The sequence below is a fragment of the Leisingera sp. NJS201 genome (assembly GCF_004535885.1).
In the GTDB taxonomy this organism is placed as follows: Bacteria; Pseudomonadota; Alphaproteobacteria; order Rhodobacterales; family Rhodobacteraceae; genus Leisingera.
In genome coordinates this window covers 57,672-114,962 of record NZ_CP038237.1, presented here as the reverse complement: position 1 = coordinate 114,962, position 57,291 = coordinate 57,672, and the positions used below count along the sequence as shown (strand labels likewise).

At 62.4% G+C, this 57,291-nt stretch carries 48 protein-coding genes and 4 pseudogenes (2 of these 52 running past the window's edge); 22 read left to right on the top strand and 30 right to left on the bottom strand.

The genetic code is table 11. The annotated features are described in order from the left end of the window. Positions 1-662: the 3' portion of an agmatinase gene (gene speB / locus ETW23_RS22955; RefSeq protein WP_134831559.1), read on the top strand. 304 nt of this gene lie to the left of the window's left edge; only the last 662 of its 966 coding nucleotides appear in the window; its start codon lies beyond the left edge, outside the window; it ends in the stop codon at positions 660-662. A gap of 92 nt (positions 663-754) precedes the next feature. On the opposite strand, the gene ETW23_RS22950 is transcribed toward speB (ETW23_RS22955), so the two are convergent. The 5 genes from ETW23_RS22950 to ETW23_RS22930 all read right to left on the bottom strand — a co-directional run bounded on the left by ETW23_RS22950 (position 755) and on the right by ETW23_RS22930 (position 8,264). Then, positions 755-1,426, bottom strand: a complete 672-nt coding sequence (locus tag ETW23_RS22950; protein ID WP_134831558.1) for a TetR/AcrR family transcriptional regulator — start codon at positions 1,424-1,426, stop codon at positions 755-757. Between the two features lies 1 nt (position 1,427). Continuing rightward, positions 1,428-2,900 carry a trimethylamine methyltransferase family protein gene (locus ETW23_RS22945; protein WP_134831557.1) on the bottom strand — a complete coding sequence of 491 codons (1,473 nt, stop codon included), beginning with the start codon at positions 2,898-2,900 and terminating at the stop codon, positions 1,428-1,430. 84 nt (positions 2,901-2,984) lie between these two features. Further along, a complete protein-coding gene (locus tag ETW23_RS22940) occupies positions 2,985-5,390 on the bottom strand; it encodes an FAD-dependent oxidoreductase (protein WP_134831556.1) in 2,406 nt (801 codons plus the stop codon). Positions 5,391-5,528: 138 nt separating this feature from the next. Further along, complete coding sequence (locus tag ETW23_RS22935) at positions 5,529-7,580, bottom strand: pyridoxamine 5'-phosphate oxidase family protein (RefSeq protein ID WP_134831555.1); 2,052 nt, start codon at positions 7,578-7,580, stop codon at positions 5,529-5,531. Between the two features lie 63 nt (positions 7,581-7,643). Beyond that, positions 7,644-8,264 (bottom strand): glutathione S-transferase family protein, encoded by a 621-nt coding sequence (locus ETW23_RS22930; protein WP_129373015.1) that lies wholly within the window; start codon positions 8,262-8,264, stop codon positions 7,644-7,646. Positions 8,265-8,409: 145 nt separating this feature from the next. Here ETW23_RS22930 and ETW23_RS22925 point away from each other — a divergent pair, with 145 nt between their 5' ends. From ETW23_RS22925 to ETW23_RS22900, 6 genes are all read left to right on the top strand, one after another. Then, a complete protein-coding gene (locus ETW23_RS22925) occupies positions 8,410-9,297 on the top strand; it encodes a LysR family transcriptional regulator (protein WP_134831554.1) in 888 nt (295 codons plus the stop codon). Between the two features lie 310 nt (positions 9,298-9,607). Next, on the top strand, positions 9,608-10,744 hold the full coding sequence (locus tag ETW23_RS22920; RefSeq protein ID WP_134831553.1) for an ABC transporter substrate-binding protein: 1,137 nt from the start codon (positions 9,608-9,610) through the stop codon (positions 10,742-10,744). 67 nt (positions 10,745-10,811) lie between these two features. Continuing rightward, positions 10,812-11,732: a branched-chain amino acid ABC transporter permease gene (locus ETW23_RS22915; protein ID WP_129373018.1), complete on the top strand. Its 921-nt coding sequence runs from the start codon at positions 10,812-10,814 to the stop codon at positions 11,730-11,732. A 2-nt stretch (positions 11,733-11,734) separates the two neighbouring features. Beyond that, positions 11,735-12,718 (top strand): branched-chain amino acid ABC transporter permease, encoded by a 984-nt coding sequence (locus ETW23_RS22910; RefSeq protein WP_205879978.1) that lies wholly within the window; start codon positions 11,735-11,737, stop codon positions 12,716-12,718. Then, on the top strand, positions 12,711-13,466 hold the full coding sequence (locus tag ETW23_RS22905; protein ID WP_134831551.1) for an ABC transporter ATP-binding protein: 756 nt from the start codon (positions 12,711-12,713) through the stop codon (positions 13,464-13,466). Before ETW23_RS22910 ends, ETW23_RS22905 begins: the two co-directional genes overlap by 8 nt. Further along, a complete protein-coding gene (locus tag ETW23_RS22900) occupies positions 13,463-14,152 on the top strand; it encodes an ABC transporter ATP-binding protein (protein ID WP_134831550.1) in 690 nt (229 codons plus the stop codon). The genes ETW23_RS22905 and ETW23_RS22900 overlap by 4 nt, the downstream gene beginning before the upstream one ends. Positions 14,153-14,325: 173 nt before the next feature. Here the strand turns inward: ETW23_RS22900 and ETW23_RS26425 are convergent, their stop codons facing one another. The 3 genes and pseudogenes from ETW23_RS26425 to ETW23_RS22885 all read right to left on the bottom strand — a co-directional run. Further along, positions 14,326-14,574: a helix-turn-helix domain-containing protein gene (locus ETW23_RS26425; protein WP_247676892.1), complete on the bottom strand. Its 249-nt coding sequence runs from the start codon at positions 14,572-14,574 to the stop codon at positions 14,326-14,328. A gap of 172 nt (positions 14,575-14,746) precedes the next feature. After that, positions 14,747-17,005 carry a methyl-accepting chemotaxis protein gene (locus tag ETW23_RS22890; protein WP_134831549.1) on the bottom strand — a complete coding sequence of 753 codons (2,259 nt, stop codon included), beginning with the start codon at positions 17,003-17,005 and terminating at the stop codon, positions 14,747-14,749. A gap of 459 nt (positions 17,006-17,464) precedes the next feature. Next, positions 17,465-18,676, bottom strand: a pseudogene (locus tag ETW23_RS22885) (methyl-accepting chemotaxis protein); the annotation flags it as partial. 208 nt (positions 18,677-18,884) lie between these two features. Between ETW23_RS22885 and ETW23_RS22880 the strand changes: the two are divergent. Further along, a complete protein-coding gene (locus tag ETW23_RS22880; protein ID WP_129373023.1) occupies positions 18,885-19,334 on the top strand; it encodes an Lrp/AsnC family transcriptional regulator in 450 nt (149 codons plus the stop codon). Positions 19,335-19,419: 85 nt separating this feature from the next. On the opposite strand, the gene ETW23_RS26420 is transcribed toward ETW23_RS22880, so the two are convergent. Beyond that, the gene (locus tag ETW23_RS26420; protein ID WP_254695253.1) at positions 19,420-19,740 is read right to left on the bottom strand and encodes a substrate-binding domain-containing protein; all 321 of its coding nucleotides are present in this window, start codon (positions 19,738-19,740) and stop codon (positions 19,420-19,422) included. After that, positions 19,737-20,354 (bottom strand): LysR family transcriptional regulator, encoded by a 618-nt coding sequence (locus tag ETW23_RS22875; RefSeq protein ID WP_254695252.1) that lies wholly within the window; start codon positions 20,352-20,354, stop codon positions 19,737-19,739. Before ETW23_RS22875 ends, ETW23_RS26420 begins: the two co-directional genes overlap by 4 nt. 166 nt (positions 20,355-20,520) lie before the next feature. On the opposite strand from ETW23_RS22875, the gene ETW23_RS22870 reads away from it, so the two are divergent. The 4 genes from ETW23_RS22870 to ETW23_RS22855 all read left to right on the top strand — a co-directional run bounded on the left by ETW23_RS22870 (position 20,521) and on the right by ETW23_RS22855 (position 24,025). After that, positions 20,521-21,534, top strand: a complete 1,014-nt coding sequence (locus tag ETW23_RS22870) for a TRAP transporter substrate-binding protein (protein ID WP_129373025.1) — start codon at positions 20,521-20,523, stop codon at positions 21,532-21,534. 72 nt (positions 21,535-21,606) lie between these two features. Next, positions 21,607-22,143, top strand: coding sequence for a TRAP transporter small permease (locus ETW23_RS22865; RefSeq protein WP_129373026.1), 537 nt, complete (start codon positions 21,607-21,609; stop codon positions 22,141-22,143). A 21-nt stretch (positions 22,144-22,164) separates the two neighbouring features. Continuing rightward, the gene (locus ETW23_RS22860) at positions 22,165-23,505 is read left to right on the top strand and encodes a TRAP transporter large permease (RefSeq protein ID WP_129373027.1); all 1,341 of its coding nucleotides are present in this window, start codon (positions 22,165-22,167) and stop codon (positions 23,503-23,505) included. Positions 23,506-23,521: 16 nt separating this feature from the next. Then, positions 23,522-24,025 carry a universal stress protein gene (locus tag ETW23_RS22855; RefSeq protein WP_129373028.1) on the top strand — a complete coding sequence of 168 codons (504 nt, stop codon included), beginning with the start codon at positions 23,522-23,524 and terminating at the stop codon, positions 24,023-24,025. A gap of 58 nt (positions 24,026-24,083) precedes the next feature. On the opposite strand, the gene ETW23_RS22850 is transcribed toward ETW23_RS22855, so the two are convergent. The 8 genes from ETW23_RS22850 to ETW23_RS22815 all read right to left on the bottom strand — a co-directional run bounded on the left by ETW23_RS22850 (position 24,084) and on the right by ETW23_RS22815 (position 32,976). Continuing rightward, positions 24,084-25,589 (bottom strand): M81 family metallopeptidase, encoded by a 1,506-nt coding sequence (locus ETW23_RS22850; RefSeq protein WP_134831547.1) that lies wholly within the window; start codon positions 25,587-25,589, stop codon positions 24,084-24,086. Then, positions 25,586-27,208, bottom strand: coding sequence for an amidohydrolase (locus ETW23_RS22845; protein ID WP_134831546.1), 1,623 nt, complete (start codon positions 27,206-27,208; stop codon positions 25,586-25,588). The genes ETW23_RS22850 and ETW23_RS22845 overlap by 4 nt, the downstream gene beginning before the upstream one ends. Positions 27,209-27,231: 23 nt before the next feature. Next, positions 27,232-28,155 (bottom strand): ABC transporter ATP-binding protein, encoded by a 924-nt coding sequence (locus ETW23_RS22840; protein WP_129373031.1) that lies wholly within the window; start codon positions 28,153-28,155, stop codon positions 27,232-27,234. Further along, positions 28,152-29,132, bottom strand: coding sequence for an ABC transporter ATP-binding protein (locus ETW23_RS22835; RefSeq protein WP_134831545.1), 981 nt, complete (start codon positions 29,130-29,132; stop codon positions 28,152-28,154). The genes ETW23_RS22840 and ETW23_RS22835 overlap by 4 nt, the downstream gene beginning before the upstream one ends. After that, positions 29,129-29,986 carry an ABC transporter permease gene (locus tag ETW23_RS22830; RefSeq protein ID WP_129373033.1) on the bottom strand — a complete coding sequence of 286 codons (858 nt, stop codon included), beginning with the start codon at positions 29,984-29,986 and terminating at the stop codon, positions 29,129-29,131. Before ETW23_RS22830 ends, ETW23_RS22835 begins: the two co-directional genes overlap by 4 nt. Before the next feature lie 10 nt (positions 29,987-29,996). Continuing rightward, entirely contained in the window at positions 29,997-30,935 is a 939-nt protein-coding gene (locus ETW23_RS22825; protein WP_129373034.1) for an ABC transporter permease, read from the bottom strand. Between the two features lie 95 nt (positions 30,936-31,030). Further along, on the bottom strand, positions 31,031-32,593 hold the full coding sequence (locus ETW23_RS22820; protein WP_134831544.1) for an ABC transporter substrate-binding protein: 1,563 nt from the start codon (positions 32,591-32,593) through the stop codon (positions 31,031-31,033). Between the two features lie 77 nt (positions 32,594-32,670). After that, positions 32,671-32,976, bottom strand: a complete 306-nt coding sequence (locus ETW23_RS22815) for a hypothetical protein (protein ID WP_134831543.1) — start codon at positions 32,974-32,976, stop codon at positions 32,671-32,673. Positions 32,977-33,103: 127 nt separating this feature from the next. Here ETW23_RS22815 and ETW23_RS22810 point away from each other — a divergent pair, with 127 nt between their 5' ends. After that, positions 33,104-33,907, top strand: coding sequence for a helix-turn-helix transcriptional regulator (locus tag ETW23_RS22810; RefSeq protein ID WP_134831542.1), 804 nt, complete (start codon positions 33,104-33,106; stop codon positions 33,905-33,907). A 63-nt stretch (positions 33,908-33,970) separates the two neighbouring features. Here the strand turns inward: ETW23_RS22810 and ETW23_RS22805 are convergent. Next, positions 33,971-34,743: pseudogene (locus ETW23_RS22805) on the bottom strand (inositol monophosphatase family protein). Positions 34,744-35,059: 316 nt separating this feature from the next. Further along, the gene (locus tag ETW23_RS22800) at positions 35,060-35,818 is read right to left on the bottom strand and encodes a LuxR family transcriptional regulator (protein WP_254695251.1); all 759 of its coding nucleotides are present in this window, start codon (positions 35,816-35,818) and stop codon (positions 35,060-35,062) included. 140 nt (positions 35,819-35,958) lie between these two features. Between ETW23_RS22800 and speB (ETW23_RS22795) the strand changes: the two genes are divergently transcribed. After that, positions 35,959-36,930, top strand: a complete 972-nt coding sequence (speB, locus tag ETW23_RS22795; protein ID WP_134831541.1) for an agmatinase — start codon at positions 35,959-35,961, stop codon at positions 36,928-36,930. Between the two features lie 164 nt (positions 36,931-37,094). Here the strand turns inward: speB (ETW23_RS22795) and ETW23_RS22790 are convergent, their stop codons facing one another. Beyond that, the gene (locus ETW23_RS22790; protein ID WP_134831580.1) at positions 37,095-38,303 is read right to left on the bottom strand and encodes a mandelate racemase/muconate lactonizing enzyme family protein; all 1,209 of its coding nucleotides are present in this window, start codon (positions 38,301-38,303) and stop codon (positions 37,095-37,097) included. A gap of 14 nt (positions 38,304-38,317) precedes the next feature. After that, a complete protein-coding gene (locus tag ETW23_RS22785) occupies positions 38,318-39,976 on the bottom strand; it encodes a GMC family oxidoreductase (protein ID WP_134831540.1) in 1,659 nt (552 codons plus the stop codon). Between the two features lie 102 nt (positions 39,977-40,078). On the opposite strand from ETW23_RS22785, the gene ETW23_RS22780 reads away from it, so the two are divergent. Then, entirely contained in the window at positions 40,079-40,969 is an 891-nt protein-coding gene (locus tag ETW23_RS22780) for a LysR substrate-binding domain-containing protein (protein WP_134831539.1), read from the top strand. Between the two features lie 166 nt (positions 40,970-41,135). Here ETW23_RS22780 and ETW23_RS22775 read toward each other — a convergent pair whose 3' ends face one another. The 3 genes from ETW23_RS22775 to ETW23_RS22765 form a co-directional block, all read right to left on the bottom strand. Further along, positions 41,136-42,218 carry a cystathionine gamma-lyase gene (locus tag ETW23_RS22775; protein ID WP_134831538.1) on the bottom strand — a complete coding sequence of 361 codons (1,083 nt, stop codon included), beginning with the start codon at positions 42,216-42,218 and terminating at the stop codon, positions 41,136-41,138. 148 nt (positions 42,219-42,366) lie between these two features. After that, the gene (locus tag ETW23_RS22770) at positions 42,367-44,058 is read right to left on the bottom strand and encodes a thiamine pyrophosphate-binding protein (RefSeq protein ID WP_134831579.1); all 1,692 of its coding nucleotides are present in this window, start codon (positions 44,056-44,058) and stop codon (positions 42,367-42,369) included. Between the two features lie 157 nt (positions 44,059-44,215). Then, entirely contained in the window at positions 44,216-45,127 is a 912-nt protein-coding gene (locus tag ETW23_RS22765; protein WP_134831537.1) for a LysR family transcriptional regulator, read from the bottom strand. 138 nt (positions 45,128-45,265) lie between these two features. Between ETW23_RS22765 and ETW23_RS22760 the strand changes: the two genes are divergently transcribed. The 5 genes from ETW23_RS22760 to ETW23_RS26955 all read left to right on the top strand — a co-directional run bounded on the left by ETW23_RS22760 (position 45,266) and on the right by ETW23_RS26955 (position 51,086). Next, positions 45,266-46,276 (top strand): TAXI family TRAP transporter solute-binding subunit, encoded by a 1,011-nt coding sequence (locus ETW23_RS22760; RefSeq protein ID WP_129373045.1) that lies wholly within the window; start codon positions 45,266-45,268, stop codon positions 46,274-46,276. 136 nt (positions 46,277-46,412) lie between these two features. Further along, positions 46,413-48,638: a TRAP transporter permease gene (locus ETW23_RS22755; protein ID WP_134831536.1), complete on the top strand. Its 2,226-nt coding sequence runs from the start codon at positions 46,413-46,415 to the stop codon at positions 48,636-48,638. After that, on the top strand, positions 48,635-49,900 hold the full coding sequence (locus tag ETW23_RS22750; RefSeq protein WP_134831535.1) for an FAD-binding oxidoreductase: 1,266 nt from the start codon (positions 48,635-48,637) through the stop codon (positions 49,898-49,900). Before ETW23_RS22755 ends, ETW23_RS22750 begins: the two co-directional genes overlap by 4 nt. After that, positions 49,897-50,625, top strand: a complete 729-nt coding sequence (locus tag ETW23_RS22745; RefSeq protein ID WP_134831534.1) for an aspartate/glutamate racemase family protein — start codon at positions 49,897-49,899, stop codon at positions 50,623-50,625. The genes ETW23_RS22750 and ETW23_RS22745 overlap by 4 nt, the downstream gene beginning before the upstream one ends. Positions 50,626-50,795: 170 nt before the next feature. Beyond that, entirely contained in the window at positions 50,796-51,086 is a 291-nt protein-coding gene (locus ETW23_RS26955; RefSeq protein ID WP_134831578.1) for a DUF559 domain-containing protein, read from the top strand. Between the two features lie 96 nt (positions 51,087-51,182). Here the strand turns inward: ETW23_RS26955 and ETW23_RS22735 are convergent. Together ETW23_RS22735 and ETW23_RS22730 are read right to left on the bottom strand one after the other, a co-directional pair. Further along, a pseudogene (locus ETW23_RS22735) lies at positions 51,183-51,891 on the bottom strand (transposase); the annotation flags it as partial. 191 nt (positions 51,892-52,082) lie between these two features. Beyond that, positions 52,083-52,604: a hypothetical protein gene (locus tag ETW23_RS22730; RefSeq protein WP_134831533.1), complete on the bottom strand. Its 522-nt coding sequence runs from the start codon at positions 52,602-52,604 to the stop codon at positions 52,083-52,085. Positions 52,605-52,912: 308 nt separating this feature from the next. Between ETW23_RS22730 and ETW23_RS22725 the strand changes: the two are divergent. Further along, positions 52,913-55,339: pseudogene (locus ETW23_RS22725) on the top strand (FAD-dependent oxidoreductase). A 96-nt stretch (positions 55,340-55,435) separates the two neighbouring features. Here the strand turns inward: ETW23_RS22725 and ETW23_RS22720 are convergent. From ETW23_RS22720 to ETW23_RS22710, 3 genes are all read right to left on the bottom strand, one after another. Further along, the gene (locus tag ETW23_RS22720) at positions 55,436-55,822 is read right to left on the bottom strand and encodes a type II toxin-antitoxin system death-on-curing family toxin (RefSeq protein WP_134831532.1); all 387 of its coding nucleotides are present in this window, start codon (positions 55,820-55,822) and stop codon (positions 55,436-55,438) included. Continuing rightward, on the bottom strand, positions 55,819-56,043 hold the full coding sequence (locus ETW23_RS22715; protein ID WP_024092785.1) for a MazE family transcriptional regulator: 225 nt from the start codon (positions 56,041-56,043) through the stop codon (positions 55,819-55,821). Before ETW23_RS22715 ends, ETW23_RS22720 begins: the two co-directional genes overlap by 4 nt. 79 nt (positions 56,044-56,122) lie before the next feature. Continuing rightward, the gene (locus tag ETW23_RS22710; RefSeq protein ID WP_129373052.1) at positions 56,123-57,010 is read right to left on the bottom strand and encodes a LysR substrate-binding domain-containing protein; all 888 of its coding nucleotides are present in this window, start codon (positions 57,008-57,010) and stop codon (positions 56,123-56,125) included. Between the two features lie 210 nt (positions 57,011-57,220). On the opposite strand from ETW23_RS22710, the gene ETW23_RS22705 reads away from it, so the two are divergent. Then, positions 57,221-57,291, top strand: partial view of an MmgE/PrpD family protein gene (locus ETW23_RS22705; RefSeq protein ID WP_134831531.1) — the beginning only. Its footprint extends 1,282 nt past the window's final position; the window shows 71 of its 1,353 coding nt (coding positions 1-71); its start codon is at positions 57,221-57,223; the stop codon falls past the right edge of the window.

Below are 57,291 nucleotides of genomic sequence, written 5' to 3'. Positions count from 1 at the left end.
CCAAGACTGAGGAAAGCCACGCCAATATCGAATACGGCGTGAAGAAGATCCTGGCAGCCGGCGCCTTGCCCGTCACGATCGGCGGCGATCATTCGATCAACATTCCCTGCATCAGCGCCTACGCCGCAGACTGCGCCGGAAACGGCCCGATCCATGTGGTGCAGATCGACGCGCATCTAGATTTTGTCGATGTACGTCATGGGGTTACGGACGGGCACGGCAACCCGATGCGCCGTGCGATCGAAAAGGATTATGTCTCCGGAATGACCCAGCTGGGCATTCGCAATGTGTCCTCCACCGCCCGCGAAGGGTATACTGACGCACGGGCGCGCGGCTCGGACATTCTGTCGGTTCGCCAGGTGCGCAAGCTGGGGACGGATGCGGTGCTGGCGCGCATCCCCGAAGGTGCCCGCTATTACGTCACCATAGACATCGACGCCTTCTGCCCGTCGATCGCGCCGGGCACCGGCACGCCGAGCCATGGCGGTTTCCAGTATTACGACGTGCTGGAGATCCTGCAGGGCCTCAGCAAACGCGGCGATGTTGCCGGTATCGACCTGGTGGAAGTGGCCCCAGCCTATGACCCTTCGGAAAGCACTCAGATTCTGGCCGCACAGCTCTTGTTGAATTTCATCGGCTTCATCTTCCACAACCGGCGCTGACACTTCAGGGGCTGCTTCTTTCTGGTTGGAAATACCCCGGGGAGCGCGAGGGGCCGGCCCTCGCTCCTGCCATTGCCGCAGGCGCCGGGGTGTCAGGGGGCCATCTTACCCTCGGCAAAGGCCCGGGCGGCCGCGACCGCCTCCGGATCAGGCTCTGCCCCGGTGAATCCCAGCAAATACCCTTCCAGCCGCGCGGTGCGGGCCTGCATCGGTTCGCGCACCTCCAGCGCGTGGTAGCCGCATTGCATGAAGTACAGGATCCGGGCGCGGGAATCGGCCTCATACGGCGCATACCCGTGGCGCATGAACATGGCGGTGACCGCCTCCAGCCGCAGCGCATCCGCCGCATCGATACGGTTGCGCACGTTGCCGTCGCGCCGCGACCATTCGCGGACCGCAAAGTCCAGCGACGCGTCGAACAGCTCCGGATCGACAAAACAGCGGAAGAAATTGCAGACCGCCCAGGAAATATTGGCGGCCGGCAATTCGCAATGGGTAAGGATCGGATCGGTGTTGCGGGTCTCCCAATCGTCCAGCAGGGCCTCCAGCAGGTGTTTGCGGCTTTTGAAATACCAGTAGAAGCTGGAGCGCGAGACGCCCAGCCGCTCGCCGATGGCCAGCACCTTGACGCCTGCCACCCCGTCGCTGATCAGCAGGTCGCGGGCCACGTTCAGCCAGTCCTCGGGCGTCACTTTGACATGGCCGCTAAGGGGTTCCTTGTCCGGGTTGTCCCGGTGCAGCACCGGGGCGGCGCGTTTGGCCATGTCAGCTCTCCGGCGGTGCGCCGCCCTGGGCGGTGCGCTTGGCGATGAAGCTTTTCAAAGCCTCAACGCGGGTGTCGTCAGTCTTGGGCCGGTTATCATGGGCCAGGATGTCCTTCCAGACCCGGGTTGCGCGCTGGTTGGCGTCCAACGCCCCGCGCTCGCTCCAGGTGCCGAAATTGGCATAGTCATGCACCACGGGTTCGTAGAATTCTGTATTATAGCGCGCCATGGTCTGGGGAGTGGCAAAGAAATGGCCGCTTGGCTCCACCTCTTTGATCGCAGTGCCGTAGCCGATCTCGTCCGTGCCGGCCTGGGCTCCGGCGCACAGCTCGGCAATCATGTTCAGCACTTCGGCGTCGGTGATCAGCTTTTCATAAGACACTGACAGCCCGCCCTCCAGCCAGCCGGCCGAGTGGATGATCACCGTAGCGCCTGCCATCAGGCAGCCCCAAAGGCCCATTTGGTTCTCATTTGCCGCCTGCACGTCATTGCTGTTTGAGGCCGACCCTGCGGCGGACCGCCAGGGCAGACCGAGGAAGCGCGCCAGCTGGCCTGCCGCCAAGGACGCCTGGAAATGCGACGGGGTGCCGAACGCAGGCGCGCCGGACTTCATGTCCACGTTGGAGGTGAAGGTGCCGTAACAGACCGGTGCGCCGGGGTTGGTCAGCTGGGTCAGCGTCAGGGCCGCCAGCACCTCGGCATGGCTAAGGGTGATGGCGCCCGCAACGGTGATGGGTGCCATTGCCCCCATCAGCGTGAAGGGCGTGATGATCGAAACCTGGCCGTGCCGTGCAAAGTCGATCAGCCCCTGCGCCATCGGAATGTCCAGCGTGCGCGGGCTGTTGGTGTTTATGATGGTGTAGCAGCGCGGCTCAGACCGGAAATCCGCATCCGACAGCCCGCGGAAATCGCGGATCATCTCGAAACAATCCATCACCTGCGGCGTCCCGCGTGAGAAGATGAAGGGGAACTTGTCGGTGCGCGTCATCTGTGCCTCGGTGGTGAAATAGTGGCGCAGATGCATCGGCACGTCCTGCGGCTCCACCTGGGGGGAGATCATGTGAAAGACGTCGAAGTGATGGGTAAGCTGCAGATATTCCAGGTAATCCTGCGCTGATCCGGGGCGGCGTCCGCGCTCCAGATCGGTGGCATTGGGCGCGCCTGCACCGGCCTGAAACACCAGGCTGCCCAGCTCCAGCGTGATGTCGCGCTCCCGTGCCCCGGCCCGGCAGGTGATTGATCGGGGCGCGGTGGCCAGCGCCGCCTCGATGATGTCGCGGCCGATATAGACCATCTGGCTGTCTTCATCGACGCGGGCACCGCCCTTGGCATAGATCCGGCGCGCCTCGGGCAACAGCACCTTCATGCCCAGTTCCTCGAGCATCTTCAGCGCGGTTTCGTGCATGTCCGCGATCTGATGCTCCGGGAACACCTCCATCAGCGGAAATGGGTTTTTCAGCTGGCGGTAATTCACATTGCGCTGCGGCGAGGCCCGGCTGCGGTTTTGCGGGTCCGACGGCGTCCGCGGGTATTGCCTTCGTTCTCAAGGGTCATCGGGTCAGCCTCTCATCGCTGTGCCGGAGGGGTCATAGGGGGAAGGGGCTATCACCCGGGCGGCGCGTTCCTGGCCGACGATGTGCAGGGTCAAGTCAGTGCCTTCAACGGCTGCGTCGCGGTCCACCATTGCCATTGCCAGCGATTTTCCGGTGCTGTGGCCATAGCCGCCGGAGGTGACAAATCCGACGCGGGTTCCGCCCTGCCAGACCGGTTCGTAACCGCTGGCATCGGCGTCCGCGGCCTCCACTTCCAAGGTCACAACAACCTGCGCCGGGCCGCCGGTCTCGCGTTCCTTCAGCGCGGCGGCGCGGCCGATGAAGTCCTTGTGCCAGTCGATCCAGCGGTCCATGCCGGTCTGCGCCGCGGTGTAGCCTTGGGTGAATTCGGCGCTCCAGATGCCAAAGCTTTTCTCCAGCCGCAGGCTAAGCAGCGCGTTGAAGCCGATTTCGCGCAGCCCCAGGTCCGCGCCAGCCGTCAGCAGGGTCTCGCGCAGGGTGATGTGTTCGGCGGCGGAACAGTGAAGTTCGTATCCCAGTTCGCCCGCGACAGAGAGGCGGCCAACCTTGAGGCGCAGCATGCCGATGTCGAAGGTGCCGCAGCCCATGAAGGGCAGGTCGGCGATGGGGCCGTCTGTCAGCTTTTCCAATATCTTGCGGCTGTTCGGGCCGGAGAGGCTGAAGCCGGTGACGGCATCGGTCACGTCGCGGATTTCGACCCCTTCGCCCATATGATCCTGGAACCAGCGCATGTGCCATTCGCGCAAGTAGTAACTGCCCATGATCCACCATGTTCCGCCGCCCCAGTTGAACACCGTGAGGTCGCCCTTGAGGCGGCCCTCGGATGACAGCATCGGCGCCAGTTTGGCGCGGCCCGGCTTGGGCAGTTTTGACGCCATGATGCGGTTGAGCCAAGCCTCGGCGCCCGTACCCGAGACCTCAAACCGGGAGAAGGCGGAGATGTCCAGCAGTCCCACGGCCTCGCGCACCGCCCTGCATTCCTCGGCGACGATGCCGAAGGCATTGGAGCGTTTCAGGGTCGGGGTTTCGGTGAAGTCCTCCGACGGAGCAAAGTACAGCGGGATTTCCAGCCCGTAGCTGGCGCCCCAGCGGCAGCCTGCGCGGGTCATGTCCGAATAGGCGGGGGCCTTCTTCAGCGGGCGGCCTGCGGGCAGCTGCTCGTTCGGGTAGGTCATCACAAAGCGGCGGGTGTAGAACTGGCCGGTGGTCTCCTTGATGAACCGCTTGTTCTGGGCGTAGTCGCCGAAACGCGCCACATCCATGCCGAACACATCGGCCTCCGGCTCGCCATGGATCATCCACTCAGCCAGCGATTTGCCGACGCCGCCGCCTTGCAGGAAGCCCGCCATCACGCCGCAGGCGCACCAGTAGCCGGGCTTGCCGCGCACCGGGCCGACCAGCGGGTTGCCGTCCGGGGCAAAGGTGAAGGCGCCGTTGACCCAGGTCTTGACGCCGGTGGTCTGAAGCGCCGGGTAGCGTTCGAAGCCCAGCGTCAGTTCGCGCTCGATCCGGTCAGGGTCTTCCTGCTGCAGCTCAAAGCCATACTCCCAAGGCGCGCCGTCCATCATCCAATGCTGATGGTCGATCTCGTAGATACCCAAGAGGATGCCTTTTTGGTCCTGCCGCATATAGGTGAAGCCTTCGAGGTCCACGGTCATCGGCACCTCGAAATCGAGCTGTTCCAGCGCGGGAATGGTGTCGGAGATCAGATAGTGGTGGTTCAGCGGCGAGACCGGCAGGTCTACGCCCGCCATGCGCCCCACCTGCTTGGCCCAAAGACCGGCGGCGTTGACCACATGTTCGGCGTGAATGGTGCCTTTTTCGGTGACGATCTGCCAGCCATCGTCCACCTGATGCAGTTCCAGCACGCGGTTGTGTTCAATCACTTCCGCACCGCGTTTCCTGGCAGCACCCGCATAGGCATGCACGGTGCCAGTGGTGTCGACATAGCCCTCGCGGTCGGCCCACATGCCGCCGAGGATGCCTTCGGTGGACATGATCGGACACAGCTCACCCGCTTCCTGCGGGGTGATCAGGCGGCAGTCGTCGATGCCGATGGATTGGAAGGTGCGGTAGGCCGATTGCAGCCATTCCCAGCGGTCCGGGGTGCCTGCCAGGGTCATGCCGCCGGTCATATGCATGCCGACGGATTGGCCGGATTCCTGTTCGATCTCGGACAACAGGTCAATTGTGTAGGCCTGCAAAGAGGCGATGTTCGGGTCGGCGTTCAACGCATGAAACCCGCCCGCGGCGTGCCAGCTGGACCCGGCGGTCAGCACCGAACGCTCGATCAGGCAGACGTCGGTCCAGCCGAATTTCGCCAGGTGATAAAGGACCGAGGCGCCGACAACGCCGCCCCCGATAACAACGGCACGATAGTGCGACTTCATGGGCTTGCTCCCTGTCTGCTGCCGCGGGGCCGGGCCCCTCCGAATCCGCCTTTTGGACACTCCTGTCCAATTGATCGGCGATCCTGGACAGTCTTGTCCAGAAAAATCGTGCGCAGCGGGGTCAGGAGCGGGGCCGGGTCACAAATCCAGTTCGATTGCACCAGTGGCAGGGACGGCACAGCAGATCAGAGCTTCACCCTCCACAGGTTCGGCAGAAGGCGGGGTTCGGTAGGCGAGCTTGCCTGCCAGCAGCCGGGTGCTGCAGCTGCCGCACTTGCCGGATCGGCAGCTGAATTCGGGCGTCAGGCCATGGTTTTCAGCCAGTTCCAGCAGGGTGCCGTCTGCAGGGGTCCATGGTTGTTCAAATCCGGATCTGGTGAAGCGGACAATGGCGGTTTCCGTTTCTGGGGCAGTTTCTTGGACAGGCGGGGCATCTGCAGTGCGCGCCAAGGCGGACGGCCCGAACGCCTCGGCGTGGATGGCCGTGTCATCAACCCCAAGACTGAGGAGGCCGTCATAGGCAGCTTGCATAAACCCGCCGGGACCGCAGAGATAGATATCAGCCCCTTCCTGCGGCAGCAGCTGTTGCAGAATTTCAGCATTGACCCGGCCTGGCAGATCGAAATCCCGGCCCTCGGTTTCGCCCCTTGCAGGTGTGCTGATCAGGGAGAAATAGCGGATCTGCCCGCCAGAGGCCTGCTCTAATGCACGGAATTCGCGGGCAAAAGCGCGCTCCTGCACTGTGCGGGCTGCGTGCAGGATGGTGAGCGGGCGCAGATGCCGGGTGCGCAGCCCCTCGCGTATGGCGTGGCGGGCCATGGCGATCATCGGGGTGATCCCAACGCCGCCTGCGACCAGAAGTGCGGGACGCCGGTCTGAGGCATCCAGAAAGAACGCGCCCCGCGGGGCTTTGGCCTCAATCACCGAACCCGGCTGCAGTGCGTCATGCAGCAGGCGGGACACGGTGCCGTTCTCCTCGCGTTTGACCGAGATACGATAGTGGCCTTCGCCTGGCGCAGAAGACACGGTGTAAGTCCGCAACAGCGGTTTTTGAGCGCCGGGCGGCGTGGCGCGGAGGGTCAGGAACTGGCCAGCCTCAAACGGCAGCAGCGGGCCGCCATCCTCCGGTTGCAGGTAAAAGGAGCGGATTGAGGTGCTTTCCTGTTCGACACGCGCAATCCGGAAGCGGCGCCAGGTGCTGCGCTGTGTTTCCAGGGTTTTGCGGGCCTCGGCCTCGGCCCAGGTATCCGTCAAACCTGAGTTGGGTGAAAAATCACCGCGTTCGGCGCGGAAGGGCAGAGCGCCCTCCAGCCAGACGCCTTGGCGCAGGGTGAAGCGCCAGCCGCGCTCGGCGCCGTGAAAGGCGGTGACATCCGGGTGGTCTTCGCCCAGCAGTTCAACCGTGCCGGTCAGCAGCAGCAGGCTGCCGGTGGTAAAATCCGCAAAGGCCAGGCCCGCGCGCGGGTTCAGCAGGAAGTTTCCCAGCGTGTTGAAATGGTTGTTACCGGGAAAGTCGGGGATGGTGAGGGTGTTGCCGTCGATGCGGACAAAGCCGGGCCGCCCGCCCCGGTGCGAGACATCGACGCCTTCGCGTTCAGGGTGATCCGCTGCAGGCACATGGCTGGCGGCAAAGAACATGTCGGCATCGGAAATCAGCGCAGAATGGGCGCTGTCAAACCTGTCAAAGCGCTGCGGTTTGGCCGGCGGCTGCGGCTCTGCCGGCTTCAAGTCCCGCAGCTGGATGTATTGCGGGCAATTGCCAAAGGACTGATCGACCCGCAGGGTAAACCCGTTGCGCGCGGCAGCAATGACCCGGCCGTTGACCCGGTTGCGGCGGCGGCTGTGCAGCTCGATCCCCAACAGCCCCAAGGGGGCACCTTTGCGGATGGCGGCATGGACAGGATCCCCTGTGCCGCCGCTCAGCGAAACATGCAGATGCCGCGCATCCGGCGTTGCGGCAAAGCCGGGCGGGCCGCTCAGCAGGCTTGCCCAGGGCCAGCCCTGATGATCCACCGCGCCTGCCGCAAGAAACGGCAGCTGCGCATAAAATTCCCGGTGCTGATCGGGCATAAAGGGGCGGATCACCCGGCGGGCGAAGGCTTCCATTGCGTCGCGCTTGCCCGCACGGCGCTGCATTTCCTGCTCGCCCTCATGAAAGGGAGAGGGGCTGTCTGCGTCAAAGGGAGTCATGGAAACCTCCTGTTTGCTGAAAGAAAGAGGCGGCAGCCGCCAAAGGAGCCGCCGCGCAAGGGGTCAGGCCGCCAGGCCAACCTTGGTGGCGGGCATCGGCTTGAAACCGTTCAGGCCTTCGATGCGGGCCAGATGGGCGCGCACATTCGGGTAGGGTTCCAGCGAGATACCGCCCTCGGGCGCGTGTGCCACATAAGAGTAGACCGCCACGTCGGCGATTGTGGGGGCGTCGCCGGCCAGGAAGCTGCGGCCTTCCATATGGGCATCGATCTTGCCCAGCACACGGGCGGCGACGGTGGCGCAGAACTCCGCGTCCAGGGCTGCGTTGAAGACGGTGATCAGCCGCGCTGCAGCGGGTCCAAAGGCAATTTCGCCCGCGGCCAAGGTTAGGAACTTCTGCACTTCCGCTTCCAGAACCGGATCGGACGGCAGCCAGGACGGCGCGTATTTCCGGGCGAGATAGACCAGGATGGCGTTGGAATCGGTAATGACGGTGCTGCCGTCCTCAATCACCGGGACCTGGCCGGCAGGGTTCAGCGCCAGGAAGGCGGGCTGCTTGTGTTCGCCGCCTGCGAGGTCGACGTTGATCACCTCGTGGGCGATGCCGGCAAGATTGGCGAACAGCTCCACCCGGTGGGCGTGGCCGGAGAGGGGGAAGCTGTGAATGCGGATGGAATGCGACATGTTTCGGGGTCCTTTTCTGTGGCATGTGCCATGAGGTGTTGAAGACACAGGCAAGATAGCGGCCGCAGGCATAGGCGATAATATTCTCTTTTGGCGATTGATTGTGTATGCAGGGTTCATAAAACGCCGCGCCGGGGGAGACGTGATGGACAAATTGGACTGCATGCGCACCTTTGCGGCGGTTGCGGCGCAAAGCTCCTTTACCAGCGGTGCCTTGCAGCTGGGGATCAGCACCAAACTGGCCAGCAAATATGTCGCCCGGCTGGAGGAGCAGCTGGGTGCGCAGCTGCTGAACCGCACCACCCGCAAGGTGACGCTGACCGACACGGGCCGCGCCTATCTGGAGCGCTGCCTGCCGCTGCTGGATCAGTTCGACGAGCTGGAGGATGTGGTGCAGCTGCGCCAGCAAGAGCTGGCAGGCCCGGTCCGGATCACCGCCCCCACCGGCTTTGGCAGCCGCGAGCTGGTCGAAGCCCTGCAGCCGTTCCAGCAGATGCACCCCAAAGTGACGGTTGAGCTGGTTCTGTCCGACCGCCATCTGCCTATCTTGGAGGAGGGGGTGGATCTGGCGGTCCGTTTTGGAACCCTCAAGGATTCGACGCTGGTAGCCCGAAAACTCTGCGCCATGCGGCTGGTGGTGGTGGCGTCGCCGGCCTATCTGGCGGCACAGGGCACCCCCGCCGAACCTGAAACACTGGCCACCCACAACTGCCTGCTGCAGATGACCTCGCCGCAGCCGGATGCCTGGACCTTTGGCCGCAAGGACCGGCAGCGTACCATAATTGTCGGCGGCAGCTTTCGCGCCAATTCACCGCGTGCGGTGGCCCATATGGCGTCCAGCGGCCTGGGGATTGCCCGTTGCCCGCACTATACTGCACTGCCGTTTTTGCAGGACGGCAGACTGCAAGTGCTGTTCGAAAAACAGGAAACCGACCCGATCACGCTCTACGCTGTTTACCCGCCCAGCCGCCATCTGACGGCGCGGATCCGCGCCTTGATCGACCATTTGGCGGCCTACTTTGGACCGGGCTGACCTAGGCGGCCGGCCCTTCTTCATCTTTCTCCAAATACTCCGGGGAGCGCGAGGGGCTGGCCCCTCGCAGCCCGGGTCCGGTTTTCGAAACGGTTCCGGACCGGCAGGACAACATTGTTGCCCTATATATTTTATACTTGAAATAAATCTTCAAGCCTGCGTAGGCTCGTATCAAGGGCTGGCGGAAGATCAGCCGGGGAGATGCAGGCTGCAGCGGGTCTTGGCTTCTGCCGGGGCGGCGTTAAAGTCGCAAGCATTTGATCCAAAACCCTGGCTTCGGTCCAGGGTATGTACTGGGAGGAAAGACGTAATGAAGACCATTCGGATGCTCGCCATGGCAGCAGCAGTCCCGGCGCTGGCGGCTGCGGCCCAGGCTGACACCAAGATCGGCATGATCACCACATTGTCCGGCGGCGGCGCGGGGCTGGGTGTGGACGTGCGCGACGGCTTTATGCTGGCAATCGAACAGGACGGCCGCGACGGTGTCGAGGTGGTGATCGAGGACGATCAGCGCAAACCCGATGCCGCGGTGCAGATCGCTGACCGGATGATCCAGTCCGAAAAGGTGGATATCCTGACCGGCATCATCTGGTCCAACTTGGCGATGGCGGTGGTGCCCGCTGCCACTGCGCAGGGTGTGTTCTACCTGTCGCCGAACGCCGGACCGTCGGCGCTGGCGGGCAAGCGCTGCCATCCGAATTACTTCAACGTCGCCTGGCAGAACGACAACCTGCACGAGGCCGCGGGTGCCTATGCCAATGAGGCAGATCTGAAAAACAGCTTCATTCTGGCGCCGAACTACCCGGCGGGCAAGGACGCGCTGACCGGCTACAAACGGATGTACGGCGGTGAACTGGCCGGTGAGATTTATACCAAGCTGGGTCAGACCGACTATGCTGCTGAGATCGCGCAGATCCGCGCGTCCGGTGCTGACTCGGTCTATTTCTTCCTGCCCGGCGGCATGGGGATTTCCTTCCTCAAGCAATATGCGGGCAGCGGTGTGGACCTGCCGGTGGTTGGTCCTGCGTTCTCGTTTGATCAGGGCATCCTGCAGGCGGTGGGCGACGCCGCGCTGGGGGTCAAAAACACCTCGCAGTGGAACAAGGACATCGACAACGCGGCCAATGCCGGTTTTGTTGCGTCTTTTCAGGAAAAATACGGCCGTCTGCCCTCGCTTTATGCCAGCCAGGGCTTTGATACCGCCAACCTGATCCTGAGCGCATTGAACAAGGCTGAGGCCTCCGATGCGGATGCCTTCCGTGCAGCACTGAAGGCGGCAGAGTTCGCATCGGTTCGCGGCGATTTCAAATTCGGTGACAACCATCACCCGGTGCAGGACATCTATGTCCGCGAAGTGATCAAGGAAGGTGATGTCTTTACCAACAAGATCATCGCCACCGGGCTGAGCGATCACGCCGACGCTTACGCCGGCGAGTGCAAGATGTAAGACAGACCGTCAAGCGGAGGCGCCACAGCGCCTCCGCCGCGGCAAAACTACCCCTTCGGAAATTCAAATGACCTATATTCTAGTTCTGGAGCAGATCCTGAACGGGCTGCAGTTCGGCGTCATGCTGTTTCTGATGGCCGCCGGGCTGACGCTGGTGTTCGGGGTGATGGGGCTGATCAATCTGGCCCATGGCTCGCTCTATATGGTGGGCGCCTTTGCAGCTGCCGCGGTGGCGGGCTGGACCGGCTCGTTCCTGCTGGCGCTGATCGCCAGCCTTGCCGCTGCCGCCGCAGCCGGGGCGCTGATGGAGCTGGTGGTGATCCGCCGCCTGTACCGGCGCGACCATCTGGATCAGGTGCTGGCGACATTTGCGCTGATCCTGATCTTTTCCGAAGGCACCCGCTGGCTGTTCGGATCTTTCCCGCTGTTTCTGGATGTTCCGTCTTATCTGTCGGGGCCGGTTACCCTGCCGGGCGGCATTGAATACCCGCTGTACCGACTGGCGATCATCCTGATTGGGCTGGCCATCGCCGCGGGCCTGTTCCTGCTGATCGCCCGCACGCGAATTGGCATCCAGATCCGCGCAGGCGAAGCCGACCGCGAGATGATTGCCGCCCTTGGTGTCGATATCTCCAAACTCTACACGCTGGTGTTTGCCCTTGGCGCCGCACTGGCCGGTCTGGCCGGCGCGCTGGTGGGCGCGATCCAATCGGTGCAGGTCGGCATGGGCGAGCCGGTGCTGATCCTGGCCTTTGTGGTGATCGTCATCGGCGGCATCGGTTCGATCAAGGGCGCATTGGCCGGCGCGCTGCTGGTGGGGATGACCGACACGCTGGGCGGGGTGTTCCTGCCGCGGCTTTTCACCCTGTTCATGGAGCCTGCCAGTGCGGCCTCGGCGGGTGCGTCGCTGGCCTCGATGCTGATCTACATTCTGATGGCGGCGGTTCTGCTGGTGCGCCCCTCGGGCCTTTATGGAGGGAGCGCATGATGCTGACCCGCGAAACCCTGCTGAACTGGGCAATGATTGCGGCGCTGCTGATTGTGCCGCTGGCAGCGTGGAGCCTGGATGAGCCGTTCATCATCACCCTGGCAACCAAGGCTGCGATCCTGGCGCTGGCCGGGGTGGGGCTGAACATCGCGCTGGGGCAGGGCGGGCTGATCAGCCTTGGCCATGCGGCGTTTTTCGGCATTGGCGGCTATGCCATGGGCATTCTTGCCGCCCATGCGCAGAACTATGAGCCGCTGTTTGACTGGCCGTTCCTGTTTGAAGGCAGCAACCAGATGCCGCTGATCTGGCTGGTGGCGGTGGTGTTCAGCGCGCTTGCGGCGCTGGTGATCGGCGCGCTGTCTTTGCGCACTTCGGGCGTCTATTTCATCATGATCACCTTGGCCTTCGGTCAGATGCTGTATTACTTCGCGATCAGCTGGAGCGCCTATGGCGGCGAGGACGGGCTGTCGATCTGGGTCAGGAATGACTTCCCGGGCCTGAACACATTGGACCCGATCCAGTTCTTTGCCATTGCCTATGTGATCCTGTGCGGCGCGCTGTTTTTTGCCGCCCGGCTTGCGCGCTCACCCTTTGGGCTGGCACTGGCCGCTGCGCGCCAGAACGAGGACCGGGTGGAGGCAGTGGGCCTCACGCCCTTTACCCTGCGGCTGACCGCCTTTGTGATTTCCGGTGCTGTCACCGGGCTGGCAGGGGCGCTGTTTGCCGATTTGAACCGGTTCGTCAGCCCCACCATGCTCAGCTGGCACACCAGCGGTGAGATCATGATTTTTGTGATCCTGGGCGGTGTCGGGCGGCTGTACGGGCCGGTGGCGGGCGCTGCGCTGTACATCCTCTTGGAGCATATTCTGGGCGGGATCAGCGATTACTGGCAGATCTTCCTGGGCGTTTTGCTGCTTCTGATCGTGCTGTTTGCCCGCGGCGGGCTGATCGGAGCCATTGCCGGACGGGAGAAGGCGCATGGCTGAAACGGTTCTGAAAACCAAGTGCCTGAACAAGAGCTTTGGCGCGCTGCAGGCGAGCCGCGATGTCTCGCTGGACCTGCGGGCGGGCGAAATCCACGCGCTGATCGGCCCCAATGGCGCGGGAAAATCCACCCTGATCAAGCAAATTGCGGGCAACCTGCAGCCCGACAGCGGCGCGGTGGAGCTGCTGGGGCGGGATGTGACTGCGCTGAATACCGTTGCGCGGGCGCGGATGGGGCTGGGGCGGACGTTCCAGATCTCGGCGCTGGCGATGGACTACACCGTCCTGCAGAACGCTGTGCTGGGCGCTTTGGGGGGCAGGGGCGGCCCGTTCCGGTTCTTTCGCAACGTGATGAAGGATCCGGAACTCCTGGAGCAGGCAGGCGACGCGCTGGAGCGGGTCGGGCTGGCACAGGACGCGCATCGCCGCACTGCCGACCTGTCGCACGGCCAGCGCCGCCAGTTGGAGGTCGCCGTGGCGCTGACGCTGCAGCCAAAATTGTTCCTGATGGATGAGCCGATGGCCGGGCTTGGGTCCGCAGGCTCCAAGGCGTTGACCGGCTTCCTTGACGGCTTGCGGCAGGAGGCGCCGATCCTTTTGGTGGAGCATGACATGGACGCGGTCTTTGCCTTGGCCGACCGGATCAGCGTGCTGGTTTACGGCCAGATCATCGCAACCGGCACCGCCGATGACATCCGCGCCAATGCCGATGTGCGCCGTGCCTATCTGGGAGAGGAGGACGCCGTATGAGCCTGCTGTCTTTACAAGGGGTTGAAGCCGCCTACGGCCCGGCGCAGGCGCTGTTCGGGGTCGATCTGGACATCGCCGAGGGCGAAGTGGTGGCGTTGATGGGCCGCAACGGCATGGGCAAATCCACCACCATCAAGACAATTTGCGGCATGCTTGCAGCCACCAAGGGAGAGCTGCGGTTTGACGGCCACGACCTGCGCCGGCTGCCTTCATACAAGATTGCCCGGCTGGGTATCGGGCTGGTGCCCGAAGGACGGCGCTGCTTTGCGCCGCTGACGGTTGAAGAAAACCTGACGGCTGCAGCACGCCCTGGCCCGTGGGATTTCAAGAAAGCAGCAGAGCTGTTTCCGCGGCTGGAGGAACGGCGAAGCCAGAAAGCCGGATCGTTGTCGGGCGGCGAGCAGCAGATGCTGACCATAAGCCGCGCCCTGATGACCAACCCGCGTCTGCTGATCCTGGACGAGGCAACCGAAGGTTTGGCGCCTGTAGTCCGGCAGGAGATCTGGGCCGCGATTGGGCGCCTCAAGCGTGAGGCGGGGCTGGCCATTCTGGTGGTGGACAAGTCGCTGAAGGAACTGTCGGCTATTGCAGACCGTGCGGTGATCCTGAACAAGGGCAGCAATGCTTGGGGCGGTGGCATCGGCGAACTGCCGGCAGAAGTGGCGGACCGGTTTCTAGGGGTTTAGATTGTAAACCCCATTCAGAAATGCCACTGGCCGCGCAAAGCAGGACTGTCACCGCATAGCGCAACAGGAACAAGGCTTGGCAGCCCGGAGACCTCAAATACCGAAGGGCTGATAAGCCTTGCGGGATAAGGGAAGACCGTCAGCTAGCTCTGAGCTAAAACTGGTCAAGTCGGCTAATGGGTTTTCCCGGATGGAACCCCTTTAATGAAGTTCGCCTTCCCAGCTGCATATTTTTGCCGGTCATCAGGAAACGTGGCGGCAAGGCGGGATTTTAGGAGCGCGTAGCCGTTGGGTTTGATGTCTCGGTAAACCGTTGAAACATGCCTGCCGATTTCTGCCGCGATCTCACGCACAGGGGTCTTGGCATTCAACATATCTTCTACCGCGCGCCGTTCACGCAGGTTTAGCTCTCTATGCGCCATCTTTCATTCTTCTTGCTTTCCAGAAAGATAGGGGAAATTTCGCAGCCCAGTTTAGAATGTGCCCCAGCGTACATAGAAGAAGCCTATAATCAGACTTATGTGAAATATTCAGCCGGTTTACAGGTTGTCTTCTGACTGGCGGAGGCGGAACATCAGCCAGTCAGGTTTGGTATTAGGCACTCAGGCGGCCGGGGGCGTTGTTGACTTCGTGGCTGGCTGCGGGGGCGGCGCTGCCGCTGCCCAGATCAAACCGGCCAATGATACCAGTCAAGCTGTGCGATTCATTTTGCAGCAGCTGGCTGGCAGCCGCGGCTTCCTCGGACATGGCGGCATTCTGCTGAGTCATATTGTCCAGCTGGTGCATGGCGCCGTCGATTTTTTCCAGCCCGCGCGATTGGGTGCGCACGCCGTCGGCAATGTCGGTGACCAGCCCGGATACCGCCGAGACCTGTTCGATGATGCTGGTCAGCGCGTCCCCCGCACGGCCCACCATCGCGACGCCATTTGCCACGTGTTCCTCGCTGGCGGAGGTCAGTCCCTTGATCTGTCCGGCCGCATTTGAGGCCCGTTGCGCCAGGGCGCGCACCTCGGAGGCGACCACGGCAAAGCCTGCGCCGGCGGGGCCTGCGCGGGCGGCCTCAACCCCGGCATTGAGGGCCAGCAGGTTGGTCTGGAAGGCAATGTCGTCGATCATGTTGATAATTTTGGAAATCTCAGACGAGGCTTCCTGAATCTGGTCCATCGCCGCCACCGCAGAGGTCACCACATCGGTGCTTTGTTCCGCTTCACTGCGGGCGCCGCGCATGGTTTCATCCATCCGGCCCGCTTGGTCAGCGGTGTCGCGGATACCGCCGGTCAGCTCGCGGATGGCGCCGGCGGTTTCTTCCAGCGTCGCTGCCTGGCTTTCGGTGCGATGGGCCATTTCTGTGGCCGCGCCCCGTTGTTCCTCGGAGAACCGCCCGACGTTTTCCGCCGCCTCCACCACGTCGCCCATAGACCCGCGCAGCCGGTCAAGGCTGCGGTTGAAGTTTTCCCGCAAGGTCTCGTAATGCCCGTCAAAAGGCGCCTGAATGTCACAGGTCAGGTTGCCGCGCTGCAGCTCGGACAAGGCTGCGCTCATACTGTCGACCACAGCAGCGGTGTGGCGGGCGGCCTCGACTTCGCGCGCCGCTGCGGCGTCGGCCTCCTTCAGCTTGCCGCGGAAACTGTCAAGGCTGCGGGCCAGGTCGCCCAGTTCGTCACCGCGGTCGCGGCCCAGTATGTCGGTGTCATAGTTGTTGTCCGCCAGCGCATTTGTGGCCTCGCGCAGGGCATGGATCGGGCGGGTGACGCTGCGCGCCGCCAGCCAGGACACGCCGATGGCTGCCAGCAGAGCGGCGCCGATCAGCCCGGCGGCAATCAGCCGGATGCGTTCAACCACGGCAAAGGCAGTGTGTTCGTCGGTTTCCAGTACCAGCGACCAGTCAAAGCCGGGCAGCTCCAGCGGCATCACCAGGGCAATGGCGCGTTCGCCCAGAGAGGAGGCAACCGCCTCAAACTGGCCGGCTTCGCGCGCCTTGGCGGCCTGGATCTGCGGCGTGTCCGGCATTTTCTGCAGCACCGGGAACAGTCCCTCAACCGAGGACGGGCTGCGGGCCAGGCCGTCGCTGCTGGCAACAAAAATGTTCTGATGCGTGCCGCCCGACAGATTGCTGGTCAGCGCAGTGACGACGCCCTTGGTGCCCAGCTGCACGGCGATAACGCCGACTATCTGTTTGCGTTTGGAGAAGACGGGCGCGGCCAGGAAGGCTGCAACGCCATCGGGACTGTGGCTGTAGGCGGCAAAGTCTGCGGCGACCACCGTGCCGGCCTCTGCCTGCAGTGCGGCTTTGAATGCTTGGGCCAGTCCGCTGTCCGCATCCGGCGCGATGCCGGTCAGAAAGTCATCCTGCTTTTTGACCGAGTAGACCACCTGCCCCTTGGCGCTGATCAGATAAAGGTCCTGATAGCCGTTCAGGCGCAGGCTTTGCAGGAAAGTGGGGTGATAGGTGACATGCGACTGGTTGTAATAGCTGCCGTCGCCCGCGTCTGTCAGCTCCTCGCGCTGCTGCGCTGGATGCGGGTTTTCTGCGGCATAGGTCTGTTTCAGATAGGCGATCGGGTCGTCTTCTTCGACCATGCCGATCACCCGTTCGAAGTTGCCGATCGCCCGGAATACTGCGGGCTGGCCGGCCAGGCTGGAAACATCGGACCGGGCTGCCCTGATCAGGAATTCCAGCGCCTGAGCGCCGGATTTGGCTTCTATCTTTTGCGCGGCAAAGGCGTTTTCCCGGATGCTGCGCTCAGCCATTGAATAAACCAGCAGTGACACGGTAACGAGGAAGGCCCCGGTCAGCGCTACCATGATCAGCGGCAGCTTCAGCTTGAGCGGCAATTTCGTGGTCCGGGGCATTGGCGAAGGTCTCCTGCTAGCGGCGGCGCACCGGTTGCAGCCGGGGCCTATAGGAGTGTTAATCAGGAAAGTCCTGAAAAAGTGTGTACCGCAAGCCTATCGCAAATGAAGTTTTCCGGAATTCCGGGAAACTTGATGCCGCAAATTTGAATTTCAGATCCCATCGGTGGCTGTCGCGGGTTTCCCCTTATTATTCTAGTGTTTGCCACCGTATGTGTTCCAGAAATACAAGCCTGGGTGGCGCAAACCGTCATGTAGGAACACATTCGAATTTGGGGATCTTGCATGGAGTGCCCCGGCCTCAAGCTGCCCTTGGGTTAAGCGCCCGCAAAGGCCGGGTAACTTTCTGCGAGGCGTTTTTGCGGGTGCGCGGGCCGCGGAGAATCGTTCCCCTGGCCGTCCGAAGGCGGCAGCCGGGAACGCGGCACCATCGGGTGCGGTGCTGTCAAGGCGGCGCTGGAATTCCTGCCAGAGATTACGGGCGGCATTTCCGCGGCCGGTTTCGGGAGCCGCGCAAGGCGCCGGGCTGGTCTCGGTTTCCCAGTAATCATCACTATGCGCAGAAGGCCCCGGCTGGAGAGCAGCGATGGCCGGAGCGGGGGCAGCACTGCCGCCGGATACCCGGAAATGCGCCACCAGTTCCGAGTGTTTGCCGGCATCAGTGTTCAGCATGTGGCCGGCTGCGGTGGCCTCTTCCACCATGGCTGCGTTCTGCTGGGTGACTTGGTCCAACTGGATGACACCTGTGTTGATCTCGTTCAGCCCGGTCGATTGCCCGGCCGCACCTTCGGCAATGCCGGATACCAGCTGAGAAGTAAGGGTGACCTGCTCGACAATGCTTTGCAGCGCCTCGCCTGCCTTGCCGATCAGATCGACACCGCGCTCTACTTGTCTTGAACTGTCGCCGATCAGCGTCTTGATCTCCATCGCCGCATCTGATGAGCGCTGCGCCAGCGCCCGCACCTTGGAGGCGAGCACCGCAAAACCCTTACCGGCCTCGCCCGCGCGTGCTGCCTCGACACCGGCGTTCAGCGCCAAAAGGTTGGTCTGGAAAGCGATGTCGTCGATCACGCTGAGGATTTGCGAAATATGTTTCGAGCTTTGTTCGATCTCCGCCATGGCGGTGACGGCATTTTGCACAATGCTGCGGTTGGATTCGGCCTGCAAGCGTGCCTCCGCCATGGTGGTTTCAACGCTGCTGGCGCCTTCGGCAGCGGATTTGACCGAAGCGGTCAGCTCATCCAGCGCCGCGGCGGTCTGTTCCAGCGTGGCGGCCTGGCTTTCAGTGCGGTGCGACAGATCGTCCGACGCTTGGCTGATCTCAGCAGCGCCATTGCGGATGCCGCCTGCCGCCTCAATCACCTGGGCGACAGTAGAACTCAGCGTTTCGGAGGTCAGGTTGAAGTCCTGGCGCAGCTCTTCATGTTCTTCCGGAAAGGTCCCGGTCAGATGGAAGGCAAAGTCGCCCTTGGACAGGCGCGACAACCCGGTGCGCTGGCTGTCCACCACCTTTTGTTGCTGGCGCTGTGTTTCCGCACGTTTCTGGTCGGCGTTGCGGGCCTTTTTCAGGTCCCCCTGTATTTCCACAAGTGTTCTGCCAATTGCGCCGATTTCATCCAGCCGGTCCGCCTCGGCAATGGCGATGTCCAGACCGCCTGCTGCCAATCGGTTTTCGGGGAGGCGGCATGGCTGTTGTGGCAGCTGACGCAGACCTCAGACACCATCCGGTCGGCGACGGCCACCCGCCGCAAATTCCCCGTTAAATCAGGGTTCTCGCGCGCGTCTTTGAGCGCGATGGCTGCAGATCTTCCAGCCCCGTGTGTCCGCGGTCTTGCGGATTCGAGTTGTCATTCCTGCCGAAGCAGGGGAAAAATCAGCTATGGATGAAAAAGACCACGATATCCTCCGGCTGATACAGTCCAACGCGCAACTGACCGCCGAAGCCATCAGCCATGAGATCGGCCTGTCGGCACCGGCGGTGCAGAAACGGTTGAAAAAGCTCCGCGATACCGGTGTGATCGAAAAGGAAATCGCCATTCTGTCCCCGGCCCGGCTGGGGCGGGAGATGACAGTGATCGTGCAAGTGGTTCTGGAGCGCGAAAGCCGGATGCATCTGGACGCCTTCAAGCGCAAGATGCGCCAGGCCAGTCAGGTGCAGCAATGCTATTACACCACTGGCGAGGCTGATTTCATCCTTGTGATCATCGTGGGCGATATCAAGGAATATGAGGCCTTCACCCAGGAGTATTTCTTTGATGAATCCAATGTCAGCCGCTTTACCTCGTCGGTTGTAATGGACCGGGTCAAGGTGTCGCTGGACATCATTTAGGCCCGGGGTCAGCGGCCGGAACTGGCCGGTTCGGGTTGATCTGCGTCGGATTTTGCCGGAGCAGCTGCGCGGCGGCTGAGCGGCATCAAACCTCTGCGGCCTGCCCCGAGTGCGCCGCAACCAGCGTGTCCAGAAACAGTTTGGTGATACGGTTTACCGCGGGCCGCTTGCGGGTGACGGCGGCAAACTGGCTGCGGTAAAAGACATCTCTGGGCAGGACTTTGCGCATCAGGCCGCTGCCGACAAAACCGGCGGCCAGGTGATCCGGCAGAAATCCCAGATAGCTGCCCGACATGATCAGGATCGCCAGCGCCTGTTCGTTCTGCACCTTGGCAGAGCGGCGGAAGCCCAGTTTCTGCCCCACATGCAGGTTGGGTGAATTTACCCGGATGCCTGCATAATTCATCGCCTGCACATCCCGCAGGCCCAGGCTGGTGTGGTCGCAGTCAAAGAACGGATGCCCTTGCCGCAATAAAGAAACATGTTTTCTCCATACAGGGGCATGTAGTCCAGGCTGGGAGAAGGCCGGTGCAGCGCCAGGATGCCGATATCCAGCTGGCCGCTGATCACCTTGGTTTCAATCAGGTTCGGCGGCTCCAGCGACAGTTCGATCTCCACCGCAGGCGCGGCCTTGTTAAAGACCCGGATGCCGCCCGGCACAAAGGCTTCGGGGTTGGAAGCGCATTGGTCGAACAGGGCAATCCGGATGGTGCCGGCCATCTGCTGCTTGATCTCGTTCACTTCGGCGCGGAAATCCGACACCGAGGTCAGCAGTCCCTCAGCGGATTTCAGCACTTTGCTGCCGTCGTCCGTCAAAGAGAACCCCGCCGGGCCGCGGTTGCACAGCTTCAGATCCAGCCGCAGCTCCAGGTCGGCGATGTATTTTGAAATGGTCGATTTGCCGATGTTCAACTCGGTCTCGGCGGCGGCCAGCCCGCCGCTTTCGGCCACGGCCCTGAACACCCTGAGCAGTTTCAGATCGGCATCGGCGACATGTTTGACGTGTGTTTTGCGGCTCATCTTAAAGTTCGATATTTGTGAAACCTTGATATCAGAAGTTTACATTCTAGAAACATGAAACGCAATGTAGCCTCTCGCCAGCAAGGCAGGATCGGACTGGTGCAAGCGCTATGGAGGGCGTGCCAGCGCGCGCCTTGTCTTCAAGATGACAATACGGGAGGAAGTTATGTCATTTCTCAAAAAGGTCTGCACGCTGACCGCAGCCGTTTCTGCCGCCGCGATGCTGACCACCGGCGCTGTATCCGCCAAAAACTTTAAGATTGCGGTGGGCGACGGCGCCGGCAGCTCGCAGGAAGGCACCGGCAAGTTTTTCATTGAAGCGCTGGAAGCAAAATCCGGCGGTGCGCATACCGGCACCATGTTCCTCAACGGTCAGCTGGGCTCGGAGCAGGACACCGTGAACGAGGCCGCAATCGGCACCTTGGACATGTCCCTGCTGGCAATCAACAACGTCACACCGTTTTCGCCGTCGGTCGGCGTTTTCACCCTGCCGTATGTGATCCTGTCGCTGGAAGATGCGGAAAAACTGACCCAGGGTCCGATCGGCCAGGAACTGACCGAAAACACCATCCGCGATGCCGGCGTGCGCATCCTGGCCTGGACCTACACCGGGTTCCGCCGCCTGACCAACTCCAAGAAACCGGTCACCAATGTTGCCGACCTGCAGGATCTGGTCATCCGCGTTCCCAAGAACGAAATCATGATCGAGACCTACAAGTCCTGGGGCATCAACCCGACCCCGATGGCCTGGTCCGAGACCTTTACCGGTCTGCAGACCAAAGTTGTCGATGGCCAGGACAACCCCTACACCACCATCAACGCGATGAAGTTCTATGAAGTGCAGGAATATGTGACCAACCTGCGCTACATCTTCTCGATCGAGCCGCTGATCGTCTCCGAGGCGGTGTTCCAGGACCTGTCCGAAGAAGACCAGCAGATCCTGATCGAAGCGGGCAAGGAAGCCACCGTGAAATCGGCGCAGTATCTGCGCGACATCGAAGCCGAGATCAAAGAAGGGCTGCTGGCCAAGGGCATGCAGATCGACGATCCGGCAAATGATGAGGCCGAGTTCATCAAGCTGGCAACCGAAGCTGTGTGGCCGCAGTTCTATGACTCCATCGGCGGCGTCGAGAAGCTGAACACGGTGCTGACCACCATCGGCCGTGATCCGGTTCAGTAAGCCTCTGGTAAATATATAAAAAATAACAAAGCAGCGCCTCGTGCGCTGCTTTGCACAGGGGAGGAGTACACAATGTTCTGGAAATTTCTGGACAATATAGAAAGCTATATCTGCCGCCTATTGCTGTCCGGCTTTGTCATTCTGCTGTTTGTGCAGATCGTCTCGCGCGAGGTGTTCGGCCATTCATTTTCATGGATCGAAGAACTGTCGGTCTACATGTTCGTCTGGTTTGTTTTCTTTGGTGCCAGCTATGCGGCCCTGAAAAGCGCACACAACCGGGTGACGTTTCAATTCAAATTCCTGCCCGAACGCTACATCAAATACATCGAAGCTTTTGCAGATCTGTTCTGGATCTTCTTCAATGTGTATTTCATCTGGCTGGCCTACGACTTTGTCTTCAACAAGATGAACAAGTTCTGGAAATCCCAGACTTTGGGCGTCGAGATGAAATACGTCTACATGGTGCTGCCAATCGCCTTCACCCTGATGACCATCCGTATTCTGCAGGTGAACTACAAGAAGCTGATCAAGGGCGAGGAAATCCACGACCCCGATCAGATCGACCTTGATGAAATCAAGGCTGCCACCGAAGCAGAGCGCGGCAAGTAAGCGCCGGACAGGGAGAAAAACATGGAAACTCAAATCGTCTCAATTCTGTTCGGATCGTTCCTGGTGCTGTTGCTGATGGGCGCTCCGATCACGGTGGCGCTTGGCGTCGCCTCGCTGGTGTCGTTCCTGTACTTGGATGAGAACCCGATCAAATTTGTGCAGATCGCCTTTACCTCGGTCGGCTCGTTCCCGCTGATGGCGCTGCCTGCCTTCATCCTGGCCGGCGCGCTGATGGAGGCTGCGGGGATCTCGAAACGCCTGATCAATGTCGCTGAAAGCCTGGCCGGGCCGTTCACCGGCGGTATTTCTGCCGCCACCGTGATGGCCTGCCTGTTCTTTGGCGCCATTTCCGGCTCCGGCCCGGCCACCACGGCCGCCGTTGGCATGCTGATGATCCCGGCGATGATCGACCGCGGCTATGAAAAAGGCTATGCCTCGGCAGTCACCGCATCGTCGGGCGGCCTCGGCATCATCATCCCGCCGTCTATTCCGATGGTGATTTTCGGCATTGCCGCCCTTGGCATGGCGCCGCCGCCGGAAGCGGTCGAGAAATTCGGCACTTTCCAGTCGGTTTCAATCTCGAAACTGTTCATTGCCGGCTTTATGCCCGCCTTCCTGATTGCCACCAGCCTTTTGATCCTGAACTACTTCATGTCGAAAAAGCGCGGCTACAAAGGCATGGCTGAGGGCTGGTCGTTCCGCAATGTCGGCTGCGAGATGTACCGGGGCTTTTGGTCGCTGATGGCGCCGCTGGTGATTCTGGGCGGTATCTACACCGGCTTCTTCACCCCGACCGAGGCCGCCATTGTCGCGATCTTCTATACGCTGGCGGTTGGTGTCTTCATCTACCGCGAGCTGACCTGGTCGTCGCTGTTCCAATCGCTGGAGGCCACCACCTGGCTGACGGGGCGTGTTCTCTTGATCCTGTTCACTGCCACTGTGTTCGGCCGGCTGCTGGTGGAAAACCAGATCCCGGCAATCATTGCCGACAGCATGCTGAGCTTTACCCAGAACCTCTATGTGATCTGGGCGCTGATCATCTTCTTTTTGCTGTTTGTCGGCATGTTCATGGAAACCCTGGCAACCATCCTGATCCTGGTTCCGGTGATGCTGCCGGTGGCCTATTCGGTCGGCATCGACCCGATCCATTTCGGCGTGGTGATGGTCTGTACGCTGGGTATCGGTTTCCAGACACCGCCGTTGGGGGAAAACCTGTTCATTGCCTCGGGCATATCGAACATCTCGATCGAGCAGATATCGTTGCGCGCCCTGCCCTTTGCAGCGGTGAACACGATTGCGATTTTCGTTATCGCGTTCTTCCCGGAAATCTCGCTATGGCTGCCGCGGCTGTTTGGCTATTGATGTGAAAGGATCTGATATGAAACCGATGATCACCAACATCCTGTTTGCCACCGATCTGTCGCAGAACTCGCCCTACGCATTGCGCCATGCGGCCAGTCTGGCGCAGGCGACGGGGGCGGAAATCCACGTGCTGCACGTGAATGAGCCGATCTCGGATGATGCCAGGATCACCTTCGAGATGTTTGTGCTGAACGACGAAACCCGCAAATCAGCGGCCAAACGGCGGCACGAGATGGTGAAAAAGGTGCTGGCCGAACGGCAGGCCCGGTTCTGGGCTGCATTGGAAGGCGATGATGCCAAGATCCGCGATCAGGTCACCTCGGTCGAGGTGACCGACGGCCACCCGGCAGAGGTGATCCTGCGCCGGTCGGTTGAGCTGGGCTGCGATCTGATTGTGCTGGGCGCCCATGATCACGGGTTCTCCCATACCTTCCTGGGCACTGTTGCCAAACGGGTGCTGCGCCGGTCGCAGATCCCGACGCTGGTGGTGCCCTACCAGAACGGCGAAGACGACGACTGATCCTCCCCCGCAAGCGGTGTCTTATGGCCGCTTGCAAACTCCGCCCGTGCAACAAGCCTCAGGCTTTTGCAGGGGCGGCTTTTACGTTCGGATGCAGGTTTTTGTAGGGAAACGAACCCAGATCACAGGGGAACACACCTGGTGCCGCGACCGGATAGACCGCACTCGCCACCGGCTCGAAATCGGCGCGGAAATGGGCGGTGCTTTTGACGCAGATGGTGCGGAAACCCTTTGGCTGCAGCCCGATATGGGTGAAATGCGCCAGATCCAGGCATTGATTGCGGACGCTGGTCACCACAAGCGTGATATCCGCCTCGGCCCCATGCAGCCGCAGCGCCGCCGTGAGGCCCAGCGTGGCAACCCCGCCGCCATACATTGCGCCGGTGTAACGGCACATGCCATCGCCAAGCGCCACCACTTGAAACTCTGCCTCATAGGGCTGATCACCAGGGGTGCCTGACCGCCCGCCAAGGGCGGCGCGAAAGATGCCCCCCTGCCCGGCCTCATGCGCCGCCTCTGCTGTAAGCGGGTCATGAAACAGCCCCATCAGCACGCCTTGCGCACCCGCCTCGGCCAATGCTGCCAATAATCCCGTGGTGTCCGAGGTGCCGCCCGCACCCGGATTGTCCTGCACATCCGCCAGCACCACCGGCTTGCCCGCGCGCGGCTGACAGGCAAGCGCCGCGGCCTGCTGCGGCGTCAGCATCGGGTGTTCCGACTGCGATTCCAACTCGGCGAACAGCACCGCGATACGGTCAGCCGCTTGTTCTGCCGCCGCAGCTGTTGGGCCATAGGCAACGCATGAGGGCCGTGTGTCCGGGAAATCCGCCGCGGTGAACCCCAGAGCAATATCCGCAACAACCCCGCCCTGCTCCAGCGGCGGCAGAGATGCATACAGCTGCTTGCCGGGTGTTGCGCCGGTGTATTGCGCATGCAGGGGGATCAGATAATCCATCTGCCGGAACGCCTTACACAGCCGCTCCCCCGCCAGCAGCCGCTGCAGCACCGGCACGCAGCGCGCGCCGGTCTCTGCCATGTCCAAATGCGGATAGGTCCGGAAGATCGCAATGTAAGAGGCCAGATCGGCCGACGCCGCCGAGATATTGGCGTGCAGGTCCAGGCTGACCACGATGGGCAGGTCCGGCCCTACCAGGGCACGCACCCGGCGCAGGATCTCGCCCTCGCCGTCCGCATGTGTTTCCGTGACCATTGCCCCATGCAGGTCCAGGAATACTCCGTCCAGCGGCCCGGCAGCGCGCAAACCATCCAGCAGCTTGCCGCAGATGGTCTCAAAGGCGTGGTCCGTCACATGTGCTGACGGTTCCGCCGAAGCCCATAAAACCGGCAGCAGCGCCATGCCCGCCGCCTCAGCCGCTGCTGCAAATCCCGCGACGGGCAGGTTCATGCCGCAGGTCTCAGAGATCACTTCGGGCCCATGCAGCATGGCGGGCCAGGAATCCGCCATCTCAAACTCCGCCAGCCCGGCCTTGGTGGTGCCAAAGCAATTGGTTTCATGCTGGAAACCGGCGATGGCAATGCGCGGTTGTTTTTGCAAGCCTGTCATTGCCCCTGCATCCAGACCGTTTTGCCGCGGCGGATGGTCTGCGTTACTTTGGTGCTCTCAATGCAGTCAGGGTCTTCCAGCGGATTGCGGTTCAGCACTGCAAAATCCGCCAGCTTGCCAGCCTCGATGGAGCCGCGGCTGTCCTCCTTGAAAACCTGCCAGGCGGCATCGATGGTCTGTGCGCGCAGGGCGGACAACACGCTGATCCGCTGATCGTCGCCCAGCCGCCGCCCGCTGGCGGTCAGCCGGTTCACCGCGCAATGGGCCAGATGGATCGGCCGGGTCGGCGTCACCGAGGCATCATTGTGGATGGTGTAGCGTACACCGAACCGTTCAGCCGAGGCACAGGGAGAGATCCGCCCGGCACGGTCCGGCCCCAGGAACGTGTCGTAATGCCGGTCGCCCCAGAAATGCACATGTGCCGGAAAAAAGCTGACGGTGATCCCCAGTTTGGCCATCTGCTGCAACTGGTCGTCCCGCAGGGCCTGGCCGTGAATGATTGTATGGCGGTGATCACCCCGCGGGTTGGTCTCCAGCGCTGCGGCGACCGCATCAATGAACATCTGCGCGCCGGCATCGCCGTTGCAATGACAATGGATCTGGTGGCCCAGATCATGCAGTTTCTTAACGTCGCGGCGGTGATCCGCTTCGGCTGCATAGGGCATCCCGCAGGGGTGCTCCGGGTCCACTGGCCGGTGATACGGCGCGCTGAGGTATGCGGTCTGCAGCTGAAACGCCCCGTCGGTGAACAGCTTGCGCGGGCCAAGGGTGAAATGCGGATTGCCGGGCCAGTCCAGCGCATCGGGACCATCCGTCAGCGCAGGTTCCAGCTCGCCGATGGGCAGCAGCATCAGGTCATAGCCCGGATCCTGACCGACGGGCAGCGAGGCGAAATGTTCCAGCATCTTGCGCGTGGCCCAGGCGTTTTGCGCATATGTCACACCATAAGACAGGTATTCATCGCGGCAGCTGTTGAAACCCGCCCAGAACCGTTCGCGGCTGATCAGGAAATCGGTGTCGCCCATCTCGCGCATCGCTGACAACCCCTCGATCAGACCGGTCAGCGCGCCGGTTTCCGGATCGCGCCCGAACCGCCCGCCCAAAGGGTCGGGCGTGCCGCGGTTCACACCGTGAAGCTGCAATGCCAGTGAATTGGCTGATCCATTGTGGCCTGAGGCATGGATGACCCAAATGGGATGGTCCGTGGACACGCTGTCCAGCTCGGCCCGGGTCGGCATCCGGCCCTCTGCGATGGCGGTATTGTCGAACAGCACCCCCATCACCCATTCCCCGGCAGGTGTTTCCGCCGCCCTTGCCCGCAGCCGGGCCAGCGCGGTCGGGATGTCGGGGCAGTCGCCGCTGGGGGCCGAGGCAAGATTGACCCGGAACAGCCGGATAAAGCCGGGATCGGGGAAATGCCCGTGCGGGTCGATGAAGGCGGGGATCAGGGTCTGGCCTTGCAGATCAACCTCTTGCGTGCCTGCTGGCATTTGCGCGCGCAGCTCGGACGCAGGTCCAGTCATGCGGATCGTTTCGCCGTCGGTCAGTACCGCCTCGGGTGTGGAATTGGCCGCATCCATCGTCAGGATCGGGCCATTGAAGTACAATGTGCGCGTCATGGTCTTCTTTTCTTTGCAGGATGTCAGCCGAGAGGCGCCAGGCAGCGCAGCCCGTGGCCGTTTTCGACCTCCCATTGCGGGGTCTGGATGCAGAACTCCTGGGCAAACGGACAGCGTTCGCGGAACTCGCAGCCCGAGGGGCGTTTGAGCAGGCTGGGCGGCTCGCCTTTCAGGGCGATGCGTTCCAGCCGTGCGTCGGGATCGGGTTCCGGGTTCGCGCTCAGCAGGCAGCGGGTGTAGGGGTGGCGCGGGTGCTTAAAGATCGCCTCGGTGGTGCCTTCCTCGACCAGGCGGCCCAGATAAAGGATGCCCATCCGGTCCGCCACATGACGCACCACGTTCAGGTTATGGGTGATGATCACCATCGCCAGTCCCAGCCGCTCCCGCAGGTCGTTCATCAGGTTCAGCAGTTCCCCTTGCACCGACACGTCAAGCCCTGCGGTGGGTTCATCCGCCAGGATCAGTTTGGGTTCCAGCGCCAGCGCGCGGGCGACGCCCACCCGCCGTGCCTGCCCGCCCGACAGCTGATAGGGATAACGGTCGGCAAAATGCGCGGGCAGGTTCACCATTTCCAAAAGGCGCTTGGCCTCGGCGTCCAAATCGCGGTCCTTCATGCCCTGGATGCGGTAGGGTTCGGTGATCAGGCTGCGGATGGTCAGGCGCGGCGACAGGCTGCCGACCGGGTCCTGGAACATCATCGCGATGTCCTTGCGCAGGGGCCGCAGTTCCCGTTCCGAGGCACCGCGGATTTCCTGGCCGTCGAATTTGACGGACCCCTCCTGTGCCGGCGCCATCCCGGCAATCGCCCGGATCACCGTGGTCTTGCCAGAGCCGCTTTCACCAACCAGCGCATAAGTTTCGCCGGGTTCAACGGTAAAGCTGACACCGGCCAGCACATTGACCGGCCCATAGCTGGTCTTGAGGTTTTTGACATCCAGCAGGCTCATGTCGCGGCCTCCTCATGGTTCAGCCAGCAGGCCGCGTGGTGGCCTTCTTTCAGTTGCGCCAGCGGCGGCACCTCGGCGGCACAGCGCGGCATTGCCTGGTCGCAGCGGTCGCGGAAGATGCAGCCGCCGGGCAGGTTGGCCAGATCCGGCACCTCGCCGGGGATGGTGGGCAGAACCCGGGCGCGTTCCTTGATGTGGCCGGGGTCGCAGTCGATCAGACGGCGGGTGTAGGGATGCTTGGGATCGTGGAAGATCTCGCGCACGTCGCCGCTTTCAATCACCGCGCCGGCGTACATCACCACCACCCGGTCGCAGAGCTCGGCAATCACCCCCAGATGATGCGAGATGAACAGGATGGCGCAGTCGAATTCCTGCTGCAGCTCTTGCAGGCGCTCGATGATCTGCACCTCCAGCGTGGCATCCAGCGCTGTTGTCGGCTCATCCGCGATCAGCAGATCGGGCTCCGACATCAGCGCCATGGCGATGGCAATCCGCTGCCGCATGCCGCCGGAGAATTCATGCGGGAACTGATCCAGCCGGGCCTCCGGATCCGGGATGCCAACGGCGCCCAGCATCTGCGCGGCGCGCGCCCGTTTGTCGGGTTTTGACGCCTTGGAGCGGTGCTGGATATCCAGCATCTGCTGGCCGATCGACAGCACCGGATTGTGGGTCTGCATCGGGTCCTGGAACACGATAGAGATATCGGCGCCGCGCAGATCCCGCATCTTGCGCTCCGGCAGTTGCAGCAGGTCTTCGCCCTTGAACCGCACCTCGCCCTGACGGAACCGGGTGTTCGGCGCGGTCAGCCGCAGAATGGATGAGATCAGGGTGGATTTGCCGCATCCCGACTCGCCGACGATGCCGACGATCTCGCCTTTGCGCACATCAAAGCTGATATCGCGCAAGGCGCGCAGGTCGCCGCGGGCGGTTTCATAGTCGACGCTGAGGCGGTCGATTTCCAGAAGAGTATCAGTCATCGCTGTTTCCTCAGTTTCGGGTCAACCACGTCGCGCAGGCTCTCGCCCAGAAAGGTGAAGCCAAGCGTTGCCAGAATGATCGGCAAGCCCCCGCCCACCACCAGCCACGGCGTCTGGCGGATCAGCGAATAGCCGTCTTTCAGCAGCGCGCCCCAGCTGGGCGTCGGCGGTTTCACCCCAAGGCCAAGGAAGGACAGCCCGGCCTCCAGCGCGATCACGGTGGGGATATCCATCGCCGCCAGCACCGCCAGCACGCCGACGATATTGGGCAGCATATGCACGCCCAGAATGCGCTTCATGCTGGCCCCCATCGAGCGTTCGGCCAGAATGAATTCGGAATTGCGCAGGGTCAGCGTCTGGGTTCGCGCCACCCGGCCATAGGTCGGGATCGACGTCGCCATGACCACCACAACCACCGTCTGCAGGCTTGGCCCCACCAGCGCCACCACGGCCAGGGCAAACATCACCGTGGGAAAGGACCGGATGGTGTCAAAGAACAGCATCAGCAGGTTGTCGAGCCATTTCGGCCCGTAGCCTGCGATCATCCCCAGCGTCAGGCCGATGGCCATGGCGCCGAATACCGCGGGCAGCGCCACTTTCAGCGCCACTTGGCCGCCCATGACGACGCGCGAGAACGTATCGCGGCCCAGCTGGTCGGTGCCCAGGATATGGGCGGCGGACGGGCCTTGCAGGCGGTCCTTGATGTTCATCGCCACTGGATCATAGGGCACGATCCAGATGGCAAAGACGGCGCAGAACACAATGGTGCCGACAATGATCAGCCCCATCAGCCCCAGCGGGTCGCGGGCGACGCCGTGGATGATCTGGCCCAGTTCGGAACGGGATTTGGTCATAACGCCCTCCTTAATGCGCTGTGCGGGCGCGGGGATCGAGCCAGGCGTTGATCAGATCAGCCAGCGCGGTGGAAACCACAAACAGGCCAGTTGAGATCAGCACCGATCCCATCACGATCGGGTAATTGCGGGTGGTGATGCTGTCGATCACCAGCTTGCCCAGCCCGGGGCGGGCAAAGACGATCTCGGCAAAGACGGCGGAAGACAAAAGGAACCCCATGCCGACGCCGATCACCGTGACCACCGGCAGAATGGCGATGCGCAGCGCATAGACCAGCACCACCCGGCGTTCGTTGATGCCAAAGGCGCGGGCGGTGCGGATGTGGCTTTCGCCCATCACCTCCAACATTGAGGCGCGCACCAGCCGGGCGATATAGCCGACCCAGCTAAGGCCGATGGCAAAGGCCGGCAGCACCAGGTGGTTGAGGCGGTCCCAGAACCCTTCGCCGGCGCCGATGGCCGGGAACCACTGCAGATGCACTGCAAAGACCAGCAGCGACAGCAGCGCCACAACAAAGGCAGGCGCGGCAACAAAACTGACGGAAATCGCGGCGGTGATCCGGTCGATCAGCGTGTTGGGATGCGCCGCCGCATAGGCCCCCAGCCCGATGCCCAGAGTGGCGGACCAGATGATCGATCCCAGGATCAGCCACAGGGTATGCGGCAATTGCTGGAACACAATGTCGGTCACCGAGCGCCCCGAGAACACGTCAATTCCCAGATCGCCCTGCAAAAGGTTGCCGTAAAAGATGACGAGCTGTTTCCAGATCGGCTGGTCCAGCGCCAGCTCGGCCGTCAGCCGCGCCTGCAGTTCTGGTGTGGCGCGCGGGCCGAGCATGATCTGGACCGGATCGCCGGGCACGGCGCGGATCATCAGGAACATGACGGTGACCGCCACGATCAGGATCAGCAGTGCCAGCCCGAAGCGCCGGAGTGCATAAAGTAACATGGCCGCATGGCTCCCTTGTTCTCGCTGTGCGGAGGAAATCGGCACGGCTGCACCGCGAATTGCAGCCGTGCCAGTCGGTCAGGCCCTGGGGAGGATCAGGCCTTGCCGAAGTAGCGCAGCAGTGCAAGCCCGTCGGGCCGCAGTGCCGGCGCAACACCCGCCGAATGCACCACCGGTGTCGCCTCATGGGTCAGGAAGCGGTAGGCGCCGCTTTCCTCCATTACGTCCTGCGCCCGCCGGTACAACTCGTCCCGCTTGGCCTGGTCGGTCAGCTGCGAGGCTTCGGTGTGGATCTTGTCGAATTCCTCATTGCTGAACTGTTCCCAGTTCCAGTGGCCGATCTGGTCAGTAATGAACCACGAGGTTGCGTAATACGGGTCCGGTGTCATTGAGTAGCGGTTCAGCACCAGCTGCAGGTCTTCGTTGTCTGCACTGGCCCAGAAGGCGCCGGATTCCAGCACGTTGACCTCAACCGTGATGCCGATCTGCGCCAGCGTTGCCTGAATGACCTGCGCCGCGGTGGTGAAGGTGGTCTTGTTCAGCGTGTCGAGCTTCAGCGTCACGTTGGTCTCGCCGGATTCGGCCAGTAGCTCTGCTGCTTTTGCAAAATCCGCCTGCGGCGGCACCAGCGACTGCGGGCGGTTGCCCGCAAGGCCCGGCGCGATGATGCCGGTGGAGGGGTCCACAGCGCCGAAATAGGCGGCCTCCAGCACCGAGGGCACATCAATCGCGTGCTGGATTGCCTGCCGCAGTTTCTTATTCTGCAGCTTGGGGTGATCCAGGTTCATGCCCAGCCAGGTGTAATAGAGCGACGGGTATTCCAGCAGCGTGCCGCCATTCGGCACCCCGTCGCGGTAACGCTGAACCGACCCCAATGAGACGCGGGTAAAGTCCAGCTCACCCGCCTCAAAGGCGATCTCGGCTGTGTTTTCGTCGTCAATCGGCAGGATCTCAATGGTATCCCAGGCGGGCGCGTCGCCTTTCCAGTCCGGATTGCGCTTCAGCACGGTTTTTTCCTTGGGCGACCAGCTGTCACGCAGGTAGGGACCGGATTCCGCCAGCGGATCAGTGGTTGCCTTGCCGCCAGCCGCTTCCCAGGCCTTTTTCGACACGATGTTGCCGGTGATATAGGGCAGCGCAATGCTCCACAGCGGCGCAAAGGGTTCCTTCAGCACGATGGTGCCCTCACGCTCGCCGGTCACTTCGACGTGGCTCAGCGGGCCCATGTCGGGCTTGTTCGGGCTTTCCGTCTCATCCGCGACGATGCGTTCAAAGCTGTATTTCACGTCTTCCGCGGTCATCGCGCCAAAGCCGTTTGTGAACCCGATATCATCGCGCAGCGCGAATTTGATATGGGTCTCGTCGCCCTGTTCGATCATCGCGGCGGCGTCCATTTGCCAATCCCATTCGCGGCCGGGCTTGTACTGGATCAGCTTGTTGTAGATCGAGGCGTGGATTTCCTCGTCGATCACGCCCTTGGAAAACGCCGGGTCGATGCTTTGCAAATCACCGTAGGAGCGCACCCGCAGCGTGCCGCCCTCTGCCGCCATGGCGCGGCCGCCCAGGCCCATCGGCAGCGCAGCCGCCGCCCCAAGCGCGGTTGCGCCTTTCAGAAAATTGCGGCGCCCCACCGGCGCTTTGGTCCATTCGATCTTCATGGTTTCCTCCCTTAAGATCAGATCAAAGAAGCCCGCGCGGAAGGGTTTCAGCCCATTCCTTTGTCAGGACTTCCGTTTCATCCGCGCCTTCGGTGGCGCGCAATTTGCGGGTCAGATAGAAACTCTGCCCGTCGCAAAACATGGTGCTTTCTGTATCGATGGCGACCTGCCTGCTTGGACAGATGCGGATAGCGGCGCTCCCACGTGCCGGCCCGGCCGGTGATGGCCAGCACGGCCTTGACGTCGCACAATTCCTGTTCGGAAAATTCGTCATCAAAATCGCCCTCGCTGTCACCGGTGCCCTCCGGCAGCCACAGGCGTGCCGCAAGACGGCGCCCATCCGGCATCGGGATCCAGTGATGAAGGGTGCTTGCAGCGGGCATTGCGGTCTCTGGCTGGGTTACGGTCCTTCTAGAAAACCCGGTTTCTTCAAATACGGAACTGTGCAAACATGCGCGAACTGACGCTTTAAGACACTAACCAGCGTCAATTTGCGAAGGATACTGGGCATTGCCGGAAAGTTTTTCAGAAAACCTGCGCTCGCTTTGCGCCGAACATGGCAGCATCGCGCAGATCTGCCGCGAGATCGGAATCAACCGCCAGCAATTCAACCGCTACCTTAATGGCAGCAGCCTGCCCGCCGCCCACAACCTGCGCCGGATCGCCCGGTATTTCTCGATCCCGGAGGCGCAGCTGTTCACCGCGAACGCTGAATTCGAAACCCGGCTGGAGGCAGCCGCAGGCCCGGTGCAGCACAGCCCGGCAGACCGGTTCCTGTCGCCGTTCCGCGGCCAGCAGCGCAATCTCAAGCGCTACCTGGGCTTTTACCACGCCTATTTCCGCACCCCGTCCTGGGACGAGGGGATCTTCTGCTCGCTGACCCGGTTTATTGAGCAGGACGGGTACATCCTGTCCCGCAACCTGGAAATCGCCCATGATCCCGAGCAAAGCATCCGGCAGATTTCGCGGTACGAAGGCATGGTCACCCTGCGCGGCAACCGGCTGTTCATCACCGAGCATGAGCGCGCCCGCGAGGGCAGCGTGGCGCAGACCATCCTGTTTTCGGCCCACCGTCAGCAGCTGAAGTACCTGCGCGGCATGACCATGGGGGTGGCCTGGCGGCCGTTTCCGCGCCCCTATGCGGCGCGGGCGATCTGGAAGCGCCTGGATGAGCGGGTCTCGGCGCGCGAGGCGATTGCCGCCTGCGGTGTCTACCCGGTCCGCAGCCCGCGGATCGACCCCACCGTGCGCAACTACCTGGAGACCCCGGATAAAGAGGGTCTTCCAGAAGCGCCGGGCAGCGTATTGTTCTAAGCAACACTTCGGTCTTTTGACTGGCATAGAGGCACGCGGCCCGTTCAGGCAGCCGCCACCGGGTTAGCCTTTGATCAGCGCCAGCATTTCACCGTGCAGTTCCGGAGTCGCTGCCGAAATCACCCGGCCGTCCGAGTTCAGCCCCAGCGGCAGGCCGTCCCAATCGGTGATCACCCCGCCTGCGGCTTCGATGACCGCTGACACCGGCAGGTAATCATAGGGCTGCAGGTCATAGTCGATCACCGCATCCGCATGGCCTGCCGCCAGCAGTGCGTGCGGATAGCAGTCATAGGCAAAGCGGCGGGTCTGGCCGGTGCGCATCAGCCGCTCGAACAAATGCGGATAGTCGCGGTGGATCTTGTCGCCCTCGTTGACGAACAGGATCGAATGGTCCAGCCGGGTCTGGTCCGACACGCGGATCGGAGCGCCGTTCAGCGTCGCACCTTCACCGCGCACCCCCAGAAAGGTCTCCCCAGGGCAGGCATACCGATCACCCCGGCCTGAGGGACGCCGCCCTGCAAATACCCCAGCAGAAAGCCGAACAGCGGGTGGCCCGCCAGAAACGACCGGGTGCCGTCGATCGGGTCGATGATCCAGACATCGTTGCGGTCCTCACCGTCAAAGCCATGTTCCTCGCCAAGGATGCCGTGGCCGGGGAAATGCTGCGTCAGATAGGCGCGCACCTTGTCCTCGATCGCCTTGTCGGCCTGGGTGACCGGGCTTTCATCCGCCTTGAATTCAACCCCAAGCCGGCCGCGGAAATAACCGCGGGCGGCATCAGATGCGATTTCTGCAATCCGAACGGCGTGACCGGCGTAATCCTGTGTCGTCAGCATCGGTTTGATTTCACTCCCATGATCTTTTGCTCCGAAGGCAATCCGGCGGTCTCCTGTTTCCGGATTGCTGGCAATGATTACCGTCCAGTAGACTTGCGGCTGCCCGCGCAGCAGCCTGCCTAAAGCCCTGGCTTGAGAGCAGACTTTCGCGAATGTGTGGAAATGGTCAACAGTTTTTGTGGCAAAATGACCGTTTTAAGGTCATTTATGGCGCTAATTTGTCATCCTGCACGATTTTACCGTCTCAATTGACCGCTTTTCATGCGGGCGGCCTGGTCCGGTTAAACTGCAGAATGCCGCCGCACTGCTTTCGAAGCTAACGCGCCCCGGCCAGATGCCGGGTGGCCATGGAGAACAGCTCTGCCTGCGATGCAATTCCCAGTTTTGAATAGGCGTGATGCCGGTGGACTTTGACAGTGCCCTCTGCAATCCCAAGATACGCGGCGGCCGAGGGTGTCGAATGCCCCTGCAGGACCAGCTGCACCACCTCGCGTTCCCGCGGGCTAAGGACGCCGGTGCCAAAGGTCTGCATCCGGTCCTCCCAATCGGGCCTCTGGAAACCTTGTGCTGCCGTCTCTGCCTGTCCCCATTGCCGCAGAACCGCAGCTGAGATCACTTGGAACACCGCATTCAGCCGCGCGGTATCCGCCGCCTCAAACCGTTGCCGGCGGGAAAAACGGGCCAGCGAGACGATGATCCAGCGCTCTGCCCCGTCTTGTACCAGCACGCCGATCTCGTCGCTGATGCTGATCTTGCGGTAAAAGGCGCGGTAGTATTCCGACCGGTAGAACGCCTCTGGTGCCAGATCCATCAGCCGGTAGGCCCCCGGAGTGCAGCCGTTGCGGCAGGCCTGATAGAGCGGATCCAGAAGATAGGGGCCGCTGGCATAGAACTCCACGGTAATCGCCGCCTGCAGCTCATCCAGATCCTGATACAAGGAGACAGGCGGCAGCGCGCCCTCATAGCGTGAGATGACCATCGAATCAAAGCTGCAGCACTGCGACAGAATTTGCCGCAGCGCACCGGGAAAGCGGTCGGTGCCAAGTGTTTCCGCCATAGCAGCCAGGGCGGTCACCCAGCTGGCGGCCAACGGAGGATGGGGAAACGCAGCGTTCAAATCTATACCTATCGATATATGTCCTTTGCCAAGTTTACCGGCATAAGAACGGATTTCAAACTGGGGCCGACCGGAATTTCAACCTAACGGAGCCCCAGATGACCGAAACCTCCAGCGTGAACCCCGTACAGGGCGACCTGGCTTTCACCCGCAGCAGTGACCGCGGCGTGATTGCCGAGGCCAGCTATGCCGGCGCGCTCAGCTTTATGCGCCGCCGCTATACACGCGACCTCAGCAGCGCGGATGTGGCGGTGATGGGCGTGCCCTTTGACCTCTCGGTCTCCAGCCGCTCCGGCACCCGTCTGGGGCCGCGCGCTGTACGCTCAGGCTCCAGTCATATCGCCTGGTCGAAACCCTGGCCCTGGGAGGCGGACCCCTACGAGGCGCTGCGGGTGGTCGATTATGGCGATTGCGAGTTCGATTACGGCTATCCGCACAAGGTGCCGGGCCAGATCACCCAGGCCGCCCGTGATGTGCTGGCCAGTGATACAGCGCTGCTGTCGATCGGCGGCGACCATTTCATCACCTATCCGCTGCTAAAGGCGCATGCGGAGAAACACGGGCCCCTCAGCCTGATCCAGTTCGACGCACACTCCGACACCTGGGCGGACGAGGAAGGCCGTATCGATCACGGCACCATGCTGTGGCACGCCATCCGCGAAGGGCTGGTGGATCCCGCCCGCTCGGTACAGGTCGGCATCCGCACCCACAACCCCGACCCGATGGGCATGAACATCATCGACGCCATCGAGGTTCAGAAAACCGGCCCCGAGGCGGTGGCAGAGAAAATCCGCGCCATCACCGGCGACAGCAAAACTTATGTCACCTTCGACATCGACGCGCTGGAGCCTGCCTCGGCCCCCGGAACCGGCACGCCGGTGATTGGCGGCCTTAGCCCTTATCAGGCGCAGGAGATCATCCGCGGGCTGGCGGGCATCGACGTGGCCGGCATGGACGTGGTCGAGGTCGCGCCGGCCTATGACATCTCTGAGATCACCGCCATCGCCGCGGCCACCATCGCCAATGATCTGCTCTGTCTCTACGCCGCCGGACCCTCCGGCCAGCGGTGAGGCGGCTGTTAACGCCAAAGCGGTAGACGCCCCGGCTTCTGCAGCCGGGGCGGTCTTTGCGGCGGACAGGTTGCCGCCGCCAGGGCAGTCATACCCGCCCGGCGGGCGCCGCTGCTGATCCGGTGCCAGTCAACGGCGCTGTCAGCGTTAGGGGGCAGGACCCCTTATTGCACCACCGGCTCCTGCGCCAGTTCCAGATGCAATTCGCTGCCGGTGTAAGGGCTAGCGGCAATTGCGGCCTCGTCCAGTTCGACGCCCAGCCCTGGCTCGGCCGACGGGATCACATAGCCGTCTTCCCAAGTGATCGAGGATTTGAGACAGGACATATACGGTCCCTCAAAGGTGCCGATCGACTCCAGGATCAGAAAATTCGGACTGCAGGTTGCAATCTGGATATTCGCCGCCGCCACCACCGGCCCGCAATAGAGATGCGGCGCGATCTGCGCCTGCCGTGTTTCGGCCATGCTGGCGATTTTCTTGGCCTCCAGCAGGCCGCCGACCCGCCCCAGGTCCATCTGCAGGATTGAGGCCGCACCGGCCTCCAGCACCCGGGCGAACTCATGCTTGGTGCACAGCCGCTCGCCGGTGGAGATCGGCACCGAAGTAAACCGCGCCACCTCGGCCATATCGGCGGGGTTTTCCGGCGTGGTCGGCTCCTCGAACCACAGCGGCTCATAGGGTTCCAGCCGCCGCGCCATGCGTTTGGCGCCAGAGACGGTGAATTGGCCATGGGTGCCGAACAACAGATCGGCGCGGGTGCCGACCGCCTCGCGGATGCGTTTGACGAACATCTCGCTGCGCTCCAGATCCTCCAGCCGCGGCTGATGCCCGTCATAGATCGTATACGGCCCGGCAGGGTCGAACTTCACCGCGGTGAAGCCCTTGTCCACCTGTATCAGGGCTGCCTCTGCCGCCATGTCAGGGTCGTTGTAGACATTGGGCGTGTCCGGGTCCGGGTAGACGTCGCCGTCCGCCGGGTACAAATAGGTATAGCTGCGCAGTTTCTCGTGCACCTGGCCGCCCATCAGCTCATAAACCGGCTTGCCGGCTGCCTTGCCGATGATGTCCCAGCAGGCCATTTCCAAACCGCTGAGCACACCCATCACGGTCACGTCAGGCCGCAGCGTGTATCCCGCGCCATAAGATTTGCGCCACAACTTCTCGATATGATGCGGATCACAGCCTGCGAACTGGCGCGCAAACATCTCCTCGGCCATCGCACAGCACAGATCGGGGCCGAATGTGGCGTTGTAAATCTCCCCCGCTCCGGTGATGCCGCAAGCGGTGGTCAGACGCACAAAGATGAAATACCGCCCGCCGTGGCGCGGCGGCGGATTGCCGAACACAAAGGTTTCGATCTTGTCGAGTTTCATCACGGGGTTCCCTGTCATTCAGCCGCCAACGGCCTGTTTTCATTGTCTTCCAGAACCAGTTCCGCGCCACGCGCCGCCAGCATCATGGTAGGCGCATTGGTGTTGCCCGAGGTCACATTCGGGAACGCGGACGCGTCAATCACCCGCAGTCCGTCCATGCCATGCACCCTTAGCCGCGCGTCCAGCACCGAGTCGGCGGCATCCCTGCCCATCCGGCAGGTGCAGGCCGCATGGAACACGCTGCCGGCGCGTTCCCGGAAATTCTCCAGCAGCGCCGCATCGTCCATTTCCAGAATATCCGGCGCCCGCCGCTCCCGCGTCACCGCCTTGATGGCCGGGGTCTGCGCCAATGCTTGCAGCAGATGGCTGGCACGCACCGCGGTTGCCTTATCCTCGTCGGTTGACAGCGCGTTCGGCTCGATCCGCGGCGCCTGCGCCGGGTCGGCGGATTGGATCGTGATCTGCCCCCGGCTGGTCGGCCGGCTTGGCTGCACGCACAGCAGGAACCCGTTGTCCTTGTCGATCTGCGGCTTGCCGCTGGCGCGAGTCGAATAAGACGCCGGGTTGCAGTAGATCTGCACATCCGGCAGTGCTGCGCCTTTGGTGCGGACAAAACCGCTGCACTGGTTCACCGGAACGCTTAAGGGTCCGTTACGGGTCAGCACATAGCGCAGCCCGGCCTTCATCTGGCCGGCAAAGCTGCCCAGCCTGTCGTTCAAAGTTGCCGTATTGGCCCAAAAGAAATGCGACACCGCCAGATGATCCTGCAGCCCCTGCCCCACCTGCGGCAGATCATGGGCGACCTCGATGCCATGGCGCTGAAGCAGATTTGCCGGGCCGATGCCGGACAATTGCAGGAGCTGCGGCGAGTTCACCGCGCCAGCGCTCAGGATCACCTCCCGCGCGGCCTTTGCCTGTATCACCCGGCCCTTCACCCGGTAGGCCACGCCAGTCGCCCGCCCGCCCGCTGTCAGCACCTTTTCCACCAGCGCGCCGCTGACCACGGTCAGATTGCCGCGCTTCATTGCGGGCCTTAGGAAGGCGTCAGCCGAGGACCAGCGCCGCCCGTCCTTCACCGTGCTGCGCACATAGCCCATGCCTTCACCCGGCAGCGTATTGGCCCCGGCTTCAGCGCGCGCGTTCATATCCGGCAGGAACGGCCAGCCCATTTCCCGGGCACCGGCCAGAAAGTTCCGGGCAAAAGGATGCATCCGCTCGCTCAGATCGGTGACCCGCACCGGGCCTTTGCCCCGCAGCCGTCGATTGCCGCCCTGCCACTCATCATGGCATTCCAGCGCTTCATAGCTGCGGCGCACGTTGTTCCAGCCCCAGCCCTTGGCGCCAGCCGCTTCCCAGTCGTCAAAATCATGCGGCAACCCGCGCACATAGGCCATCGCGTTGATCGAGCTGGAACCGCCCAGGACCTTGCCCCGCGGCCAATAGGCCTGGCGCCCGTTCAGGCCCGGATCCGGTGCCGCCGAATAGCGCCAGTTCACTGCTGGATCCGAAAAGGTGAACCCGTAACCCACTGGAACCTTGATCCAAAACCGCCGGTCTGTACCGCCTGCTTCAATTAGCAGCACAGTGTAGCGGCCATTCGCTGTCAGCTTGTCTGCCAGCACACAGCCCGCCGAACCGGCCCCTGCGATAATGAAGTCATATGTTTGTGCCATGGCGAACCCGGGTCCCTTGATGCCGCCAGCTTGCGCATTGGCGTACAGTTAATTCAAACAATGGGTTTTGCCCCTAAGGCTAAGCTGTGCTTAAAGGTATGAATGACCGATCTGCCCCATGTCACTTGGCTGAAAGCTTTTGAGGCCGCCGGGCGGCTCAGCAGTTTTTCTGCCGCCGCCGAGGAGCTGGGCCTGACCCCCGCTGCCATCAGCCAGCAGATCCGGCTGCTGGAAAAGCACCTGGACACCCAGCTGTTCAAACGCCTGCCCCGCGGCGTCGCGCTTACGGACACCGGCCAGGCCTATGCCCAGCCGATCCGCAAATCCTTTGACGAAATGCAGCGCGCCACCACCGGGCTGTTCAGCAAGAAACGCAAGCGGGTGGTGCGCCTGCGTGCGACGATCTCCTGCGCCGCGCTGGTGATCGCGCCGCAACTGGCCCGGTTCCAGGCCGAACACCCGGATATTCACGTGCAGCTATCCTCCACCGTCTGGTCCAGCCGCTTTGACGAGGAGGCGCTGGACATCGACATCCGCTATGGATCCGGCGACTGGCAAGAGGCCCGGATCCTGCATCTGGGCCACGAAAACGCCATCCCGGTCTGCAGCCCCGCCTATGCAGCGACCCTGGGCAGGACGCCCTCAATCGAAGATCTGGCCCGCGCCGATGTGGTGCAGATCATTGGATCCGAAACCGACTGGGGCCGCTTGGCAGACCTGCACGGGCTGACCCTGCAGGTCACTGCCGACTGGCTCAAGGCCGACTCCTCGCTGCTGGCCCTGCAGACGGTGGCCGCGGGGCACGGGGTAACAATGGTGCTGGAAAGCTTTGCCCGGCAATACGTCGAGCAGGGGCTGGTGACCGCGCCGGCCGCATACAAATTGCCCAAACGCCGGTCGCACTACATGGTGATCAACGACCGCGCAGGCCAGCGGGACGAAGTGAAAGCAGTCAGCAACTGGATCACGTCGCTTTATCAGTCTCTGACCTGAAACCCTCCTGCAATGCCAAACACTTGCGCGCTGCCGGGTATTGCGCGTCAAAGCCGCGCCCCGCTTGCCCCAGCCTCTTCCCCAAGCGCAAACAGGGAAAGCCGGGATGCCGGACTGCACCCGCCAGCTGTCCCCGCGGGGACAGCTTGTCTTTTTCGCGTGACCCCTAGCCGTCAAGCGCCTCCAACGAAGCCTTCATGGCGCTCCACAGCTCCTCGGCCGGTTCGGTGCCAACCGAGATACGGATAAACCCCGGCGCCACCGCATCGCCCCAGCGGGCGCGGCGTTCTGCCGAGGTATGCACCCCGCCAAACGACGTCGCCGCGCGGATCAGCGGGCAGTTGTTGATGAATGCATCCGCCTGTCCGGCGCTGTCCAATGTGACCGAGATCAGGAAGCCGGACCGGGACATCTGTTGCTTGGCGAGGGCGTGAGAGGGGTCGGACGCCAGCCCCGGAAACCGGATTTCCTGCACCCGCGGATGCGCCGCCAGCCGTTCGGCCAGAACCTCCGCCGTGCTGCACATCCGGTCAAAGCGCACCTCCAACGTCTCTAAACCCCGGTGCGCCAGCCAGGCCTCCTGCGGGCCGGGAATGCCGCCGCCGAACTGGCGCCATTCGCGTGCAGCCTGAAGGATCCCGGCGTTGCGGGTGGCCAGATGCCCCATCAGCACATCGGAATGGCCGCCCGGCGCCTTGGTGTCGGAGGCCACAACCACATCCGCCCCCAGCTCCAGCGGGCGCTGGCCCAGCGGGGTCATGGTGGTGTTGTCAACGATCAGCAGCCCGCCCGCCGCGTGGACCGCACCAGCAATCGCGCGCAGATCGCAGAGGTCCAGTCCGGGGTTCGAAGGCGTCTCTGCAAAAACAACGTCAATGCCCTCAAATCCGCCCTCGGCAAATCCGGCGGTGGGGCGCTGTTCGACCTGCACGCCCAGATTTTGCAAAAAACGCTCGCTGAGGCGGCGCGTCACGTAATAGCCGTCAGAGGGGATCAGCAGTTTTGATCCTGCTTTTACGGTGGCAAACAGTGCCGCTGAGATTGCCGCCATGCCGGATGGAAAAGCCAGCGCCGGCGCGTCCTCCAGATAGCCCAGCAGGTGCTCCAGCTGCTCCCAGGTGGCATTGTCCGCCCGGCCATAGCTGGGGCCGCCGGTCCAGTCGCCGGGCAGGTGGTACATTGAGCTTTGCGTGAGCGGCAGCGCCACCGGCTCGCCTTCGGACAGCATGTTGCCGCGCAGGTGCAGCATGGCGCCGGCTTTGGGGCGGTGGGTGTGTCCATGGGATGGCGCCTTTCGTGAATTCGGGTATCACGAATTCATAGCGGGCAGCGTGTGAAAGAAACAAGGCCGGGAGCGCATGTTTCCCGGCCTTCCGATTTCCCGGTTTAAGAACGGATCACCCCATCCAGCGGCGGACAGGCGCGGCGGCCTCTTCCAGCGCCTGGCAGACCACGTCAATCAGGGTCGGGCCGTCATGGGCAAAGGCTTCTTTGATGGCCGGGTCCAGATCCTCAGGGTGTTCCACCCGCCAGGTCTTGATGCCAAACGCTTCGGCCACGGCGGCGTGGTTGGTGCGGTTGAAGTCCACATTGTAATACCGCTTATCGCAGTCGTCGCGCTGGCTGGCCTTGATCCAGCCGAAGTTGGCGTTGGAGAACACCACATAGGTGATCGGTGCATTGCAGCGCACCACGGTTTCCAGCTCGCCGCAGGTGAAGTTGAAGGAGCCATCGCCCATCATCCCGACAACCTTGCAGCCGGGACGCCCGAACCAGGCACCCAGCGACGCCGACAAGGCATAGCCCAAGGCGCCATGCGCCCGGTTGGTGATATACTGCCGCCCCGGATGCTGCTGCTGTGAATAGGCGTTGAAATAGGGGCAGCTGGTGCCGGGGTCGGAGACCACGATGGCGTCATCGGGCAGGTTCCGGTTCAGCGCGTGGATGATCTGCTCCGGCAGGACCTGATCGGTTGCGCTGTTTGCCAGCTCCTCGAACTTGGCGAATTTGCGCTGTTTGATATCGGCGGTTTTCGCAGCCCCGCTGAACGTTGGCACTTCGCCCTTGCGTCCGTCCAGATAGGCATTGACCGCCTGCAGCGCTAGTTTCAGGTCGGCCACCACGCCGACCTCTGTCGGGTAATTGGCGCCGATGGTCATCGGGTCGTTGTCGAAATGCACGATGCGCCGGCCAGGCTTGGGCGCCTCCCAGCGCGAGGTGGTGGTGGAGCCTGCCCGGCAGCCCATGAAGATGACCAGATCGGCACCCTCCATCATCTCCCAGGTCTCATCTGTGCCGCCGTTGGAGCCGACCACGCCCAGCGATTGCGGATGCGTATCAGCCAGCGAACCCTTGCCGGAGATCGAGGTGCCCACGGCGATGTCGAGACGGGAGGCAAGCCTGCCCAGCTCCTCCATCGCGCCGGAGATCACCACACCGCCGCCGCAGACGATCAGCGGTGATTTGGCAGTAAGGATCGCCTCAACCGCGGCCTCTGCCGCACCCGGCTCGGGGGCTGCGCGGTAGGACGGGTAGCTTTGGTGCTTGGTATCACCCCAAATGTCTTCCGCCGGAACATCGTCATACTGGATGTCATAGGGCAGCCCCAGATGCGCCGAGCCGGTTCGCCCGGTGGTCATCGCCCGGAACGCCTGGCGCACCATGCGCGGGATGTGGTCGGCGCGCTTGATCACCGTGTTGAACTTGGTCAGCGGCGCCATCAGGACCTCCTGATTGACCTCGGTCAGCGGGTATTTCCCGTAAGAGCCGACCGAGATGTCGGTGGTGATCGCCAGCACCGCATAAGAGCTCTCATTGGCCTCAATAAGCCCCGGCAGGATGTAGGTGGCGCCACCGCCTGAGGGGCCTTCGCAAACACCCGCCCGGCCGGTCACGCGGGAAAACCCGTCGGCCATATAGGCGGCACTGCGCTCATCCCGGGTCAGGACATGGGTGATGCCATGCTCCAGCCGGTTCATCGCGTCATAGAATGGCAGCGTGGTGTCGCCGCACAGGCCAAAGATATGGGTGACGCCATGCGCCTCCAAAGAGCGCACCATCGCCTCGGCCCCGGTCAGCGCGTTGGTCATCGAGTCTTTCATGGGGCCCCCTTAAGCCGTCGTGAGATCTGTCCTGGAGCGAATGCCCAGGATTCGTGTTCTTAACTGTATACAATTCTGTAGATAGATGTGAAGACTGAATTTCCGGCGTCCTGTGCGGACGGATTTGTCTTTCCTGCACAGCGGCTTAGGCAAGTATATTCTGGATGTACTCCCGCCAGGCTGTAGCAAAACTGGCCGCCAATTGCGACAACGGCCGCGCGCTGGGGGTCAGAATCGAATAGCCAAAAGGGATCTGCGGCTCAAACGGCAGAAACCGGATCCGGTCCTCATCCGGGTTGCTGCAGCGGTAGCTTTCAGCGCTGAGGACATCGACAATGGCGCAGGCCTGACCGGCGGCGATGAAATGGAACAGCGGCAGGAAATACTGCGCGTCATAGCGCAGGTTGAATTCGGCCCCCGCCTGCTGAAACGCCTGCGAGGTGGCCTGATAGGTGTTGTGATCCGGCTGCAGCGCGCCCATTGGCACCCCGTTCAGATCCGCGGCGGTGATCACGCCGCGGTGTGCCAGCGGATGGCCGGCCGGCACCGCGCACAGGCAATTGCTGGGCAGTTCTTCTGCCGTGTACAGCTTGCGGTCGCCGCGGAACCGGCTCATGTCGCAAAAGCCGATGTCGAAACTGCCGGCCGCCACCAGGCTGCGCACCTGCGGCGAGGAGCGCGTAGCCAGCGTCACCCGCACCTCGGGTTTGCCATCCACAAAGCGGCTGATGAATTCCGGCAGCAGATAGGTAGACGGCCCCGGCATCGCCACGATCCGGATAGAGCCCTGCACCCGGTCGCGCATATTGGCCAGGTTCTGCTGCGCGGTTTCCAGCCGCGACAGGATCTCGGTCGCTTCCTCCATCAGATACTGCGCCTCGGGCACCGGCACCAAACGGCGGCCCTCGCGCAAAAACAGGGTCAGGCCCAGCTCCTCCTCCAGCGCCTTGATGGCAGCGCTGATCGCGGGCTGGGTGCGGTGCAGGTTGCGCGCCGCCTGGCTGACAGAGCCTGTTTTCATGACCTCGTGGAAAACCGCAAGCTGATGAGAGTTCATGTTAAGCCACCATAAATTCAATCTATACATACCGTATAATTTTAAATTTGTACTTATGCATTTCCTTTTCCATGATGCAAAGATCGGAGGAGAAAGCTGCAGCGGCAAAGCTGCGGCCAATAATCAAGGGAAGAGATTATGGGAATTTTCAAGAAACTGACCGGGGCCGCATTGGCCTGTACCATGCTGACCGGTGCTGCAGCCGCACAGGATATGACCTTTTTCCGCATCGGCACCGGCGGCGCGGGCGGCACTTACTTCCCGATCGGCGGCATCATTGCCAATGCGATTTCCAACCCGCCCGGCTCGCGCGCCTGTGACGAAGGCGGCAATTGCGGCGTGCCCGGACTTGTGGCGATGGCGCAGTCGACCAATGCCTCGGCGCATAATGTGAATGCCATCCAGAACGGCCAGATGGAAGCAGGCCTGTCCGGCGCCGCGACCCTGCATTTCGCCTATCACGGCACCGGCAAGTTCGAAGGCAACGCCAAGCCCGACCTGCGGGTGATCGCCAATCTGTTCCCGGAAGACCTGCATCTGGTGCTGCCCGAGGGCCACAAGCTGGACGGGCTTGCCGACCTCAAGGGCAAACGCGTGGGCATCGCCCAGGCCGGCTCTGGCACCCAGATCGCGGTTGAGCTGATTCTGGACGACCACGGAGTGAACCGCGACAACATGGATGAGGCCGAGCTGAACAACGCCCAATCCGCCGAGCGCATCGCCGACGGCCAGCTGGACGCCTATTTCTATGCTGCCGGCACGCCCGTCGCAGCGATGATCCAGCTGGACAACACCAAGGGGATGGAGCTGCACAACTGGTCCGCCGAAGAGATCAAACAGGCCAATACCACCGTGCCTTACTACATCCCCTCGACCATTCCGGCGGGCACCTATCCGGGTGTGGACTATGACGTGAACACCGTGGCGGTTTCCGGCATGCTGGTCACCAATGCCAATATGGACGAAGAGCTGATCTATGGCATCACCAAGGCGATGTGGTCCGATACCGCCCGCAAACTGCTGGACAACGGCCACCCCAAAGGCAAGGCGATCACCCTGGAAACCGCGCTGGAAGGTGTTGAGGGCATCGGCGTTCCGCTGCATCCGGGTGCTGAGCGGTTCTACCGCGAAATCGGCCTGCTGAAGTAACTCTTCCCCCTGAACTGCGGCAGCAGGGTCCGCCTTGCTGCCGCCTTTTGCTTCCCGGCGCCCCTGCCCGCCTGCAGCCCGCATAGCGCGGATGCATGACGCACGCGCCGTTTACCCTGCTAGACTGGAACCCCCGATGTCCCTGGACACTCACCTTGACAATAAGGCGCTGGAGGAGCTGGAGAAACAGTATGACTCTGCTCTGAACACGCGCGACAACGGACCCAGGCTGACGGGGTTCATCTATTGGGCCAGCATCGCCTTTGCCCTGTATCATCTGTGGACGGCCGGGTTCGGCACCCCGGTGGACCATGTGCATATGGGCATTCACCTGGCAGGCCTGTTCCTGTTCATCTTTGTCGGCTTCCCGCTGATCAAATCTGCGCGCAGCCTGGAATGGCGCGGCCCCAATCCACTGCGCCCCGGCAATGTGCCGCTGTATGACTGGGCGCTGACCGGTCTCAGCATGGCGGCGGCGCTGTTCCTCTGGGTCAGCTGGCGCGGGTTCGATATGTTCGGGTTCGACATTGCCGAACAGGCGCTGCGGCAGGGCAACCCGTCCAGCCTGGACGTGTTCTTTGGCTCGGTGCTGATCTTGACGGTGCTGGAGATCGCGCGGCGCACCATCGGTTTTGTGCTGCCGCTGATCATCCTGGTGTTCATGATTTACGCGCTGTTCGGCCCCTATATGCCCGCGCAGATCCTGAAGCATCCGGGTGTGAACTGGCAGCAGTTCGTCAACAACATGTATTTCCCCTCCGAAGGCATATTCGGCGTGACGCTGTGGGTGGTCTCCACCGTTGTGTTCCACTTTGTCCTGTTCGGTGTGGTGGCGCAGCGGATGGGGCTGGGGCAGTTCTTTGTCGATAATGCGATGATCATGGCCGGGCGTTACACTGGCGGCCCGGCCAAAGTATCCGTGGTCTCCTCGGCTTTTTTCGGCACCATCTCCGGCTCGTCGATTGCCAACACGGTTTCCACCGGATCGCTCACCATCCCCAATATGAAGAAGATGGGCTATCCCGGCCATTTCGCAGGCGGGGTTGAGGCCGCGGCCTCGGCAGGCGGGCAGATCACCCCGCCGATCATGGGGGCGGCGTCCTTCCTGATGGCCGAGTATCTGGAGGTGCCTTACACTACCATCGTGATTGCGGCGATTGTGCCGGCGTTGATGCATTATATCGGGGTGATCTCGATTGTGCATTTCACCGCCAAGAAACTGGGCCTGACAGCCTACCCGAAAGAGCAGCTGCCCAAGTTCCTGGCAGTGTGGAAGGACGGCTGGTACACCATCGTGCCGCTGATTGCGCTGCTTCTGGTGCTGTTCTCGGGCTATTCGCCGAATATGGCGGCCTTTATCGGCCTTAGCCTTTGTGTGGTGGTGGGTTTTTGCGCCTTTGACAAGCCCGCAACCCTGCTGGTGCCCTTGGCCTTGCTTGGGTTTATTTTCTGGAAGGCTTCGCCCTATTCCGGTGAGGGGTATTCGCCGGTGATGGCCGGGATGCTGGCCGCGCTGACGCTGGTGGGCTGCCTGCACCGCAATGAACGGCAAAGCTTCCGCGACCTGTTCGACAGCTTCCATGTCGGTGTGCAGTATGCGCTGGCGGTGGGTGCGGCCTCGGCTGCGGTGGGCATCGTGGTGGGTGTGATCAACACCACCGGCGTTGGCTTCCGGCTTGGCTTTATGGTCACCGGCGGCGCGGCGGATATGGCCACGGCGATTGCGCCGCTGCTGGACTGGACCACGATCGAGGCGTTCAGCCAGCCGTCGATCCAGCAGTTCCTGTCGCTGGTGCTGATCGCCATGGCCTGCATCCTGATGGGGGCCGGGCTGCCGACCACTGCGCTTTATATAATGCTGGTCGCCGTCGCGACGCCGGCCCTTAGCCAGCTGGGCGTGCCCCCGCTCGCCACCCATATGTTCGTGCTCTACTACGGTGTGATATCCGAGATCACCCCGCCGGTCTGTGCCTCGGCCTATGCGGCGGCGGGGATTGCAGGATCCAACCCGTTCCGCACCGGATTGAATGCCTTCACCCTGGGGCTGGGCAAGCTGATGGTGCCGATGGTGTTTGTCTATGCGCCCACCATGCTGATCGTGCTGCCGGAGCATTTCACCCTGCTCAGCTTCACGCAGGTGACCGTGACCTGTGCAGCAGGTGTCTTTGCCATCGCCACCGCGGTATCGGCCTATTTCCTGGCACCGCTCACGGGGCTTTGGCGGTTGCTGATGGCGATTGGCGGGCTGCTGCTGGTGGCGCCTTCGGGCGGCTCCGACCTTGCCGCTCTTGCGGTGATGGCGCCGGTGCTGCTGCAGCAGCTGGGCCAGCAGCGCAAACTGCAGGCTGAGGCCGCCCGATGAGCACCCCCGCCGCCCCCGATGTGACGATTCTGGGCGCCGGGATCGTCGGCATCTGCTCGGCCCTGTCATTGGCAGAGCGGGGCCTGCAGGTCCGGCTGATCGACCGGGATGCGCCGGGTCAGGCGACCTCCTTTGGCAATGCCGGCATTATCTCGCCCTGGTCGGTGGTGCCGCAATCGATGCCGGGGTTGTGGAAGAAAGTACCCGGCTGGCTGATTGATCCGCTGGGGCCGGTCACGGTGAAACCCGCCTACCTGCCCAGGGTTGCGCCCTGGGGGCTGCGGTTCCTGTCGGAAGGGCGCGCGGGGCGGGTCCAGCAGATCTCTGACGCGATGGACACGCTGAACCGCAATTGCGTCGAGATGTACCGGCTGCATCTGGCGGGCACCGGCCACGAGGATCTGGTGCAGGACAGCTATTACGTTCATGCGTTCCGCAGCGCGGACGCTGCCGATCTGGGTTCGGTCGACTACCGGATGCGGGCCGAGCGCGGCGCAGATATGGAACGGATTGGCGCAGCTGAGCTGCGCGATCTGGAGCCTGCCCTGACGCCGGAATTCCAGGCCGCAATCCTGATCAAGGGCCAGGCACGGGCGACCTCTCCCGGGCGTATCGGCACCGTTCTGGCAGAAAAGCTCCAATCCATGGGCGGTGAAATCCTGCAGCAAACCGTGCGGGGCATCCTGCCTGCGCAAACCGGCGGCTGGACCTATACCACCGAGGCGGGCCAGGACTGGACGCCCAAGCTGGTGCTGGCGATGGGCGTCTGGTCCGGGGAGCTGCTGAGGCCCTTGGGCATCAAGATCCCGATGGAATCCGAGCGCGGCTATCATGTGTCCTTCAAAAACCCCGGCGTCGCGCTGAACAACTCGATCATGGATATGGACATGAAATTTGTGGCCTCCTCGATGCAGGAAGGGCTGCGGGTGGCCGGCACGGCCGAATTTGCAGGCCTGGACCAGCCGCTCAATCAGAAACGGCTCGACGGGCTGGCGGAGCTGGCCCGTGCGCTGCTGCCCGATTTGCAGGCCGGCGATATGGACACCTGGTCCGGCCAGCGCCCCAGCCTGCCCGACAGCCTGCCCTGCATCGGCGAGGTTGAGGGCTTTCCAGACCTGATCGCCGCCTTCGGCCACAGCCATTACGGGCTGATGATGGCCCCGAAAACCGGACGGCTGGTGGCGGATATCGTCAGCGGCACACCGGTGAACGAAGACCTCGCGCCGTTCCGCGCGCGGCGGTATGAAAGGATCACGACATGACCATCCACCCCGGCGGCCAGAACATCTGCGGCGTTTCCATCGGCGTGCTGGCACTGGAAAGCTATTTCCCCAAACCTCCCGGCCATATCAAGAACCCTTCCAGCCTGCAGTTCACCACGCTTTATGAAATGCTGGACGGCATCACCGTGCCGAAACTGCTGGCCAGCCCCACCGGCGAAATGAAGGACCGGCTGATCGAGGCGGCCCGGCGGCTGGAGGCCAAGGGCGTGCGGGCGATCACCGGCTCCTGCGGGTTTCTGGCGATCTTCCAGCGCGAGATTGCCGCGGCAGTGAATGTGCCGGTGTTTGTCTCCTCGCTGATCCAGGTGCCGCTGGCGCATCTGATGACCGGGCGCACGGTGGGGGTGATCACCGCCTCCGCCGGCAGCCTGACGCCGGCCCATCTGCAAGGCGTCGGCGCCGAACACACGCCGATTGCGGTGCAGGGGCTGGACGATGCGGAAGAATTCTCAACCGTGATCCTGTGCAATGAGCGCACCGCGATGGATCTGGCCAAGGTCGAGGCAGAATTGCTGGCCGCAGCCAAAGGCATGATCGCCCGCAATCCGGAGATCGGCCCGATCGTGCTGGAATGCACCGATCTGCCGCCCTACGCCCATGCGCTGCAGGCAGAGCTGAACCGGCCGGTGTTCGACATCATTACCTTGACGGAAATGGTACACCGGGCTGCGCTGCGCGTGCCGTTTCCGGGCTTTATCACCTAAGACCGTGACCGGTTCGCCGCTCCTGCGGGCGAACGGGTACTGCCCGATGTGGTGCCTGACGAAATTGCACAGAGATTTCCAGCCCTCAGCCCCGGAATTTTTTGCATGCTCCAACCCGGCAACCGCCCTATGTTACGGCAAATTGAACTCTTTTCCCGGTTGGACTTGCCATACCCCAGATCACCGACGCCATTGCTTGCGCAAATCCGCGCCCGTTTTGCCTTGCCGGCATTGAATGTGATGGAGCCACCTATCACATCTCCGCAACCGCAGAAGACCGGGACAAGGTTCGCCAGCCAGTGCCTAAGAACCTTGGCTGGACGATCTTTCGCATCTGGTCTACCGACTGGCTCAGAAACCCAAAAGCGGTTGTGGAGCGTATCCATGAAGCTTTGACCGCTCTTCTTGAGGCGGACCGGAGCGGGCGAAGCAGCGGAAGAAGCCGCCGTCCGCGAGGGTGAAGAATTTAACAACGAAACAGACGGCGCGGATGAGAATCCCACGGCTTTGTTGCACAAATGGTCTGAAGGCCGGACTTCCCCTTTCCCCAGGCGGGCTTATCCTGCGCCCTTTGTGACGGGAATGCCAAGAGCCGTGTAGCGGTTCAGGACGGCCAAGCGGATTTGGATTTCTGCGACCTGGCGGTCGAAGTCCCGTGCCATGAGGCTCCGGCCCGTCAGTTTCACGCAATGCATTCAATCATCGGGAAAACGATCCCCCGGATTGTTTTCTGACCCTCTTCATATCTCGACGCGGCTTCGGCGGTGGTATCCTGTCAACCGTCGCCACAATGCTCTGCCCAGATTTCGTGTTGCGCGCACGGCTTCGTTTCGGGTGATGGCTCCTGCGCTTGCCGGTTTCCAGGGTTTGGCATTTTTACGTGGTGGAATGACTGTGTGGGCGTCTCGGGCGGCAATTGCCTCATGGCATTTGCGCGTGTCGTATGCCCCGTCTGCGGCCCGGGCCTCCAATGTCTCCTCGGCAATCCCCCTTCTCTTCGTTTGCGCCGCAAACGACTGCCAGGCAAGGGATGTGTATCTTGCGCCAAACCCGGCGTTTGGGGCCACCGTGTTTTCGGGCATTCCATTCCCCTTCGCCCTCTGCCTTGATGCCAGTGCTGTCGATCAGAATATTGAGAGGGTCTGTGCTGCCACGATACGGTAAGCTTACGTTCAGAGTCCTCTGGCGGCGACACAGCGTGCTGAAATCGGACACATCCCAATCCAACCCGGCCACCGGTAATAGGCTCTCGACGAACCCTGTGGTCGAAGTCGCAACCCAGGCCTCTTCCGCTTCATTCACAACGACCACCGGGTTCGCAATCAAGTGCTTCAGGATCGTCATCAAAGGGCCTCCCGGCTGCGCGTTGGGCCTGCCGCGCTAAGAACCCACGATACCGAACGATGCCTGCTCCACCGTCAATTCCACGCCACAGCGGGGCACGCCAAGTGCGGTGCTCAGCTGACGGCCCACATGCTTTTTCCGATCCCCGGAGGACCGTCCAGCAGCACCGGAGGCAGGCGGAATCCTGCGTCACCGTTTCGGACCGAGCGCCGCATCGATTTCCAAAGTAGATCGGTCGCAGGCGCCATCCAGGGCATGCCGGCATGGATCCCGGCGGCGATTTCATCCATTTGATGCTCTGTCCGGATCCGGATCAGCTCCACACCGTTGCGTAGGACCTCCAAGGCTCTCCGGTCGTCGAGTTTGAGGTGGGAGAGACCTGCGGCCGCAGCCCTCCGTTCCACCGGCCTGCCCATCCGGCGGTCCACGCGGGCCTGACCTTCGCGCCCGAGACCAACCTGCATCAATTCGTTTTCCCACCGAAGGCGGTCATCACGATCCCCAGGGTCCGGAGGCACGATACCGCGCTCGAGGGCGCGGCGCGTTTTCAGGAACCGTTCCAGGCGCTGCCGTATTGCACGCCGGTCTTTATCGGCATTATGGAACTGCGCTTCAATGAACTTGATCTTGGACATAGCCGCCCCTTCCCGGCGCGCCGCGCCGTCTGGCTCCCGTCAGCACACGGTGCGTTCAGGAAAATGAAGGAAAGAACCCGGCCAGGTTTGAGCTTCAGTCCCGCTCAATACAGCTGCTTCAGTCAACAGGAGACGCTTCACTGCAAGGGTAAGCCGGGTCCGATGACCAAAGAAATCCGGGGCATTGGGTCTGAATTCTTCACGGGTCATCCCAGCCCCCGCAACTAGGGTCTCGGTTAAGGAATTGGCGGCACTTCCGGGCCTGCAGGGCGTGCCGCATCCCACACGCAGGCAAGGGAAACAAACGCATGAAAACCCATGCACAGGCAGTTGTTATCGGCGGCGGGCTGGTCGGCTGCTCTATCCTCTACCACCTCGCGAAACTTGGCTGGACCGACGTGGTGCTGCTGGAACGCGACGAGCTGACCGCCGGCTCCACCTGGCACGCGGCGGCCAACATCCACGGGCTGCACGACAACAACAACGTGACCCGCGTCCAGCACTACACGATGAACCTGTACAAGGAACTGGAGAAGGAAACCGGCCAGGGCTGCGGCGTGTTCCAGCCCGGCTCGCTGTACCTGGCCAAGACCGAACAGCGCGAGCACCAGTTGCGCCTGCAGGAGGCCAAGGCGAAATATTATGGCCTGAACTTCCACGAGGTCAGCCGCGAACAGGCCAAGGAGCTGCACCCGCTGGCGCAGTTTGACGATATCCGCTGCATCATGTTCGAACCCGACGGCGGCAACGTTGACCCTTCCGGCGTCACCATGGCCTATGCGGCCGGCGCCCGCGCCATGGGTGCGCAGATCGAACGCTTCTGCCCGGTGATCGGCACCGAACAGCAGCCCGACGGCAGCTGGATCGTGAAGACCGACAAGGGCGACATACATACGCAATGGGTGGTGAACGCTGGCGGTCTTTGGGGCCGCGAGGTGGCGGCGATGGCGGGCCTCACCCTGCCGCTGCAGCCGACCGAACACCAGTATTTTGTGACCGAGTCCATCGACGAAGTGGCAAACATGGGCCGCCGCCTGCCCTCGATCGCGGACCGTGACGGCGAATACTATTTCCGCCAGGAGGGCAACGGCTTCCTGATCGGCGCTTATGAAAAGGACATGCGGTTCTGGGCCGAAAACGGCACCCCGCTGGACTTTGCCCATGAGCTGTTCCCCGACGATCTGGACCGGATCATGGACAACGTCATCCGCGCCACCGAACGGGTGCCCTGCGCCGAAACCGCCGGCGTTAAGCGTGTCATCAACGGTCCGATGATCTGGTCGCCCGACTCCAACGCCATCTGGGGCCCGGTGCCGGAGCTGAAGAACTACTTCTGCTGCACCGGCATTATCCCCGGCTTCTCCCAATCCGGCGGTCTCGGCCTGCTGGCCGCCCAGTGGATGATCGAGGGCGAGCCGCAATACGACATGTTTGCCTGGGATCTGGCGCGGTTTGGCGACTGGGCCGACAAGGCATTCACCAAATCCCGCGTCGAAGACCAGTATGCACACCGGTTCGCCATTCACTTCCCGAACGAGGAACGCAGCGCCGGCCGTCCGGCCCGTGTGCGCCCGGCCTATGAAATGCAGCAGGAACTGGGCTGCGTCTTTGGTCTGAACTGCGGCTGGGAACATCCCCTGTGGTTCTCCGGCACCCCGGCACCAAGGACACCAACAGCTTCAACCGCCAGAACTGGTGGGAGCCGGTGGGCCGCGAGGTCAGCATGCTGCGCGAAAACGTCGGCGTGATCGACATCTCGAACTTCGCCAACTACGTGGTCAAGGGTCCGGGCGCGTTTGACTGGCTGGACAAGCTGGTCGCCAACAAGGTGCCAACCGAAGCGGGCCGTTCCTGCCTGACCCCGCTGATTTCGGTCCGTGGCGGCGTTGCCGGCGATTTCACCATCACCAAGGTTGCGGATGACGAATACATGATGGTCGGCTCCGGCATGGCGGAACGCTATCACCAGCGCTTCTTCAACATGGTCGAGCTGCCGGAAGGCACCACATTCGAGGTCGCCACCAACCGCATCGCGGGCTTCAATGTGGCCGGTCCGAAATCGCGCGATATGCTGCAGCGGCTGACCAATGCGGATCTGTCGAATGAGGCCTTCCGCTTCATGCGCTCGCGCACCATCGAGGTGGCGGGGGTGGAATGCCTGGCAATCCGGGTGTCCTTCACCGGCGATCTGGGCTGGGAACTGCACTGCGCCGAGGACGACCAGGTCAAACTGTACTCTGCCCTGCTGGCAGCTGCCGCAGAGTTCGGCGGCGGCCCGGTTGGCGGCCGCGCGCTGGGGAGCTTACGGATCGAAAAGGGCTATGGCTCCTGGGGCCGCGAGTACAGCCAGGAATACTGGCCGCAGGAGGTGGGCCTGGCCGGTCTCATCAAGCTGGACAAGGATTTCCTCCACAAGGACGCCTATCTGAAGGTCAAGGACAACGCCCCGCGCGAAATGCTGTCCGCCTTCGAGATCGACGCGGTGAACGATGCCGATGCTTCTGGCGGTGAGCCCATTTTCACGCCCGAAGGCAAACCGGTGGGCCGGGTGACGTCTGGTGCTTATGGCTACTCCGTCGGCAAGTCGCTGGCGCTGGGATACGCGAACCCTGCAGTTGCCAAACCCGGTGACGAGGTCGAGGTTTTCATCCTGGGCAAGCCGCATAAGGCGCGTATTCTGGAAGCGGCGGCCTTTGATCCCTCCGGCGCACGGCTGCGGGCCTGATCAGGAATGAGCACTTGGCCCGTCGCGTCCGCCCGCCCCACGGCGGGCGCGTTCCGCTCCCGCCCGGGCGAACGCGCACCGTGATACTTCCAGGTAAGGCGCTGGTTTAGATTGTTGCCATTCCCGCTGTCAGCCATTCTGCAAATGCCGCCTCATCCACATCCCCCGTGGCGAGGTCCTCCATCATCCGCACGCCCTCCACCGGGTCCGGGCGGAACTGGTAGCCATTGAGGCGCAGAAAGGTCACAGCGGTCACAAAGGCCGTGCGCTTGTTGCCATCGACAAAGGCATGCGCCTTGGCGATGCCAAATGCATAGGCCGCGGCAACCGCGGCCACTCCCGCGTCCGAATAGGCTGCCAGATTCATCGCCCGCGCACAGCCCATTTCGAGCAGTGCCTTGTCGCGCATCCCCGCAGCGCCGCCATGGCGGGCGATCTGCCGGTCATGGAAAACAACAACTGCCGCCAGCGGTACCCATTTGTACCTGCTCACGCCAGGGCCTGAAGCAGATCCCGGTTCTCGTCCATCACGATTTCAGCCGCGGCCAGCGCCTCGGCCACCGAGGGATCATGCGCCATCACCCGCAGGCTGCCGTCATCGCCGCGCACCACAAACAGCGTATCGCCTTCCTTGGCGTCCAGCATCGTCAGCATCTCCGTCGTCAGCGTGATGACGGCAGAGTTTCCGACTTTCCTGATCTTGGTCTCAATCATTGGCAGGCCTCGCGTATATATACCCGTATATACGGTGAATGCCGCCAAATTTCAATGCTGCCTGCAGGCAGCGTTAAAGCTACAGTTCCATCCCCGCCGCGGCCTTCAGCAGCCAAGTCTTGAAATGCTTGACCGAGGGCGTTGCCGCCTTGTCCTTGAAGGTGGCGAAATAGGTCCACGGGCAGTCAAGATCAAAGGCGAAGGGCGCCACCAGCCGCCCGGCCTCCACATGGCTCCGCACCAGGGATTTCGGCAAAACCACGCAGCCAAGCGCGTTGACCGCAAATTCCAGCCCCATATTGGAGGAGTTGGTCTGCAAGCCGCCCCTCAGTTCAATCCCGGATAGCCCATAATGCTTGGCGATTTTCTCCCAATAGATCGGGCGGCCCAGAATGTGGATCAGCTTGGCCTCCATCAGCTGCTCCGGCCTGCTCAGCGCCGCGCCATTCACCCGGAAGTCAGGGGAGCAGACCAGCGCCAGTTTTTCATCCCACAGTTTGACCGCCGGCCCCATCACATCATCGACATGGTTGATGGTGATCGAAATGTCCGAAACGTTGGTCTCCACATCCACCCAGATGGTGCTGTGAATGGTCAGGTCGATATCGGGATGCACCTTGGTGAAATCCTCGATCACGTCGATCAGCCATTTCTCCGCCAGGCTGACGGGACAGGAAATCACCACCTCCCGTTTGTGGCTTTGCGAGATCAACAGCTGGGTAGCGGAATCAATCTCCTGCAGCGCGTGTCGGACCGAAGGCAGATAGGCCTCGCCCACATCCGTCAGCGACAAGGACCGCGGATGCCGCACGAACAACGGCCGGCCGATGAATTCCTCCAGGCTGCGCACATGGTTCGACACCGCCGACTGGGTGCAGTTCAGCTCATCTGCCGCCGAAGTGAAGCTTAGATAGCGGGCGGCGGCCTCAAACGAGCGCAGGAAAGTCAGGTGGGGGAGATTCTTCATCAGGCGGTCCGCTGGCGGTTTCTGGGCCATGTTCACATGCTTTGGAATGCGCCGCAATTCCCAAGGGTTAGCGGCCCGGAATGGTCAAAAAACGACGTCTAACACGCATTTCACGAAATAACCCATCCCTATGACCCCGGTTTATTTGCGGGTCACCGGACCCAGGACACCCTAGCCTGACGCGGAAACCGCCCCTGCGAGAGATCCGCCATGACCGCCACTTTCGACCGCGCCGCCGACTTCACCTTCGGCCTCACCCCCGCCGCTCTGCCGGACAGCAC

Excerpts from the sequence above, each read along its gene's own strand:
- ETW23_RS22860 (WP_129373027.1), top strand. The coding sequence starts at position 22,165 with ATGGAAACTCAAATCGTCTCAATTCTGTTCGGATCGTTCCTGGTGCTG.
- ETW23_RS26420 (WP_254695253.1), bottom strand. The coding sequence starts at position 19,740 with ATGAATTATGCAGGCATCCGGGTAAATTCACCCAACCTGCATGTGGGG.
- speB (WP_134831541.1), top strand. The coding sequence starts at position 35,959 with ATGACCGAAACCTCCAGCGTGAACCCCGTACAGGGCGACCTGGCTTTC.
- ETW23_RS22855 (WP_129373028.1), top strand. The coding sequence starts at position 23,522 with ATGAAACCGATGATCACCAACATCCTGTTTGCCACCGATCTGTCGCAG.
- ETW23_RS22825 (WP_129373034.1), bottom strand. The coding sequence starts at position 30,935 with ATGTTACTTTATGCACTCCGGCGCTTCGGGCTGGCACTGCTGATCCTG.
- ETW23_RS22710 (WP_129373052.1), bottom strand. The coding sequence starts at position 57,010 with ATGAAGAATCTCCCCCACCTGACTTTCCTGCGCTCGTTTGAGGCCGCC.
- ETW23_RS22890 (WP_134831549.1), bottom strand. The coding sequence starts at position 17,005 with ATGCCCCGGACCACGAAATTGCCGCTCAAGCTGAAGCTGCCGCTGATC.
- ETW23_RS22870 (WP_129373025.1), top strand. The coding sequence starts at position 20,521 with ATGTCATTTCTCAAAAAGGTCTGCACGCTGACCGCAGCCGTTTCTGCC.
- ETW23_RS22775 (WP_134831538.1), bottom strand. The coding sequence starts at position 42,218 with ATGCTGCACCTGCGCGGCAACATGCTGTCCGAAGGCGAGCCGGTGGCG.
- ETW23_RS22750 (WP_134831535.1), top strand. The coding sequence starts at position 48,635 with ATGAGCACCCCCGCCGCCCCCGATGTGACGATTCTGGGCGCCGGGATC.
- ETW23_RS22730 (WP_134831533.1), bottom strand. The coding sequence starts at position 52,604 with ATGTCCAAGATCAAGTTCATTGAAGCGCAGTTCCATAATGCCGATAAA.
- ETW23_RS22940 (WP_134831556.1), bottom strand. The coding sequence starts at position 5,390 with ATGAAGTCGCACTATCGTGCCGTTGTTATCGGGGGCGGCGTTGTCGGC.
- ETW23_RS22905 (WP_134831551.1), top strand. The coding sequence starts at position 12,711 with ATGGCTGAAACGGTTCTGAAAACCAAGTGCCTGAACAAGAGCTTTGGC.
- ETW23_RS22790 (WP_134831580.1), bottom strand. The coding sequence starts at position 38,303 with ATGAAACTCGACAAGATCGAAACCTTTGTGTTCGGCAATCCGCCGCCG.
- ETW23_RS22770 (WP_134831579.1), bottom strand. The coding sequence starts at position 44,058 with ATGACCAACGCGCTGACCGGGGCCGAGGCGATGGTGCGCTCTTTGGAG.
- ETW23_RS22925 (WP_134831554.1), top strand. The coding sequence starts at position 8,410 with ATGGACAAATTGGACTGCATGCGCACCTTTGCGGCGGTTGCGGCGCAA.
- ETW23_RS22715 (WP_024092785.1), bottom strand. The coding sequence starts at position 56,043 with ATGATTGAGACCAAGATCAGGAAAGTCGGAAACTCTGCCGTCATCACG.
- ETW23_RS22840 (WP_129373031.1), bottom strand. The coding sequence starts at position 28,155 with ATGAGCCTGCTGGATGTCAAAAACCTCAAGACCAGCTATGGGCCGGTC.
- ETW23_RS22875 (WP_254695252.1), bottom strand. The coding sequence starts at position 20,354 with ATGAGCCGCAAAACACACGTCAAACATGTCGCCGATGCCGATCTGAAA.
- ETW23_RS22865 (WP_129373026.1), top strand. The coding sequence starts at position 21,607 with ATGTTCTGGAAATTTCTGGACAATATAGAAAGCTATATCTGCCGCCTA.
- ETW23_RS22935 (WP_134831555.1), bottom strand. The coding sequence starts at position 7,580 with ATGACTCCCTTTGACGCAGACAGCCCCTCTCCCTTTCATGAGGGCGAG.
- ETW23_RS22920 (WP_134831553.1), top strand. The coding sequence starts at position 9,608 with ATGAAGACCATTCGGATGCTCGCCATGGCAGCAGCAGTCCCGGCGCTG.
- ETW23_RS22765 (WP_134831537.1), bottom strand. The coding sequence starts at position 45,127 with ATGAACTCTCATCAGCTTGCGGTTTTCCACGAGGTCATGAAAACAGGC.
- ETW23_RS22815 (WP_134831543.1), bottom strand. The coding sequence starts at position 32,976 with ATGCCCGCTGCAAGCACCCTTCATCACTGGATCCCGATGCCGGATGGG.
- ETW23_RS22930 (WP_129373015.1), bottom strand. The coding sequence starts at position 8,264 with ATGTCGCATTCCATCCGCATTCACAGCTTCCCCCTCTCCGGCCACGCC.
- ETW23_RS22745 (WP_134831534.1), top strand. The coding sequence starts at position 49,897 with ATGACCATCCACCCCGGCGGCCAGAACATCTGCGGCGTTTCCATCGGC.
- ETW23_RS22915 (WP_129373018.1), top strand. The coding sequence starts at position 10,812 with ATGACCTATATTCTAGTTCTGGAGCAGATCCTGAACGGGCTGCAGTTC.
- ETW23_RS22850 (WP_134831547.1), bottom strand. The coding sequence starts at position 25,589 with ATGACAGGCTTGCAAAAACAACCGCGCATTGCCATCGCCGGTTTCCAG.
- ETW23_RS22820 (WP_134831544.1), bottom strand. The coding sequence starts at position 32,593 with ATGAAGATCGAATGGACCAAAGCGCCGGTGGGGCGCCGCAATTTTCTG.
- ETW23_RS22755 (WP_134831536.1), top strand. The coding sequence starts at position 46,413 with ATGTCCCTGGACACTCACCTTGACAATAAGGCGCTGGAGGAGCTGGAG.
- ETW23_RS22880 (WP_129373023.1), top strand. The coding sequence starts at position 18,885 with ATGGATGAAAAAGACCACGATATCCTCCGGCTGATACAGTCCAACGCG.
- ETW23_RS22900 (WP_134831550.1), top strand. The coding sequence starts at position 13,463 with ATGAGCCTGCTGTCTTTACAAGGGGTTGAAGCCGCCTACGGCCCGGCG.
- ETW23_RS22845 (WP_134831546.1), bottom strand. The coding sequence starts at position 27,208 with ATGACGCGCACATTGTACTTCAATGGCCCGATCCTGACGATGGATGCG.
- ETW23_RS22780 (WP_134831539.1), top strand. The coding sequence starts at position 40,079 with ATGACCGATCTGCCCCATGTCACTTGGCTGAAAGCTTTTGAGGCCGCC.
- ETW23_RS22950 (WP_134831558.1), bottom strand. The coding sequence starts at position 1,426 with ATGGCCAAACGCGCCGCCCCGGTGCTGCACCGGGACAACCCGGACAAG.
- ETW23_RS26425 (WP_247676892.1), bottom strand. The coding sequence starts at position 14,574 with ATGGCGCATAGAGAGCTAAACCTGCGTGAACGGCGCGCGGTAGAAGAT.
- ETW23_RS22830 (WP_129373033.1), bottom strand. The coding sequence starts at position 29,986 with ATGACCAAATCCCGTTCCGAACTGGGCCAGATCATCCACGGCGTCGCC.
- ETW23_RS22760 (WP_129373045.1), top strand. The coding sequence starts at position 45,266 with ATGGGAATTTTCAAGAAACTGACCGGGGCCGCATTGGCCTGTACCATG.
- ETW23_RS22785 (WP_134831540.1), bottom strand. The coding sequence starts at position 39,976 with ATGGCACAAACATATGACTTCATTATCGCAGGGGCCGGTTCGGCGGGC.
- ETW23_RS22835 (WP_134831545.1), bottom strand. The coding sequence starts at position 29,132 with ATGACTGATACTCTTCTGGAAATCGACCGCCTCAGCGTCGACTATGAA.